This is a genomic window from Nesterenkonia sp. PF2B19, from assembly GCF_001758425.2.
Lineage (GTDB): Bacteria > Actinomycetota > Actinomycetes > Actinomycetales > Micrococcaceae > Nesterenkonia > Nesterenkonia aethiopica.
The window spans coordinates 1-56,854 of sequence record NZ_MDSS02000015.1; the positions used below are offsets into that span (position 1 = coordinate 1).

At 69.2% G+C, this 56,854-nt stretch carries 48 protein-coding genes, 1 tRNA gene and 5 pseudogenes (1 of these 54 cut by a window edge); 32 read left to right on the top strand and 22 right to left on the bottom strand.

All coding sequences use genetic code 11. The features are described from left to right. Nucleotides 1-70: 70 nt before the first annotated feature. The 11 genes and pseudogenes from BCY76_RS19050 to BCY76_RS06390 form a co-directional block, all read left to right on the top strand. Nucleotides 71-205: pseudogene (locus BCY76_RS19050) on the top strand (IS5-like element ISMex42 family transposase); the annotation flags it as partial. A 79-nt stretch (nt 206-284) separates the two neighbouring features. Then, nucleotides 285-1,298 carry an NAD-dependent epimerase/dehydratase family protein gene (locus BCY76_RS06345; protein ID WP_085437370.1) on the top strand — a complete coding sequence of 338 codons (1,014 nt, stop codon included), beginning with the start codon at nt 285-287 and terminating at the stop codon, nt 1,296-1,298. Nucleotides 1,299-1,437: 139 nt separating this feature from the next. After that, the gene (gene paaI / locus BCY76_RS06350) at nt 1,438-1,896 is read left to right on the top strand and encodes a hydroxyphenylacetyl-CoA thioesterase PaaI (RefSeq protein ID WP_139827654.1); all 459 of its coding nucleotides are present in this window, start codon (nt 1,438-1,440) and stop codon (nt 1,894-1,896) included. A 3-nt stretch (nt 1,897-1,899) separates the two neighbouring features. Beyond that, the gene (locus BCY76_RS06355; protein ID WP_085437372.1) at nt 1,900-3,246 is read left to right on the top strand and encodes an AMP-binding protein; all 1,347 of its coding nucleotides are present in this window, start codon (nt 1,900-1,902) and stop codon (nt 3,244-3,246) included. Between the two features lie 10 nt (nt 3,247-3,256). Further along, a complete protein-coding gene (locus BCY76_RS06360) occupies nt 3,257-3,874 on the top strand; it encodes a TetR/AcrR family transcriptional regulator (protein ID WP_070158952.1) in 618 nt (205 codons plus the stop codon). 331 nt (nt 3,875-4,205) lie between these two features. After that, complete coding sequence (gene paaA, locus BCY76_RS06365; protein ID WP_083277320.1) at nt 4,206-5,117, top strand: 1,2-phenylacetyl-CoA epoxidase subunit PaaA; 912 nt, start codon at nt 4,206-4,208, stop codon at nt 5,115-5,117. A 65-nt stretch (nt 5,118-5,182) separates the two neighbouring features. Then, entirely contained in the window at nt 5,183-5,488 is a 306-nt protein-coding gene (gene paaB, locus BCY76_RS06370) for a 1,2-phenylacetyl-CoA epoxidase subunit PaaB (protein ID WP_070158946.1), read from the top strand. Further along, a complete protein-coding gene (gene paaC, locus BCY76_RS06375; protein WP_070158945.1) occupies nt 5,485-6,312 on the top strand; it encodes a 1,2-phenylacetyl-CoA epoxidase subunit PaaC in 828 nt (275 codons plus the stop codon). The genes paaB and paaC overlap by 4 nt, the downstream gene beginning before the upstream one ends. Nucleotides 6,313-6,416: 104 nt before the next feature. Then, entirely contained in the window at nt 6,417-6,956 is a 540-nt protein-coding gene (paaD, locus tag BCY76_RS06380; protein WP_070158951.1) for a 1,2-phenylacetyl-CoA epoxidase subunit PaaD, read from the top strand. Then, nucleotides 6,956-8,113 (top strand): 1,2-phenylacetyl-CoA epoxidase subunit PaaE, encoded by a 1,158-nt coding sequence (gene paaE / locus BCY76_RS06385; protein ID WP_070158944.1) that lies wholly within the window; start codon nt 6,956-6,958, stop codon nt 8,111-8,113. Before paaD ends, paaE begins: the two co-directional genes overlap by 1 nt. 31 nt (nt 8,114-8,144) lie before the next feature. Beyond that, on the top strand, nt 8,145-8,915 hold the full coding sequence (locus BCY76_RS06390; protein WP_085437374.1) for an enoyl-CoA hydratase/isomerase family protein: 771 nt from the start codon (nt 8,145-8,147) through the stop codon (nt 8,913-8,915). Between the two features lie 33 nt (nt 8,916-8,948). On the opposite strand, the gene BCY76_RS06395 is transcribed toward BCY76_RS06390, so the two are convergent. After that, nucleotides 8,949-9,329 (bottom strand): winged helix-turn-helix transcriptional regulator, encoded by a 381-nt coding sequence (locus BCY76_RS06395; RefSeq protein ID WP_070158943.1) that lies wholly within the window; start codon nt 9,327-9,329, stop codon nt 8,949-8,951. A gap of 83 nt (nt 9,330-9,412) precedes the next feature. Here BCY76_RS06395 and BCY76_RS06400 point away from each other — a divergent pair, with 83 nt between their 5' ends. Continuing rightward, nucleotides 9,413-10,609, top strand: a complete 1,197-nt coding sequence (locus BCY76_RS06400) for an imine reductase family protein (protein WP_070158942.1) — start codon at nt 9,413-9,415, stop codon at nt 10,607-10,609. 16 nt (nt 10,610-10,625) lie between these two features. Here the strand turns inward: BCY76_RS06400 and BCY76_RS06405 are convergent, their stop codons facing one another. The 4 genes from BCY76_RS06405 to BCY76_RS06420 all read right to left on the bottom strand — a co-directional run bounded on the left by BCY76_RS06405 (nt 10,626) and on the right by BCY76_RS06420 (nt 15,423). After that, complete coding sequence (locus BCY76_RS06405) at nt 10,626-12,128, bottom strand: OmpA family protein (protein WP_085437376.1); 1,503 nt, start codon at nt 12,126-12,128, stop codon at nt 10,626-10,628. Then, the gene (locus BCY76_RS18025) at nt 12,013-12,474 is read right to left on the bottom strand and encodes a hypothetical protein (RefSeq protein ID WP_170922614.1); all 462 of its coding nucleotides are present in this window, start codon (nt 12,472-12,474) and stop codon (nt 12,013-12,015) included. Before BCY76_RS18025 ends, BCY76_RS06405 begins: the two co-directional genes overlap by 116 nt. 210 nt (nt 12,475-12,684) lie before the next feature. Beyond that, a complete protein-coding gene (gene paaZ / locus BCY76_RS06415) occupies nt 12,685-14,763 on the bottom strand; it encodes a phenylacetic acid degradation bifunctional protein PaaZ (RefSeq protein ID WP_085437379.1) in 2,079 nt (692 codons plus the stop codon). Between the two features lie 90 nt (nt 14,764-14,853). Beyond that, nucleotides 14,854-15,423 carry an AsnC family transcriptional regulator gene (locus BCY76_RS06420; protein WP_170922615.1) on the bottom strand — a complete coding sequence of 190 codons (570 nt, stop codon included), beginning with the start codon at nt 15,421-15,423 and terminating at the stop codon, nt 14,854-14,856. 199 nt (nt 15,424-15,622) lie between these two features. Here BCY76_RS06420 and pdhA point away from each other — a divergent pair, with 199 nt between their 5' ends. From pdhA to BCY76_RS20320, 4 genes and pseudogenes are all read left to right on the top strand, one after another. Then, nucleotides 15,623-16,948, top strand: a complete 1,326-nt coding sequence (gene pdhA, locus BCY76_RS06425; protein ID WP_083277319.1) for a pyruvate dehydrogenase (acetyl-transferring) E1 component subunit alpha — start codon at nt 15,623-15,625, stop codon at nt 16,946-16,948. Nucleotides 16,949-16,950: 2 nt separating this feature from the next. Then, on the top strand, nt 16,951-18,042 hold the full coding sequence (locus tag BCY76_RS06430; protein ID WP_070158939.1) for an alpha-ketoacid dehydrogenase subunit beta: 1,092 nt from the start codon (nt 16,951-16,953) through the stop codon (nt 18,040-18,042). 1 nt (nt 18,043) lies between these two features. Next, nucleotides 18,044-18,634 (top strand): annotated as a pseudogene (locus tag BCY76_RS20315) (biotin/lipoyl-containing protein); the annotation flags it as partial. A gap of 160 nt (nt 18,635-18,794) precedes the next feature. Next, nucleotides 18,795-19,547 carry a dihydrolipoamide acetyltransferase family protein gene (locus BCY76_RS20320; RefSeq protein ID WP_336581997.1) on the top strand — a complete coding sequence of 251 codons (753 nt, stop codon included), beginning with the start codon at nt 18,795-18,797 and terminating at the stop codon, nt 19,545-19,547. Between the two features lie 326 nt (nt 19,548-19,873). On the opposite strand, the gene BCY76_RS06440 is transcribed toward BCY76_RS20320, so the two are convergent. From BCY76_RS06440 to BCY76_RS06455, 4 genes are all read right to left on the bottom strand, one after another. Then, nucleotides 19,874-20,536: a Pr6Pr family membrane protein gene (locus tag BCY76_RS06440; protein WP_070158938.1), complete on the bottom strand. Its 663-nt coding sequence runs from the start codon at nt 20,534-20,536 to the stop codon at nt 19,874-19,876. Between the two features lie 168 nt (nt 20,537-20,704). After that, complete coding sequence (locus BCY76_RS06445; RefSeq protein ID WP_085437381.1) at nt 20,705-21,598, bottom strand: 3-hydroxyacyl-CoA dehydrogenase family protein; 894 nt, start codon at nt 21,596-21,598, stop codon at nt 20,705-20,707. Beyond that, nucleotides 21,595-22,449 (bottom strand): enoyl-CoA hydratase/isomerase family protein, encoded by an 855-nt coding sequence (locus BCY76_RS06450; RefSeq protein WP_070158949.1) that lies wholly within the window; start codon nt 22,447-22,449, stop codon nt 21,595-21,597. The genes BCY76_RS06445 and BCY76_RS06450 overlap by 4 nt, the downstream gene beginning before the upstream one ends. Nucleotides 22,450-22,451: 2 nt before the next feature. After that, nucleotides 22,452-23,654, bottom strand: coding sequence for a thiolase family protein (locus tag BCY76_RS06455; RefSeq protein ID WP_070158937.1), 1,203 nt, complete (start codon nt 23,652-23,654; stop codon nt 22,452-22,454). 319 nt (nt 23,655-23,973) lie between these two features. On the opposite strand from BCY76_RS06455, the gene BCY76_RS06460 reads away from it, so the two are divergent. Together BCY76_RS06460 and BCY76_RS06465 are read left to right on the top strand one after the other, a co-directional pair. Further along, entirely contained in the window at nt 23,974-25,290 is a 1,317-nt protein-coding gene (locus BCY76_RS06460; RefSeq protein ID WP_070158948.1) for a short-chain fatty acid transporter, read from the top strand. Between the two features lie 37 nt (nt 25,291-25,327). After that, entirely contained in the window at nt 25,328-26,254 is a 927-nt protein-coding gene (locus BCY76_RS06465; protein WP_139827657.1) for a transporter substrate-binding domain-containing protein, read from the top strand. A 69-nt stretch (nt 26,255-26,323) separates the two neighbouring features. Here the strand turns inward: BCY76_RS06465 and BCY76_RS06470 are convergent, their stop codons facing one another. From BCY76_RS06470 to BCY76_RS06500, 7 genes are all read right to left on the bottom strand, one after another. Beyond that, nucleotides 26,324-26,614 (bottom strand): hypothetical protein, encoded by a 291-nt coding sequence (locus BCY76_RS06470; protein WP_070158936.1) that lies wholly within the window; start codon nt 26,612-26,614, stop codon nt 26,324-26,326. 911 nt (nt 26,615-27,525) lie between these two features. After that, nucleotides 27,526-28,317: an ABC transporter ATP-binding protein gene (locus tag BCY76_RS06475; protein ID WP_070158935.1), complete on the bottom strand. Its 792-nt coding sequence runs from the start codon at nt 28,315-28,317 to the stop codon at nt 27,526-27,528. A gap of 66 nt (nt 28,318-28,383) precedes the next feature. Then, on the bottom strand, nt 28,384-29,262 hold the full coding sequence (locus BCY76_RS06480; RefSeq protein ID WP_085437383.1) for an ABC transporter permease: 879 nt from the start codon (nt 29,260-29,262) through the stop codon (nt 28,384-28,386). 154 nt (nt 29,263-29,416) lie between these two features. Next, nucleotides 29,417-30,490 carry an ABC transporter substrate-binding protein gene (locus BCY76_RS06485; RefSeq protein WP_070158934.1) on the bottom strand — a complete coding sequence of 358 codons (1,074 nt, stop codon included), beginning with the start codon at nt 30,488-30,490 and terminating at the stop codon, nt 29,417-29,419. 108 nt (nt 30,491-30,598) lie between these two features. After that, nucleotides 30,599-31,963, bottom strand: coding sequence for an MFS transporter (locus BCY76_RS06490; RefSeq protein WP_070158933.1), 1,365 nt, complete (start codon nt 31,961-31,963; stop codon nt 30,599-30,601). A gap of 204 nt (nt 31,964-32,167) precedes the next feature. Then, a complete protein-coding gene (locus tag BCY76_RS06495) occupies nt 32,168-33,601 on the bottom strand; it encodes an aldehyde dehydrogenase family protein (RefSeq protein ID WP_070158932.1) in 1,434 nt (477 codons plus the stop codon). 37 nt (nt 33,602-33,638) lie between these two features. Beyond that, nucleotides 33,639-34,142 carry a hypothetical protein gene (locus BCY76_RS06500; RefSeq protein WP_070158931.1) on the bottom strand — a complete coding sequence of 168 codons (504 nt, stop codon included), beginning with the start codon at nt 34,140-34,142 and terminating at the stop codon, nt 33,639-33,641. A 79-nt stretch (nt 34,143-34,221) separates the two neighbouring features. Between BCY76_RS06500 and BCY76_RS06505 the strand changes: the two genes are divergently transcribed. Then, the gene (locus tag BCY76_RS06505; protein WP_070158930.1) at nt 34,222-36,213 is read left to right on the top strand and encodes a primary-amine oxidase; all 1,992 of its coding nucleotides are present in this window, start codon (nt 34,222-34,224) and stop codon (nt 36,211-36,213) included. Here BCY76_RS06505 and BCY76_RS06510 read toward each other — a convergent pair. Together BCY76_RS06510 and BCY76_RS06515 are read right to left on the bottom strand one after the other, a co-directional pair. Further along, nucleotides 36,141-36,812 (bottom strand): TetR/AcrR family transcriptional regulator, encoded by a 672-nt coding sequence (locus BCY76_RS06510; RefSeq protein WP_070158929.1) that lies wholly within the window; start codon nt 36,810-36,812, stop codon nt 36,141-36,143. The two genes, BCY76_RS06505 and BCY76_RS06510, sit on opposite strands and share 73 nt — an antisense overlap. 88 nt (nt 36,813-36,900) lie before the next feature. Continuing rightward, a complete protein-coding gene (locus tag BCY76_RS06515; RefSeq protein ID WP_085437389.1) occupies nt 36,901-38,316 on the bottom strand; it encodes an FAD-binding oxidoreductase in 1,416 nt (471 codons plus the stop codon). Between the two features lie 214 nt (nt 38,317-38,530). Between BCY76_RS06515 and BCY76_RS06520 the strand changes: the two genes are divergently transcribed. After that, nucleotides 38,531-39,778 carry a helix-turn-helix transcriptional regulator gene (locus tag BCY76_RS06520; protein WP_070158927.1) on the top strand — a complete coding sequence of 416 codons (1,248 nt, stop codon included), beginning with the start codon at nt 38,531-38,533 and terminating at the stop codon, nt 39,776-39,778. Here the strand turns inward: BCY76_RS06520 and BCY76_RS06525 are convergent. Beyond that, entirely contained in the window at nt 39,702-40,688 is a 987-nt protein-coding gene (locus BCY76_RS06525; protein WP_070158926.1) for a helix-turn-helix domain-containing protein, read from the bottom strand. The genes BCY76_RS06520 and BCY76_RS06525 overlap by 77 nt on opposite strands. 259 nt (nt 40,689-40,947) lie before the next feature. Here BCY76_RS06525 and BCY76_RS06530 point away from each other — a divergent pair, with 259 nt between their 5' ends. From BCY76_RS06530 to BCY76_RS06565, 8 genes and pseudogenes are all read left to right on the top strand, one after another. Next, nucleotides 40,948-42,447, top strand: coding sequence for an APC family permease (locus BCY76_RS06530; RefSeq protein WP_085437391.1), 1,500 nt, complete (start codon nt 40,948-40,950; stop codon nt 42,445-42,447). Nucleotides 42,448-42,656: 209 nt separating this feature from the next. Continuing rightward, a pseudogene (locus tag BCY76_RS06535) lies at nt 42,657-44,131 on the top strand (fumarylacetoacetate hydrolase family protein). After that, on the top strand, nt 44,128-44,814 hold the full coding sequence (locus BCY76_RS06540) for a GntR family transcriptional regulator (RefSeq protein ID WP_070158925.1): 687 nt from the start codon (nt 44,128-44,130) through the stop codon (nt 44,812-44,814). Before BCY76_RS06535 ends, BCY76_RS06540 begins: the two are co-directional and overlap by 4 nt. Nucleotides 44,815-44,825: 11 nt before the next feature. Beyond that, nucleotides 44,826-46,367, top strand: a complete 1,542-nt coding sequence (hpaE, locus tag BCY76_RS06545) for a 5-carboxymethyl-2-hydroxymuconate semialdehyde dehydrogenase (protein ID WP_070158924.1) — start codon at nt 44,826-44,828, stop codon at nt 46,365-46,367. A gap of 51 nt (nt 46,368-46,418) precedes the next feature. Continuing rightward, entirely contained in the window at nt 46,419-47,528 is a 1,110-nt protein-coding gene (gene hpaD, locus BCY76_RS06550; protein ID WP_070158923.1) for a 3,4-dihydroxyphenylacetate 2,3-dioxygenase, read from the top strand. Nucleotides 47,529-47,539: 11 nt separating this feature from the next. Further along, nucleotides 47,540-48,340: a fumarylacetoacetate hydrolase family protein gene (locus BCY76_RS06555; protein WP_085437393.1), complete on the top strand. Its 801-nt coding sequence runs from the start codon at nt 47,540-47,542 to the stop codon at nt 48,338-48,340. After that, a pseudogene (locus tag BCY76_RS06560) lies at nt 48,325-49,115 on the top strand (HpcH/HpaI aldolase family protein). Before BCY76_RS06555 ends, BCY76_RS06560 begins: the two are co-directional and overlap by 16 nt. Nucleotides 49,116-49,117: 2 nt before the next feature. Next, nucleotides 49,118-51,014: pseudogene (locus tag BCY76_RS06565) on the top strand (FAD-binding monooxygenase). A gap of 100 nt (nt 51,015-51,114) precedes the next feature. On the opposite strand, the gene BCY76_RS06570 reads toward BCY76_RS06565, so the two are convergent. Further along, nucleotides 51,115-53,085, bottom strand: a complete 1,971-nt coding sequence (locus BCY76_RS06570; protein ID WP_085437395.1) for an FAD/NAD(P)-binding protein — start codon at nt 53,083-53,085, stop codon at nt 51,115-51,117. A gap of 166 nt (nt 53,086-53,251) precedes the next feature. On the opposite strand from BCY76_RS06570, the gene BCY76_RS06575 reads away from it, so the two are divergent. Further along, nucleotides 53,252-53,343, top strand: a tRNA-Ser gene (locus tag BCY76_RS06575). 254 nt (nt 53,344-53,597) lie between these two features. Here the strand turns inward: BCY76_RS06575 and BCY76_RS06580 are convergent. Continuing rightward, on the bottom strand, nt 53,598-53,924 hold the full coding sequence (locus tag BCY76_RS06580; RefSeq protein WP_139827659.1) for a hypothetical protein: 327 nt from the start codon (nt 53,922-53,924) through the stop codon (nt 53,598-53,600). 495 nt (nt 53,925-54,419) lie between these two features. Here BCY76_RS06580 and BCY76_RS06590 point away from each other — a divergent pair, with 495 nt between their 5' ends. Together BCY76_RS06590 and BCY76_RS06595 are read left to right on the top strand one after the other, a co-directional pair. Continuing rightward, a complete protein-coding gene (locus BCY76_RS06590) occupies nt 54,420-54,878 on the top strand; it encodes a 23S rRNA (pseudouridine(1915)-N(3))-methyltransferase RlmH (RefSeq protein WP_170922616.1) in 459 nt (152 codons plus the stop codon). Beyond that, a complete protein-coding gene (locus tag BCY76_RS06595; RefSeq protein ID WP_083277192.1) occupies nt 54,871-55,632 on the top strand; it encodes an NADPH-dependent F420 reductase in 762 nt (253 codons plus the stop codon). Before BCY76_RS06590 ends, BCY76_RS06595 begins: the two co-directional genes overlap by 8 nt. A 78-nt stretch (nt 55,633-55,710) precedes the next feature. Here the strand turns inward: BCY76_RS06595 and BCY76_RS06600 are convergent, their stop codons facing one another. Beyond that, nucleotides 55,711-56,124: a hypothetical protein gene (locus tag BCY76_RS06600; RefSeq protein WP_070158385.1), complete on the bottom strand. Its 414-nt coding sequence runs from the start codon at nt 56,122-56,124 to the stop codon at nt 55,711-55,713. Nucleotides 56,125-56,250: 126 nt separating this feature from the next. On the opposite strand from BCY76_RS06600, the gene BCY76_RS06605 reads away from it, so the two are divergent. Continuing rightward, on the top strand, nt 56,251-56,854 hold the 5' portion of the coding sequence (locus BCY76_RS06605) for a hypothetical protein (protein ID WP_070158386.1). 2 nt of this gene lie beyond the right edge of the window; only the first 604 of its 606 coding nucleotides appear in the window; it begins with the start codon at nt 56,251-56,253; its stop codon straddles the right edge of the window (only 1 of its three bases is visible, at nt 56,854).

Consider the following 56,854-nt stretch of genomic DNA (forward strand, 5'->3'; position numbering starts at 1 on the left):
CGATCAGGTCGCTCATCGTCGGCGCAGACCTGGGCGGCCGATCGACTTCGGCGATGAGCAGCAGGCCCGATACAAGGGTCGCAACGTCGTCGAACGATGCTTCAACCGGCTCAAGCAGTGGCGCGGGATCGCTGCACGAACGGATAAGACTGCCCGGAACTTCCACGCTGGGCTCTGCCTCGCAGCGACTCTGCAATGGGTTTAGCAACACGCCCTAGCCCTGAACAGCACTGGCCCTGAACTCCACTGGGCCTGAACAGCACGGGGCCGGTAGCCTGAAGTCCATGACCTCCCCCACGGCGAGCACCGGCCCCACCGCAGAGTCCTCCGAGGTCGGTCGGGTGGTGATCGTGGGCGCGGGCGACCTGGGCACCCGGATCGGACGACTGCTGCGGTCGGCAGGCCGCGGCGTCGCCGGCTGGAAGCGTGACCCCTCGACGCTGCCGGAGGGGTTCGGCCGCGTCCCGGCGGACCTCACCCGCGGCTCGGAGCTGCCCGAGCTGCCCGAGGACACCGCCGCCGTCGTGTTCTGTCCGACCGCTGGGGCGCGCTCCGCAGCGCGCTACCGAGCCGTGTACCGTGACGGCCTGCGCGCGCTGCTGGAGCGTGCCGATCGGCTGGGCGGCCGCTCCGGACGGCGGGTTCGGATGGTGCTGGTGTCCTCCACCGCGGTCCATGGCGGGGAGGAGGGCCTGATCGATGAGACCTCTCCCCTGCACCCGAACACTCCGACCGGCGAGGTGCTGGCCGAGACCGAGCAGCTGCTGCGCAGCGACGACTCGGTGGAGTCCGTGGTGCTGCGCCTGGCCGGGATCTACGGGCCCGGACGTCGACGGCTGCTCGACCAGGTGCTCGGCGGAGGGTTCGGCGCCGCCGCTGAGCTGACCGGTTCCGCCCAGGTCTCCACCGCCGGAAGCCTGGGCACGGACCCCTGGAAGATCTCCAACCGGATCCACGTGGACGACGCCGCCGCGTCGGCCGCCGCGATGGTCACCGCATCCGAGTGCCCCTCGGTGCTGCTGGGCGTGGACGAGCTGCCCGTGCCGGTGGGGATGGTGCACGACTGGCTGGCCGATGAGCTCGGCCTGCCGCGTCCGTGGCCGCACCTCATCCCGGAGGGCGTCGCACTGGACCAGGTGCTCCACACCGGGCGGGAGGACCCCCTGTGGAGCGCGACGCCGGCCCACGGCCGGGCCGTCGACGGCGCGGCGCTGCACCGCTTCCTGGGCGGGCTGAGGCACCCGGACTTCCGATCCGGCTATGCGCCGATGCTCGAGAAGCCCGCCGCGGACGACTGAGAGGGCCGGTCAGCCGACCTCTGCCGCCGCACGGGCCGCCGCACGGGCCGCCGCCCAGAGATGTGCTTGACATCACATGACGGCGATGCTTGAGTTGACTTACCGACCAATCGGTCTGGAAATAAGTCGAGGAGTGTCGATGACCGAGCCCACCCAGCTGGCCTACGAAGGCGTGATCATGCCCGACGGCGGACCCCGGCACAGGATGCTGGAGACGGACCGCTGCACCCGCTGGCTCGGCGCCGAGGTGCTCCAGGCCGACCCCGGGCACGCCCGCCTGCGCATGACGGTGCGCCGCGAGATGACCAACGGCTTCGACATCGTCCACGGGGGAATGATCTTCGCCCTGGCCGACACCTGCTTCGCCATGGCGTGCAACCACCCCGACGGCGACGACGCCACTGTGACCGTCGCCTCCGGGGCCGACATCAACTTCCTAAAGACCGCCTGGCTGGGTGATGAGCTCATCGCCGAGGCCGTGGAGGTCTCCCGCTCCGGACGCAGCGGAGTCTACGACGTCAGCGTCACCCGCGGGGACGAGACCATCGCCGTCTTCCGCGGCCGCTCCCGCACCGTCCCGTCCCCCGGAAAGAAGTGAGCCATGAACACCCTGGCCGACGAACCCACCCGTGACAGCGCACAGCCCCACGACCCCGCCCTGCCGGATCCTGAGGAGCTGGCCACCCGCGAGGAGATCGAGACGCTGCAGCTGACCCGACTGCAGCACACCGTCCGGCACGCCTACGACAACGTCCCCGCCTACCGCGCGCTCTACGACGCCCACGGCGTGGGACCCGATGACCTGCGCAGCCTGGAGGACCTGGCGAAGTTCCCCTTCACCGACAAGGAGTTCCTGCGGGCGGCCTACCCGTTCAAGGCCTTCGCCGTGCCCATGGAACAGGTCCGCCGGATCCACGCCTCCTCGGGCACCACCGGTCGCCCCACCGTGGTGGGCTACACGCAGGACGACATCGACGTCTGGGCGTCGCTGTTGGCCCGCTGTCTGCGATTCTCGGGCGTCCGGCCGGGCGACCTCGTCCACAACGCCTACGGCTACGGCCTGTTCACCGGTGGCCTGGGCGCCCATTACGGCATCGAGAGGCTCGGCGGCACCGTGATTCCGATGTCCGGCGGACAGTCCGAGAAGCAGGTGCAGCTGATCCAGGACTTCCGGCCCCGCGTCATCCTGTGCACGCCCACCTACCTGCTGGCCCTGGCCGACACGTTCCGGGAAGCCGGCATCGATCCGCGCTCCACCTCCCTGGAGATCGCGGTGCTCGGCGCCGAACCGTGGACCGAGCAGATGCGGCATGAGATCGAGGAGACCTTCGCGATCCGGGCCTGCGACATCTATGGCCTCTCCGAGATCATGGGCCCGGGCGTGGCCGGCGAGTCCTGGGAGCTGCAGGACGGCTCCACCATCTGGGAGGACCACTTCCGCCCCGAGATCATCGATCCGATCACCGAGGAGCCGCTGCCCACGGGGGAGGACGGCGAGCTGGTGTTCACCACGCTCACCAAGCAGGCGCTGCCGATCATCCGCTACCGCACCCATGACCTGACCCGGCTGATGCCGGGCACCGACCGGCCGGGGCATCGACGCATGGCCCGGATCACCGGTCGCAGCGATGACATGATCATCCTGCGCGGGGTGAACCTGTTCCCCTCCCAGATCGAAGAGATCGCCCTGGAGATCCAGGAGCTCTCCCCGCACTTCCAGCTGCGCCTGAGCCGCCCAGGAACCATGGACGAGATGACGGTCCACATCGAGCGCCGGCCGGAGTGCGACGGCGCGGCCGCCGAATCCGCCGGCGCGGAGCTCGCCCGCCGCATCAAAGTCCGCATCGGCACCAGCTGCCGGGTCTCGGTGGAGGAGCCGGGATCGCTGGCCCGCTCCTCCGGGAAGCTGCGGCGCATCTACGACGAGCGCCCGCGGCAGGCCGGATAGCCTGATGCCCATGACGACCACCCCCACCTCTTCCGGGACCTCGCGCCGCGGGCGGCCCGGCTATGACCGCGAGGCCCTGCTGACCGTCTGCGTGGAGGCCTTCAACCGCCACGGCTACGAGGCCACCTCCATGGGAGCGCTGTCCCGGGAGCTGGGCATCTCCAAGTCCGCGATCTACCACCACGTCTCCTCCAAGGAGGAGATCCTGGACATCGCGCTGAACCGGTCGCTGGCGGAGCTGGAGCGCGTGGTCAGCGAGGCCGAGGCGCTCGGCGCCCCGGCGGTGGACGAGCTGGAGACCATCATCCGGGAGTCGGTGAAGGTCCTGACCGCCTCCCTGCCGTACGTGACGCTGCTGCTGCGGCTGCGCGGCAACTCGGAGATGGAGGTCAAGGCCCTGCAGCGACGCCGGGAGATCACCCTGCGGATCGCAGAGCTGATCCGTCAGGCCCAGGCCGACGGCGACCTGCGTGACGACGTCGACGCCCGCACCGCCTCGCGCCTGGCCATGGGCATGGTCAACTCCCTGGTGGACTGGTACCGCCCGCAGGACGGGCAGCCCGACGACGCCCTGGCCGCGACGGTCACCCACCTGCTGCTGGACGGGCTGCGTTCCCCGCGGAGCTGACGCCGCCACCACATCCTTCTGCCGCCGATCGGGCGATGCGAGTGCCCACCGAAGGCTTCACGGCCGACGAGGCCCGTCGCATCGCCCGATCGGTGCGTTCCCGCACCTGTCCTGGACCAGATATCCCCAGGTCATCGTGTGTTGACCATCACACCTACCCTGCTATACTGAACGAACGGTCGGTAATTCAGGCGACGGAAACGAGGACCAGCATGTCGGCAGAGCACCCTTCCCAGGACCCCCACGCACCGCAGCTCCGCCTGGCGGACGACTCCGACGCGTCCGCGGCCGCGGACGCGCGCGGGCCGGTCAGGAGCGCTTCGAGGAGCTCATCGCCGCAGACTCCCGAGTGGAGCCGCGGGACTGGATGCCCGAGCCGTACCGCAAGACCCTGGTCCGCCAGGTCTCCCAGCACGCGCACTCGGAGATCATCGGGATGCAGCCGGAGGGCAACTGGATCTCCCGCGCCCCGAGCCTGAAGCGCAAGGCCATCCTCATGGCCAAGGTCCAGGACGAGGCCGGCCACGGACTCTACCTCTACTCCGCAGCCGAGACGCTGGGCACTCCGCGGGACGAGATGTTCGACCAGCTCTACACGGGCCGCGCGAAGTACTCCTCCATCTTCAACTACCCGGCCCGGACCTGGGCCGACGTCGGCGCCATCGGCTGGCTGGTCGACGGCGCGGCCATCACCAACCAGGTACCCCTGTGCCGCGCCTCCTACGGGCCCTACGGACGCGCGATGGTACGCGTCTGCAAGGAGGAGTCCTTCCACCAGCGGCAGGGCTGGGAGATCCTCTACACGCTCTCCCACGGCACCGAGGAACAGCATCAGATGGCCCAGGACGCCGTGGACCGCTTCTACGGACCTGCCCTCCAGATGTTCGGCCCGCCGGACAGCGACTCCCCCAACTCCGGACAGTCCATGGCGTGGAACATCAAGCGCTTCTCCAACGACGAGCTGCGCCAGCGCTTCGTGGACATGATCGTCCCCCAGGCCGAGGCCCTGGGGCTGACGCTGCCGGACCCCGACCTGCAGTGGAACGAGGAGCGCGGCCACTACGACTTCGGCGAGCTGGACTGGGACGAGTTCTTCTCCGTGCTCAAGGGCAACGGCCCGCTGAGCCGCCAGCGCCTGGAGCACTACCGCCGCGCCCGTGACGAGGGCGCGTGGGTGCGCGAGGCCGCCGCGGCCTACGCCGGCCGCCAGCACCAGGAACAGGCCGCCCTCGCCGGCGCCTGATCCGTCGGCTCGTCACATCCCATCACCCTTCGACTCCCGAGACACCCTCAGGAAAGGCGAGGCCCATGACCTCCATCGACCCCGCAGACTCCGGCTCGTGGCCCCTCTGGGAGGTGTTCATCCGCTCCTCCCGCGGACTCTCCCACGTCCACGCCGGCTCGCTGCACGCCCCGGACGCCACCATGGCGCTGCGCAACGCCCGGGACCTCTACACCCGGCGCAACGAGGGCACCTCGGTGTGGGTGGTGCCGGCCGAGGCGATCATGGCCTCCGACCCCGACTCCAAGGGCGGGTTCTTCGAGTCCCCGCAGGGCAAGAGCTACCGTCACGCCACCTACTACACGCAGTCAGAAGGGGTGAAGCACCTGTGAGCTTCGCATCCCACGACTCCGCCACGCGCCAGTCCCAGGGCGAGGCGATCACCCCGGAGGAGATCGCCTCCTCCGACGCCGTCGCCGACGAGGCCACCGCCCGCTACGCGATGATCCTCGGCGACGACGCCCTGATGCTCTCCCAGCGCCTCAGCTCCTGGATCTCCCGCGCCCCTGAGCTGGAGGAGGACGTCGCGCTGGCCAACATCGCCCTGGATCTGCTGGGACATGCCCGCTTCCTCCTCACCTATGCGGGCACCGCCTGGGGCAAGACCGAGGACGATCTGGCCTACTTCCGCGATGAGGAGGAGTTCCGCTCCTGCCGTCTCGTGGAGCAGGAGAACGGGGACTTCGGCCGCACGATCGCCCGCCAGCTGATCTTCAGCACCTATCAGCACCAGCTCTACAGCCGGCTGGTCCACTCCACCGACCCGACCCTGGCCGCCATCGCGGACAAGGCACTCAAGGAGGTCCAGTACCATCAGGACCATGCCGCCCAGTGGACCCTGAGGCTCGGACTGGGCACCGAGGAGTCCAGCCGCCGCATCCAGGACGGGCTGGACTCGCTGTGGTCCTACGTGGAGGAGCTGTTCCTCGACGTCGACCCGATCCCCGCACTGGGCGACGTCGCGGTCCTGCCCTCCAGCCTGCGCGAGGACACTCTGCACCGGCTCCGGGAGGCCATCGAGGCCGCCGGTCTCACCGTCCCGGAGATGTCCGGGGCCTACGGCTCGGACCGCACCGGACGGTTCTCCGAGCAGCGGGGCTACATCCTCGCCGAGATGCAGGTCCTCGCCCGGCAGCACCCCGGGGCGACCTGGTGAGCATCGCAGTCCGGACCCGTGCCGGCAGGACGGAGGACGACATGAGCACACGCTATAAGACATCTGACCCTCGCCAGGCCTCCCGCATCGTGGCCGAGACCATGATGGCCGGCCACCCGTCACTGGAGCCCACTGACCAGAGCACGAAGCCAGCCCTCGACGACGGCAGGGAACGCACCGTGTGGGAGGTCGCCGCCACGGTCAACGACCCGGAGATCCCTGTGCTCTCCATCGAGGACCTGGGCATCCTGCGCGAGGCCCGCCTCGACGAGGATGGGACCGCCGTCGTCGTGATCACTCCCACCTACTCCGGCTGCCCCGCCATGGACACCATCACCTCCGATGTCCGGGAAGCGCTGCGCACCGCCGGCCACGAGCGCGTCCGCGTGGACACGGTGCTGCAGCCGGCCTGGACCACCGATTGGATGACGGAGGCCGGGAAGGAGAAGCTGCGCGCCTACGGGATCGCTCCGCCCACGGGGCGGGCCGCCGTCGGCCCTGTGCGGGTCGGGCTGAGTGTGAAGTGCCCGCACTGCGACTCCCCGGACACACGCGAGATGGCCCGTTTCAGCTCCACCGCCTGCAAGGCCCTCTACCAGTGCCGGCAGTGCCTGGAACCCTTCGACCACTTCAAGGTGCACTGATGCAGATCAAGACCACCAAGCGCCGCCGCGCGAAGTTCTCCACCCTGACCGTCTCCGAGGTGCGGCGGCTCACCCCCGACTCGGTGGAGGTCACCTTCGCCGTGCCGGAGGAGCTCCAGGACGACTTCGACTACGCGCCCGGCCAGTACGTGGCGCTGCGCGCCGAGATCGAGGGCCAGCAGATCCGACGCTCCTACTCGCTGTGTCAGGAGCCCACGCGCGGCGAGATCCGGATCGCCATCAAGCGCGACCTCGGCGGATCCTTCTCCACCTGGGCTAACGAGCACCTCTCCCCCGGCGACACGCTGCAGGTGATGAACCCCTCCGGGACCTTCGTGTCCAAGACCGCCATCACCTCGATGAACCGTCCCGAGGAGCTCGCCGCCGAGGCCGTTGCCGGCCGCCCCGATGTGCACCTGGTGGCCTTCGCCGCCGGCTCCGGGATCACCCCGATCATGGCGATCGCCCGCTCTGTGCTGGCCGCCTCGGACAGCTCGACCTTCGACCTGGTCTACGCCAACCGTTCCGCCGGCGACGTCATGTTCGCCGAGGAGCTGGGCGATCTGAAGGACCGCCACCCCTCCCGGCTGGCGATCCACCATGTGCTCAGCCGCGAGCAGCGCATCAACCCGCTGCTGACCGGCCGGATCGACGTCGAGAAGCTCGGCGACCTGCTGGACAAGGTGCTCCGTGTGCCCGAGACCGACGAATGGTTCCTCTGCGGACCCTTCGAGCTGGTCCAGCTGGTCCGCGACCAGCTGGCCGCCCGCGGCGTGCCGGAGGAGAAGGTCCGCTTCGAGCTGTTCACCACCGGCCGCCCGGACCGCCCCGAGGGACATCAGGGCCGCCGGGTGGAGCAGGAGGCCGACGGCGAGACCGTGGAGATCGAGTTCACCCTCGACGGGCTGACCGGCCAGGTGACCTCCCCGAAGGGATCCGGGGAGACCGTGCTCAATGCGGCGCTGCGCTCCCGCTCGGACGTGCCCTTCGCCTGCGCAGGCGGCGTCTGCGGCACCTGCCGGGCCAAGGTGGTGCGCGGGGAGTTTGAGATGGAGGAGAACTACGCCCTGGAGACCGACGAGCTCGAGGCCGGCTATGTGCTCACCTGCCAGACCCGGCCCACTGCGGAGAAGCTCGTGGTGGACTACGACGCCTGACCCTGCCCGCGACGCCCTGAGGAGCAGCCCCGTGATCCGCACCCACCTCGACGACGGCCTGGCCGAGATCGTCCTGGACGCCCCCAAGAAGCTGAACTCCCTGGACGAGCAGGCGCTGGCCGACCTCGACGCCGCCTACCGGCAGGCCGAGGAGGCCGGCGTGCGCGCGGTGCTGCTGCGCGGCGAGGGCAAGGGATTCTGCGCCGGGCGGGACATCTCCGCCGTCGACCCAGCCACCGACGACGCCTTGGGCTATCTGCAGGAGAAGGTCACCCCGGTGCTGCGCCGGATGGCGGACTTCCCCGCCCCGACCTTCGCCGCGGTGCAGGGGCCCTGCCTGGGGGTCGGGCTGGGGCTGGCCATCGCCTCCGACGTCGTCTATGTGGCCGAGGGCGCGAAGATCGGCTCTCCCTTCGCGGCGCTGGGCGCCACCCTGGACTCCGGCGGGCATGCCCTGTTCACCGAGCGCCTGGGCGCACACCGCACCCTGGACCTGATCTACACCGGCGACCTCATGTCCGGCGCAGAGGCGGTGGCCTCAGGGCTGTTCTCCCGCGCGGTGGCCGACGACGAGCTGCTCCAGTTCACTCGCGAGAAGGCGCGGCGGGCGTCGTCGGGGGCCACCCTGGCCTTCCGCGAGTCCAAGGCCCTGGTGGCCCGGATCCGGGATGAGCGCATCGGGCTCTGGGAGTCCCTGGACGAGGAGAACCGCGCCCAGGGGCGGCTCTGCGACTCCGCCGACTACGCCGAGGGCTTCGCCGCCTTCCAGCAGAAGAGGAAGCCCACCTTCCGGGGCGAGTGACTGCGACGGGCGGCAGGGACCCCCGAGTCAGGATCAGCCGGACCTCTGCGACGTCGGCGCCGTCTCGCCTCCGACCCCGGCGGCACGGGCTCGGGCGATCTGGGCCTTGTTCTGCTCGCCCCACTCGCCGAGGGGACCCGCCGCCAGGATGAGCGTGCGGCCGATCGGCGTCAGCGAATACTCGACCCGCGGAGGAACTTCGCGATACACCTCGCGATGGACGACGCCGTCGCGTTCGAGTTCTCGGAGCTGACTCGTCAGCACCTTCTCGGAGATGCCCGGCAGACCACGCCGCACCTCAGCGAAACGCCGCGCCCCCTCCGAAAGCTCCCAGATGATGAAGAGCTTCCATTTGCCGCCCACCACCGCCACCGCAGCGTCCAGGCCGCAGCTGAACTCAGAATCCTCAGACATGATCGGCACACTATCAAAGAGGTAAGTACCCCACTTCAAAGTGGGTACTTGCCACAGTGGCGGTGCGGTCAGAGGATCGACGCATGATCACATCTCGCACCGCAATCCTGGGCTTGGGAGCCATGGGAACCGTCTTGGCCTCCGTCATGCTCCGCGCTGAACGTCCCGTCACCGTCTGGAACCGCACGCAGCACAGGGCCACTCCCCTGGTCGATCAGGGAGCAGACGCCGCAGACACTGCCGTCGCAGCGATCGGTACAGCCGACATGACCGTGGTGTGCGTCAGCGACAACTCCGTCGTCGAGGACCTTCTCACAGGGGCGGACCTCGCCGGCCGGACGATCGTGAACCTCACCAACGGCACGCCGTTCGAGTCGCGAGCGCTGGCAGACCTGGTCATGGGCCATGACGGGGTCTATGTGGACGGGGCGATCCTCGCCACACCCGAGCTCGTCGGTACTCCCAGTGCCCGCATTCTGCTGTGCGGGCTCGCGCCGCTCGACCACGAGGCCCGCGAGCGGCTGTCCCCTCTCGGCGAGATCCAGTGGGTCGGCAGCGACGCAGGATCTGCCTCGCTGCTCGACGCAGCCTTGCTGAGCAGCATGTACGGGATCTTCGCCGGCGGACTGCAGGCCTATGCGCTGGCCCGAACCCACATGCCGCCGAGGCAGTTCGCGCCGCTGCTCCACGGTTGGATGGCGGCGATGCTCCCCTACGTGCCGAGCTTCGGCGAGCGAGTGGAGGACGGTCAGTTCCAGGAGGACGTCACCTCCTCCCTCGGCATGCAGATTCCTGCCATTGACGCCATCCGCGCCACGGCTCGAGACGCCGGAGTGAGGGATCTGCTCGGACCCATGGGCGAGGTGATGCGCGGAGCGCAGGCGGCCGGTCACGGCACCCAGGACATCTCTGTCCTGGTCGAGCACCTCGCCACGGGCACCCAGGGCCCGGCCTCGTCCCCTGAGCAGCTCGGCCTCCTGCTGGTGGAGCGATACAACGCCCAGGACCTGGATGGTCTGGTGGACCTCTATGAGCCCGATGCCGTCCTGGAGCTGCCGGATGGGACACCGGCCGTCGGACACACCGCCATCCGGTCGACGTACCAGACCCTGATGGAGGCGTCCGTGACCTTCGAGGCTGACTTCACGGCCACCACGTATCACCACGGCGACGTGGCCCTGGTGAACACCAGAACCCGGGACAATGTGACGTCCGAACTGGCGAGAAGGCAGCCGACCGGCGGATGGCGCTGGGTGGTCGACCGGCCGCAGAGCTTCTGAGACGCCCCGCCGTCGCTCAGCCGTCCACCGGGACCTCCTCGAACCGCCACGGGTCATAGCCCTCCCGGCTGCCGTGTTCGGTCTCCACCGGGACGTCGATGGTGACCTCCTCGCTGGAGACCAGCGGCCACAGCACCGTCACCGTGCCGCGGACACCCTCCGCCGCCCCCTGGCCTCCCCCGAAGTACGCATCGGCCATCGGGGCGTACCAGGGCAGATCCTCCACGATGAACCCTCCGTCATCGTCCACACCCACGAGGAAACCCCGACCGCTCATCTCCAGGGGGAAGACGCGGCTGTCTCCGATCAGCAGGGTCAGCGCATCCGCCTGACCACCCTGGCCGAGCGCGTCCTGATCCTCACGGGCCTCGTCCGCGCCGAAGCTGAACGGCCAGGCCAGGACGCCGGAGCTGTCATGCCCTTGCGCGTTCTCCGTGATCTCCACGCTCAGCCGCCCCACCAGCAGGTTGCCCGCCTGGTAGACCTCCTCGACGGAGATCTCCGCCTCGCGGCCGTCCTCGGCACCGACCACGAGGACGTCATCGGCGCCGCCCACCGGACCCTCTGGATCGGGAATGCTGCCGATGCTCTCCAGATCGCTGAGGTCCTCCATCTCCGGGAGCTCGAACTTCAGCTCCACCCGGCGGTTCTGGGCTCTGCCCTCCTCGGTGCTGTTGTCCGCCACGGGCTCCTGGAAGTTCCGGCCCTCCACGGTGACGTCGAAGACGGAGAGGTCGGTGAGCTCATCCAGGCGGTCCTGCACCGACTCTGCCCGACGCTCGGAGAGCGCCTGGTTGTAGTCCTCGTCCAGGACGTCGTCGGTGTGCCCGATGATGAACAGCTCCCCACCCTCGAGCCGCTCCAGCTCCTCGGCGGCCGCCTGCAGCGCCGCATCGGCGTCGTCGTCGAGCTCATGCTCATCGATGTCGAACAGGACGTCCGAATCCATGGTCAGCGTGGCCTGGCCGTCGTCGTCCCGGATGGAGACCTCCCCGCCGTCACGCTCCCGGTAGACGTCCCCCGGGTAGGTGCGGGCCTCGAGCCGCTCCGGCGGGTGCTCCAGATCCTCCAGCATGTGATAGCCCTCACGCAGCTCATCCTCGAGATCCTCAGGGTCCACCACCTCGATGTCTTCGACCAGCCCGAAGTACGGCAGCAGCATGGCAGTCTCGTCGAAGCCCGTGTCGCCGAAGTAGGCGATCCAGCTGGCCCGCTGGCCGGGCAGGATGTATTCCTCGTCGAGCCCGTAGAAGTCCAGAGGCTGCTCACCGTCGGAGCTGACCGCCGTCATCTGGATCTCCAGAGTGACAGGGTCCACGATCCTCACCTCGGCGGGCTGCTCCGTATGGGACATCAGCACATGCGAGAGATCCAGGGCGCCTTCGTCACTCAGCAGTTCGAACTCAAGTCGCGCGGCCAGGTAGTCCTCCCCCTGGAACGGGGTGCGGACCAGCGGCAGCACGGTGACCTGGGCCTCGACCTCCATGCCATGATCGAAGTCCCACAGCTCGGTGGTCACGACCGTCCCGGCGTCCCCCCCCCCAGCCATCCGGCGCGTCAGGGTCGATCAGCACCTCCCCGTGCACGTCCTGATCGGGCTCGTCCGACTCCTCCGGTGCGTCCGGCTCCTCCGACTCCTCCGGCTCGTCGCCGTCGTCGTCCTCACCGGACTCGTCACCGGACTCGTCACCGGACTCGTCACCGGGCTCGTCGTCGTCGGCGGCCTCCTGCACGTCGGGGGTGCTCGCCGGCTCCGCGGGGCCCTCAGCCTCCCCCAGCGGGATGCAGCCGGAGGCGAGGAGCATCACCAACGCCGTCACCGCCGTCGGGGCGGACCAGGTCCGTGAACCGTCTGCCGCAGCCATGCCGTCCCCTTCCGCCCACGTTCGCCAGTGTGGCGTTCACTATTGCAAACAGCCGGTGGGGTGTCAAGGGGTGCAGGCTCCTCCGCGACGCCGACGAGGCGCCCCATGCCGCCCCGACCAGATGACGGGACCCCTCCCAGCTGGGAGGGGTCCCGTCATCAGAGTGAGGAGGATGGGCTCGACGGCTCAGCGGACCGTCGGCTCAGAGAGTCACGCCCACTCGGGCTTCTTCTCCTTCGCCACCCGGGTGAGGACGTCGTAGGTCGCGACGACCTCGTCGTGCTGGTTGTGCAGCACCGTGTCCCAGCGGACCTCGCCGTAGTCGTCGGTCTCGCGCGGGATGATCTGCTTGGCGGTCAGCGTCACGCGGATCGAGTCGTCGTAGGTGACCGGTGTCTGGAAGGAGAGGTTCTCCAGGCCGGTGTTGGCCAGCACCGGACCCGGGGCCGGCTCCACGAAGAGCCCGGCGGCCCAGGAGACCAGCAGGTACCCGTGAGCCACCCGCCGCGGGAAGAACGGGTTGGCCATGGCGGCCTCCTCGTCCGTGTGCGCGTAGAAGGTGTCCCCGGTGGACTCGGCGAAGGCGAGGATGTCCTCGAGGTCGACCGTCCGCAGGCCAGAGGCGAACTGGTCGCCGATGCGCAACTCGGCCAGTGACTTCCGGAACGGGTGGACGGCCTCGCCGCTGGCCACCGTGGCCGGGGTGGCGGTGTTGGCGCGGGCGCCCCGGTGCCACACTCCGGTGACGCCGGTGAGCAGGTCCGGGGAACCCTGGACGGCGGTGCGCTGCATGTAGTGCTTCACCGCTCGCAAGCCGCCGCCGAGCTCCTCGCCGCCGCCGGCGCGGCCGGGTCCGCCGTGGACCAGGTGCGGCAGGGGCGAGCCGTGGCCGGTGGAGGTCTTGGCGTCGTCGTGGTCCAGGAACAGCACGCGCCCGTGGTGGGAGCCGATGCCGCGAGCGAAGGCCGCTGCGGTCTCCGGGTCATGGGTGCAGACGGTGGCCACCAGGGAGCCGCCGCCCAGCGCCGCCAGTTCGACGGCGTCGTCGACGTCCGCATAGCCCAGCACGGAGGTGACCGGCCCGAAGGCTTCCACGGCGTGCACCTCGGGAGTGCGGGCGTCGTCGAAGGACAGCACGGTGGGTGGGAAGAACGCGCCGGCCTCGGCATCGGCGGTGCCGACGTCGCCCTCGGGTCCCCCCAGGCAGAGGGTGCCCCCGGCGCTCAGCAGGGTCTGCACGGCACGGCCCACTTCGGCCTGCTGGTCCTTCGAAGCCAGTGCCCCGACGGTGGTGGCCTCGTCGCGCGGGTCGCCGAGGACCACGCGAGACTCCAGCCGGCTCCGCAGCGCCTCGACCACGGCGTCCACATGCTCGCTGGGCACGATGGTCCGCCGCACGGCGGTGCACTTCTGCCCGGCCTTGGCGGTCATCTCCAGGGTCACCGACTTGATGAAGGCGTCGAACTCGGGGGTCCCCGGCCCGGCGTCAGGGCCCAGGATGGCCGCATTGAGCGAGTCGGTCTCGGCGGTGAAGCGGACGCCGCCCTCCTGGACGTTGCGGTGGGAGCGGAGCATCTGCGCCGTGGCCGCCGACCCGGTGAAGGCCACGTGGTCGCGATGGTCCAGGTGGTCGAGCAGATCCCGGGCGGAGCCGGAGATCAGCTGGATCGCGCCGTCGGGCACCAGCCCGGACTCCAGCATCAGCCGCACGCAGGCCTGCGTGACGTAGGCGGTCTGGCTGGCAGGCTTGACGATGGTCGGCACTCCGGCGATGAAGCTGGGCCCGAGTTTCTCGAGCATGCCCCACACCGGGAAGTTGAAGGCGTTGATCTGCACGGCGGCGCCGGTGAGCCGGGTGTAGATGTGCTCGCCGAGGAAGGAGCCGTCCCGGGAGAGCTGCTCGACGTCGCCGTCGATGATGACGTTGGTGTTCGGCAGCTCCTTGCGCCCCTTGGAGGAGAACACGCGCAGGGTGCCGATGCCGCCGTCGACGTCGATCAGATGATCACGGCGCGTGGCGCCGGTGCGGTCGGAGAGCGCGTAGAGCTCCTCCTTGTGCTCGTCCAGGTAGCCGGCGATGTGCTTCAGGCGCAGCGCGCGCTGGTGGATGGTCAGCTCGCCCAGCCCGGCCTGCCCGACGCTGCGGGCATGCTCGACGGCGGCACGGGTGTCGAGGCCGTCGGTGGAGATGCGGCACACCGGCTCTCCGGTGGAGGCGTCGTGGACCTCGGCGACCTTCTGCGGGTCCTCCGGCGTCCACCAGGAGTCCTGGATGTAGCTGGGCAGCAGGTCGACGACGGCGCCTCGGCGGTGGGGGCTGTGGCGGTCATGGCGTCCTCTCGACGGCGGCGTAACTGACCGAACGGTCGGTAATCATGATCATACTAACGTGATCGCGGCCACTTTTCGAGGGGCAGTCGATGCGGACCGAGACCCCATCCACCGAGACGGGGCCTCAGCCTCCGGCGCCACGGCATGCCGATGCTCGGCGTGATCGTCGAAGATCAAGGCGGTCTGCGTGGACTGCACACAGGACAGTGACTGGATCCGCTCGAAGATCACCCGGCGCAGCTCCTCCACCGTGCGCGTGCGGACCAGCAGCACGGCGTCGTACTGCCCGCCCACCAGGGCCAGGTGCCGCACCGCCGGCTCGTCGGCGAGCGCCGAGCGCAGCACCTCCCAGTCATCCTGCTTGAGCGTGAGGAACACATAGGCCGCCGTCGCGAGGCCTGCGGCGCGGGGATCGATGACTGCCGTATAGCCACGGAGCACTCCGGCCTCGCGAAGCCGCGCGATGCGCTCATAGGCGTTGGCCCGAGACAGGTGGAGCTCCTGGGCGATGCTGGTGACCGATTTCCGCGCATCCGCACTCAGCGCAGCCAGGATGCGATGGTCGACGGCATCCAGCGGCCGCATGCTCGACGAAGTGGTGTCCGGCAGACTGCTCATATCGCTGGACGATACCACCGTCAGAACCAGCCATCGAGGACAGATCGTCCAGCCGACAGCCCGCCGAGTGAGACGACGTCTTGGATGTCCGGCAGAGCTGGAGACCTCTCCATGAGCTGGGTCACACTCGAAGCATCACCCGTGATGCACCGATGCCGCGACCCCCGCGCCGGCGACACCTTCGAGGAGGCTGACAGCCATGACCCCCGGCACAGCACCAGCCGACGAGACCACCCCCACCGGGGAGGCCTCGTCGCACGCGCAGCAGCCCGACCAGGCCGCCGACGACGGACCGCGAGCCGGAGCCGGGTCCACGAGCACCGACGTGGACCCGCGCTTCGCCCCGGAGGTCCCGGGCCATGAGAAGGCCGAACAGGCCACCCATATCTGGGAGACGAGCCGCCGCTTCGGGATCACCCCGGAGCAGTACATGCTCCCGGCCGGCCAGCAGATCCGCATGCTGGCCCCCGACGGCACCCTGATCCCGGAGGACCAGCAGGGCACCAGCCCCGGCCACGAGTACCCCCTGCCGGAGGACGAGGCCCTGCTGGCAGCCTATGAGGCCCTGGTGGTCGGCCGCCGGATCAACGACCAGAACTACGCCCTGGTCCGGCAGGGCCGCCTGGCCGTCTACCCCTCCTCCCACGGGCAGGAGGCCTGCCAGGTGGGCGCCGCTCTCGCCCTGGGCGACGGCGACTGGATGTTCCCCACCTACCGGGACACGGTCGCGGTGATCACCCGCGGCGTCGACCCGCTGGAGGTCATGGTCTCCTTCCGCGGCGACTGGCACTGCGGATACGACCCGCACCAGTACCAGGTCTCCGCACTCTCCACCCCGCTGACCACCCAGCTGCTGCACGCGGTCGGCGTCGCCCACGCCGCGAAGCTGCGCGGCGAGGACACCGTGGTGCTGGCCATGTGCGGCGACGGCGCCACCAGTGAGGGCGACTTCCACGAAGCGCTGAACTTCGCCGCCGTCTTCGAGGTCCCGGTGGTGTTCTTCGTGCAGAACAACGGGTATGCGATCTCGGTGCCGCTGTCGCACCAGTCGGCCGCGCCCTCCCTCGCGCACAAGGCCATCGGCTACGGCATGGCGGGCGAACAGGTGGACGGCAACGACATGGTCGCCGTACTGGCGACCCTCCGCCGCGCCGTCGACCTGGCCCGGGAGCATTCCATGCCGCTGCTGCTGGAAGCCACCACCTACCGGATGCAGGCCCACACCAACGCCGACGACGACACCCGCTACCGGGACGCGGATGAGGTGGAGCTGTGGAAGGAGCGCGATCCGCTGCTGCGGATGAAGCGGTTCCTCTCCGGCAAGGGCGTGCTCGACGACGCCGTCGAGTCCCGCATCAGCGCCACGGCCGAGGAGGTGGCCGCCTCCCTGCGCCAGGCGATGACCACCGAGCCGGCCATGGACCCGCTGGAGATCTTCGATCACGTCTACTCCGCCCCCACCGCCCAGCTGCGCGAGCAGCGCGCCCAGCTGGCCGACGAGCTCGAGCGCAGCCAGGAGGACTGACCATGGCCACCACCACAGAGACCACCAGCACCCCCGAGACTTCCCCCGCCTCCGCCGCGGGCGACACCTCGCCCACCGGAGTGAAGGCCACCACCTTCGCCGCGGCGCTGAACACCGCGATGTCCGACGCCATGGAGCACGACGACGCCGTCTGCGTCTTCGGCGAGGACGTGGGCACCCTCGGCGGCGTCTTCCGCATCACCGACGGGCTGACCCAGCGCTTCGGCGAGAACCGCTGCTTCGACACCCCGCTGGCCGAGTCCGGGATCGCCGGCATGGCCACTGGCATGGCGATCAACGGCATGAAGCCGGTGATCGAGATGCAGTTCGACGCCTTCGCATACCCGGCGCTGGAGCAGATCTTCAGCCACATCGCCAAGCTGGCCAACCGTACTCGCGGCCACGTGCGCCTGCCGATGGTGATCCGGGTGCCCTACGGCGGCGGAGTCGGCGGCGTGGAGCACCACTGCGACTCCTCCGAGGCGTACTACGCCCACACCCCCGGCCTGAAGGTCTACACCCCGGCCACCGTGGCGGATGCCTACCTCATGCTGCGGGAGGCCATCGACTCCCCCGACCCCGTGGTCTTCTTCGAGCCGAAGAAGCTCTACTGGACCAAGGAGCAGGTCGACCTGGCCGCGCTGCGCCGCCGGTATGAGTCTGGCGCCGCGGACGCCGGGGTGGGCACCGAGGGCCGCGCCGTCGTCGTCCGCGAGGGCTCCGACGTCTCCCTGATCAGCTACGGGCCCTCCGTCTCCGTGGCGCTGAAGGCCGCACAGGCCGCCGCCGAGGAGGGCATCTCCGCCGAGGTCCTGGACCTGCGCAGCATCGTGCCCTTCGACGACGACGCGCTGACCGCCACCGTGGAGAAGACCGGCCGCGCCGTGGTGATCGCCGAGCCGCAGGGTTTCGTCTCGGTGGCCGGTGAGATCGTGGCCCGCATCCAGGAGCGCTGCTTCCACTCCCTCTCATCCCCGGTGCGGCGGGTCACCGGTTTCGACATCCCGTATCCGTCGCCGAAGCTCGAGGAGCACCACCTGCCCAGCGTGGACCGGATCCTGGACACCCTCGACGAGCTGCAGTGGGAGGACTGAGATGACCACCTTCGACCTGCCCGACCTGGGCGAAGGCCTGACCGAGGCCACCCTGCTGAGCTGGCTCGTGGACGAGGGCGACATGATCGAGGTCGACCAGCCGATCGCCGAAGTGGAGACTGCCAAGTCGTCCATCGAGGTCCCCTCCCCCTACGCCGGAATCGTGGTGCGCCTGCACGGCGCGGTCGGCGAGACGCTCATCGTGGACGAACCGCTGATCACCGTGGACACCGACGGCGGCGGCGGGTTCGACGACGCCGCCGGGCCGAGCGCGGCCGCAGGCTCCTCCGCGGGTGCGCTGAGCTACCGCGAGGAGGAGCGGGCCGGGACCGCGGTCCCCGCCGACGGCGGCGGGGAGGAGACCCTTCAGGACACGGGCGACGAAGGCTCTGGGAACGTGCTGATCGGCTACGGCACCTCCGCCTCAGCCGGCGCCCGCCGTCGTCGCCGTCGCGCCGGTGGCTCGAGCCAGTCGCCCGCCGGCCCTCGCGCGGGGAGTGCGCTCGCCGTGGCGAAGCGTCCCGCGCAGAAGGCACCGCGGGTCTCCTCTCCGCTGGTCCGCCGACTGGCGCGGGAGCATTCCGTTCCGCTGACCGGACTGACGGGCACGGGCCCGGACGGGCTGATCATCCGCGCGGAGCGTGCTGGCCGCCGTGGAGTCGCGCGGCGCGGCGCCCGCCCAGGACCAGCAGACTGCTCAGGCGCCGGCGTCGGCTGGCCCTGTGTCGACGGGCCCTGTGTCGACGGGCCCTGTGTCGGCCTCGCCGTCCCTGCCGGCTCCCGGCGGGCTCGAGATCCGCGAGCGGGTCGCTGTGACCGGCATCCGCAAGGCCGTGGCCACCACGCTCTCCCGCTCCCGCCGGGAGATCCCGGAGGCCACCGTGTGGCAGGACGTGGACGCCACCGAGCTGCTGGCGCTGCGGGCCCGCCTGAAGCGTCAGGCGGAGGCCGAAGGCTCCTCCGCGCCCTCACTGCTCGCACTCATCGGCCGGTTCGTGCTGGCCGGGCTGTCCCGCCACCCGGAGCTGGCCACCCGGGTGGACACCCGGGAGGACGGTGAGCAGGAGATCGTCCACTTCGACGGGGTGAACCTGGGCTTAGCCGCCCAGACCGACACCGGACTGGTGGTGCCGGTGGTCCGGCATGCCGAGCGACTCTCCGCCCGTGAGCTGCACGGCGAGATCGGCCGACTCGTGGGGGCCGCCCGCGACGGCTCCATCTCCGGCAAGGAGCTCACCGGCGGCACGTTCACGGTGAACAACTACGGGGTCTTCGGCTCCGACGGGGCCACTCCGATCATCAACCACCCGGAGGTCGCGATCCTGGGGATCGGACGCATCCTGGACCGCCCCTGGGCGGTGGACGGGGAGCTGACGGTGCGCAGCATCACCACGCTCACCCTGGCCTTCGACCACCGGGTCTGCGACGGCGGCACCGCCGGAGGGTTCCTCGACTTCGTGGCACGCTGCGTAGAGGACCCCACCACAGCCCTGGCAGATCTCTGAGCCGCTCCCCACCGCCCGGACCCCACAGAGCCGGTCCCACTGAGCCGGTCCCACTGAGCCGGTCCCTCGGACCGCCCGCAGGATCACTCGCACCCTGCACGACGGCCGGGACACGGCCCACCTCCGCGTGACTCCACGCAGCGGTGGCCGCGTCCCGGCCGTCTCGTCAGAATCCTTCACCTGGACGCTGTCTCCATCGAGGAGTCACTTTCCCTCACGCCACAGGCCGGTGCAACCACCGATAGACCCCGCCGCGCGTCAGCCCTCCCTGATGTGCGGGAGAATGACTCCTCGAGGCGAACCGCATCGAGCCGAGCCGCAGCACCTCACCCAGGCACGCGCGCGAGCAGGCGATCCACCGCCCACAGCAGGCACGCCAGCAGCAGATACCCGCCCAGGATGGCGCCGACGTACACCCCGACCCCGGCGTAGCCCATCCCGGGGACGTCGAGGATGTCATAGGGGTACCAGTCGATCAGCGGCCCTCGTCCGAGGGTGACGGCCAGCCAGCCCAACGGCACCAGCAGGGACAGCGCCACCACCTTGCCGGTGATGACTCCTCGCGGCCCGACCAGCAGCCAGACGGCCGGCACCAGGATCGGCACGATGACATGCAGCACCGTGTCATTGACCCACCGCACCCCGGTGAGCACGTCCGGGCCCCGCAGGAGCAGGTTGAACACCACTCCGGTGATGATCACGCTCACCACCGCGCAGAGCCGCAGGGCATGGAAGACCGTGGAGGTCCGAGGCACCCGAACCGCCAGCATCGCCGAGGTCAGGCAGGCCAGGAACCCGGAGAGCACTGTGAAGTAGGCGGGCTGGTTGAGGGTGTGCTCCCACCCGGCGGCGAATCCTCCGTGATAGCCGACCCCGACGGGCAGGCTGGTCTCCGTGGTCCACCCCAGGTGCACCGAGGTCACCAGGCCCACGGCACACAGGGCCGCGACGACGGCGTGCAGGCCCCGCGCCGTCGTCGACTCCTCCACCGGCCAGGGCCGAAGGGTCGCGGCTCCGCTGCGTCCTGGCGTGCGCTCAGGGCACCTCCTGTGTGCTCGTCGCCGGCCACCTCAGGGAGTCCGCTTCAGGACAGCCCGATCAGGACAGCCCGATCAGGATAGCCGGATAGGGACATCCGGATCAGGAGGGCCGGCGGGTCAGTCCTGAGGGTAGTCGTAGAAGCCCTTGCCGGTCTTCCTCCCGAGCTCTCCACGGGCCACCATGTCCCGCATCAGCTGCGGCGGGGCGAAGCGCTCCCCCAGCTGGGACTCGAGGTACTCGGCGATCCCGAGCCGTATGTCCAGGCCCACGATGTCGGTCAGCGCGAGGGGACCGATCGGGAACTTGTAGCCCAGCACCATGGCGTTGTCGATGTCCTGCGGGCTCGCCACGCCCTCCTCCACCATCCGGATGGCTTCGAGTCCGATCGCGACCCCCAGCCGGGAGGAGGCGAAGCCCGGAGCGTCGTTCACCACCACCGGCGTCTTGCCCAGCGCCTGTACCCACTGCGGGCTGCGGCGAGTCAGCTCCTCGCCGGTGGTCTCGGCGAGCACCACCTCCACGAGCTTGGAGGCCGGCACAGGGTTGAAGAAGTGCAGTCCGCAGAACCGCTCGGGGCGCTGCAGGTGCTCGGCCAGTCCGGTCACGGACAGCGAGCTGGTGTTGGTGGCCAGCCACGCCTCCGCGGAGAGCTGCTGCTCCGCCCGGCGCAGGGAGGAGGTCTTCAGCGCCATGTCCTCCGGCACAGCCTCGATGACCAGCCCGCAGCGGGCGAAGGCGGTCACGTCGTCGGTGGTGGTGAGCTTCGCCGTCCAGTCGGTCAGCTCGCCGCTGATCTTGCCGCGGTCCAGGGAGGCGGCGACGTCGGCCTCGATGCGCCCACGGGCGGCCTCCGCCGCCTCCGCAGAGACGTCGACGACGACGACCTCCTCGGCTCCGGAGATGAGGAACGCGTGGGCGATGCCTCCGCCCATGCGCCCTCCGCCCAGGACACCGACGACGTCGGGCAGGGTGGCGTCTCGGGCGGGCTCAACGGTCTGTGGGGTGCTCATGCGTCGTCTCCGGTGTTCTTCTCGGCGGCCTGGCGTCGCTTCCGATCCAGGAAGGCCTGCATGCGGTCGAACTTCGCCTCGGACTCGAAGAGGATCGCCTGGGCGAGGTTGTCGATCTGCGGGTGGGCCTCCCGCGGCATGTGGAAGACCTGCTTGGAGATCCGTACCGCCAGCGGGTCCTGCCTCGCGATCCGATCGGCGAGCGCATCGGCGGCCTCCAGCAGCTCCTCCGCCGGGTGCACGGCGTTGAGGAGCCCATGGGCCAGAGCCTCCTCGGCGTCGAGGATGCGCCCAGCCAGCAGGATCTCCTTGGCCATCGCTTCCCCGGCGAGCTCGCGCAGCCGCCACAGGGCCCCGGCGGCGGGGATGATGCCCAGTCCGGTCTCCGGCTGGCCGATCCTCAGCTCACGCGTGCCGAGTCGGAAGTCGGCGGCCCAGGCGAGCTCGGCCCCGCCGCCGAGGGCGTAGCCGTCCAGGGCGGCGATGACCGGCATGGGGAGTTTGGCGAGGCGGTCGAAGGCAGTGGAGTTGACCCCGCGCAGGGCGTCGTCGCGGCGGCGTGCACGCAGCTGGCCGATGTCGGCTCCGGAGGCGAAGACTCCCGGCCGGCCGGTCTGCGGGTCCGGGTCGGTGCCGGAGAGGATGAGGATCTTCGGGTGGTGCTCCAGGTGGGCGCAGAGCGCGTGGAGCTCGTCGACCATGGTCGCGTCGATGGCGTTGCGGACCTCGGGCCGGTCGAGTCGGGCGTGGAGGCGGTCCTCGGCCTCGGTGATGCGCAGGGTGGTGAAGTCGGCGGCGTCGAGCCGGGGTCCGTTCTGGTCGGAGGCGTGCGGCACACGGGTCTCGGTCATGGTCACACCGCCTCCAGCAGCATCGCCGACCCCTGGCCGACTCCCACGCACATGCTGGCCAGGCCGCGGCGGGCGCCTTCGTCCTCCATGCGGCGGGCCAGGGTGAGCACGATGCGCGCCCCGGAGGAGCCCAGCGGGTGGCCGAGGGCGATCGCGCCGCCGTCGGCGTTGACCAGTGCGGGGTCCAGGCCCAGGCGTCGGATGCAGGCCAGGGACTGGGTGGCGAAGGCCTCGTTGAGCTCCACGGCCTCCACCGTGCCGATGTCCCAGCCGGCACGCTTGAGGGCCTTGGTGCTGGCCGGCACGGGCCCCATGCCCATGATCTCGGGGGCCAGGCCGGCGTTGGCCCCGCCGGCGATCCGCGCCCGGGGGGTGAGCCCGTACTGTTCGACGGCGGCTTCGGAGGCGACGATGACGGCGGAGGCTCCGTCATTCAGGGACGAGGAGTTGCCGGCGGTGACCACGTCGCCGCCGCCCACCACCGGTCGCAGACCGGCCAGGTCCTCCATGCTGATGCCGGGCCGGGGCCCCTCGTCGGTGTCGACGACGGTCACCGCGCCTTTGCGCCCGGGGACCTCCACGGGTGTGATCTCGCGGGCCAGCCGGCCGGCGTCGACGGCGGCGGCCGCCCGACGCTGGGACTCCACCGCGAAGGCGTCGGCCTCCTCCCGGGTGACGCCTTCCACCCGGGCGACCTCCTCGGCGGTCTCCGGCATGGAGTAGGTCCGCTTGTCGATGGTGAGGAACGTCGGGTTCACGAAGCGCCAGCCGATGGAGGTGTCGACGATCTCCCCGGGCTTGCCGAAGCCGCGGGTGGGTTTGGCCATCACCCAGGGGGCCCGCGACATGGATTCCACTCCCCCGGCGACGACGAGGTCCGCGGCACCGGCGGCGATCATGTGGTGCGCCTGAGCGATGGCGCTCATCCCGGAGGCGCACAGCCGGTTGACGGTGATGCCCGGGACGGTCTCGGGGAACCCGGCCAGCAGCCAGGCCATGCGGGCCACATTGCGGTTCTCCTCGCCCGCGCCGTTGGCGTTGCCGAGGATGACCTCGTCCACGGCGGCAGGGTCGATGCCGGCGTCCTCGACGACGGTGCGCACCACCAGGGCGGCGAGGTCGTCGGGCCGGACGGAGGACAGCGCGCCGCCGTAGCGGCCGACGGGCGTGCGTGTCCCGGAGACGAGGAAGGCGGGGGTGGTCACGGGGTTCCTCCGACTGTCGGTGAGGGCTGCAGGGCGGCGGCAGGTCGCCGGACCGGAATTACTGACCGATCGTTCACCTGAACACTCTTCCACGCCCGGGCTGTGAGGTCAATCACCAGATGGTCGCCTGCACTGCACCCAGCGGGTCGCCCGGCCGTCAGGGCGGTCGACTGGCTAAGGTGAGGTGAGCCACGTCACTCAGGGATCACCCCTCCCCTGTCACTGACGCCTCAGTCTCACCATCAAGGAGGATGCCGTGAACGCTGCCCCCTCAGGCCAGAAGCCCAGCGCGGGAGGCGGAGCCCTGCTCGGCCCCGTCATGCGACCGCTGAACGCGTTGGTCGAGAAGCTGATCCCTTCTGCCCTGGTCTTCGCGATCGGGCTGACCATCATCGTCGCGGTGCTCGCCCTGCTGCTCACCGACGCCGGCCCGGTGCAGGTGGTCGAGGAATGGGGCCTCGGTCTGGCGGGTCTGCTGGAGTTCATGACGCAGATCGCGCTGATCCTGTTCCTGGGCTACATCCTGGCCAGCACCCGTCCGGTCCGCGCCCTGCTGCGCCGGCTGGCCCAGGTCCCGCGGACCCCCATGCAGGCCTACCTGTTCGTGTTCCTGATCGCCGCCCTGGCTTCGCTGATCACCTGGGGGCTGGGACTCGTGGTGGGCGGTCTGATGGCCCGGGAGGTCGCCGAACAGGCCCGCCGTCGGGAGATGCCGGTGCACTTCCCGATGCTGGTGGCCGCCGGATTCTCCGGCTTCGTGGTGTGGCACATGGGGTACTCGGCCTCCGGACCGCTGACCGCCGCCACGCCGGACTCCTTCGTGGCCGATGTCCTCGGCGAGCCGCTGTCCATCACGGAGACGGTGTTCTCCAGCTGGAACCTGATCGCCGCCGCGGTGACGATCCTCGTGGTCGCCGGCGCGCTCACGCTCATCGCGCCCCGCAATCCCCACGACGTCGTCCCGCTGGGTGTGGACGCGCGCCTGCAGGACACGGAGGTCGACGACGCCGTCGCCACTCCGGCCGACCGCGTGGACGCCAGCCGCCTCCCCACGCTGCTGGTGGGGCTCATGCTGGTCAGCTACCTGGCCATCCACTTCTCCGGCGGAGGCGGACTGACCCTGGACATCGTCAACTGGAGCTTCCTGACGCTGATCATGCTGCTGGTGCGCAGCCCCTTCGAGCTGCTGGCGCTGACCAAGGAGGCCGCCGCAAACGTGGGCGACATCCTGCTGCAGTTCCCGCTCTACGCCGGGATCCTGGGCATCATGGCCGGCACCGGGCTGATGCAGGTGTTCTCCGAGGCGTTCGTGGCGATCTCCACGGACCAGACCTTCGCGCTGTGGGCGTTCCTCTCGGCCGGGATCGTGAACTTCTTCGTCCCCTCCGGCGGCGGGCAGATCGCCGTGCAGGCGCCGATCCTGCTGGAGGCGGCCGAGTCCCTGGGCACCGATCCGGCAGTGGCGATCATGGCGGTGGCCTACGGCGACCAGTGGACGAACATGATCCAGCCGTTCTGGGCGCTGCCGCTGCTGGCCATCGCCGGGCTGAAGATGCGCGACATCCTCGGCTACACCACGATCGTGCTCATCGCCTCCGGCCTCGTCTTCGCCGCAACGCTCCTGATCGTGTCCTGAGCTCCCCCACCACCCTGAACTCGACTCGGAAGGTCCTATGACATCCCACCCCACCGCTCTGACACCCACCGCGGCGCTGCTGACGGCCGCCGGCGTCGCCGTCGCGCTGCTCGCCGCCTGCTCCCCGGCTTCTGAGGCCGACGTCGACGCTGGTGCCGACGCTTCTGCGGAGGACAGCACCGAGGGCAGCACCGAGGGCAGCACCGAGGGCAGCACTGAGCAGGCCGCCCCACCGGCCGTCGAGGACACCTCTCGGCTGGACGAGGTCCTCGACGCCGGCTCGCTGGCGGTGTGCACCACCGGCGACTACCCGCCCTTCACCGAACTCGACGAGGAGACCGGCGAGTACACCGGCATCGACGTCGACATGGCTCGGGACCTCGCCGAGCACCTCGCGGTGGAGATCGACTGGGTGCAGACCACCTGGGACGACCTCATGGACGACTATCTGGCCGAATGCGACATCGCCGTCGGCGGCATCTCGATCAACACGGCGCGGTCCGAGCAGGTGTTCTTCTCCGCACCGCTGATGGAGGACGGCAAGACCCCGATCACGCGCTGTGAGAACGTGGACGAGTACCGCACGATCGAGCAGATCAACGACCCTGACGTCACCTCGATCATGCCCAGCGGCGGGACCAACGAGATCTTCGCCCAGGAGCACTACCCCGACGGGGACCTGGTCACCCATGACAATCTGACGATCTTCGACCAGATCGTCGACGGCGAGGCCGACGTCATGACCACCGACCGCTCCGAGGTGCTGTGGATCGCCCACGAGTATGACGAGCTCTGCGCTGTGAATCCGGACGAGCCCTTCGACTACTTCGAGAAGGCCTATATGCTTCCGCGCGGCGACACCGTGATGAAGCACTATGTGGACCAGTGGCTGGTCATGGCCCTGAACGACGGCACCTACGATGAGATCACGGAACCCTGGTTCGGCGACGACGTCGACCTGTGAGAGCGGGCCGTGGGCCTGGCACACCGCCCCGAGCGGACGCTTGCCTGCTGGCCGTGGCAGAGCCTGCGCTCATCGGCCCCGCGGCGCCATCGCTGTGAGCGCGAGCTCCCCGGACTCCACCCGCCGACGGTGCGAACGTGCCATGACCACCGCGGTGAGGGGACCGAAGAACGGCAACGTGAACGCCAGCAGCCCCAGCACCAGCTTCCACCCGGGGGCCAGGCCGGGGCAGCGAAAGATCTCCACCAGCGCCCAGACGAGCAGGGCGAGCGTCAGAAGCCCTGCTCCGCTGGCGACGGCCTCAAACCCGGCCGGAACCAGCGGGTTGGCGGACAGGAGCATCAGCGCGTCAGCAGTCATGGCCCCCACGGCACCCCCTCAGAACGCACCAACTCAGGCGGAGCTGCTCAAGGAGCGCTCATCGACGAAACCGTGAATCAGGCGAAACAAATAGTCACTTAATCACATTAAGCAACAATCCAAATCATTCGGCAATGCAATTAGAAGCTTATGCGCTCCATCGTTGAGCTTCTATAAAATCCGCTCGACTTGCCAGACATGCAAGTAGCCCCGGAATAACTTCCCGAACCCGCCCACGGGCCATACACCCGATAGGTCTGACTACCATAAAGACTCCCGGTGCTGCATGTTAGGACAATTCTGTGCAAGCCATTCCCTCCCGAGCAATAGGATGCCCTACCGTGCTGCGGAGAAGTGGGATGAGAGACAATGGAGCATCCGATTGGTGCCGCGGAAGCAGCTTGGGGAACTGCCGTAATAAATATCCCTGCAAAAATTGCGCCAATAACAAATTTAGATAGAGACCTCATAGTGCATCAACCTCGACTCTCAAGTAAACGAAATTGCCCTATTCTAGGACACGAGGCAGACTACATCATGACATACATCACATCAAGGCATGTACTTGCGCTCACGGCGTGGATTCGTCAGGATCTAACTGTCAGAGACCGGGCAAGGTCGCAATATGATTCGTAGATGGCCCGCAGAATTCTACGCACGGTCGATGAGCGCCAATCCATTCGTTGTCAGGTCTCGTTTGACTCGGCTCGGTCGAGCAGCTCCACACACGAAACTTACACTGTCGGCTTCAATCTTCGTCCTGAAAGCCGACGCAAGCGCCAGTGCCCAGATTGCGACCAGCCGTCAGCACGACCCCGAAACGCGCTGAGCTGGTGCGTTCCCGCCCGAATGACGCTCGACAGCGCCTGATTCCGGTGGAAACGCACCAGCTCAACGGTGACGGAGTGCGTCTACTGCAGCATCGTCTTGTCGTCGACGACGGCGCCCTTGAGCTTGCCGAACTCGGCCAGCAGGTCCTCCGGGGTCATCTGAGACTTCCGCTCAGCATCGACGTCGAGGATGATCCGACCCTCGTGCATCATGATCAGCCGGTTGCCCACCTCCAAGGCTTGGACCATGTTGTGGGTGACCATCAGGGTGGTCAGCCCCTTCTCCTCCACCACGGAGCGGGTGAGCCGGGTGACCAGCTCCGCCCGCTGCGGGTCCAGGGCGGCGGTGTGCTCGTCCAGCAGCAGCACCCGGGGGTCGGAGTAGGTGGCCATGAGCAGGCTCAGCGCCTGCCGCTGCCCGCCGGAGAGCAGCCCGACCTTGGTCTTGAGACGCTTCTCCAGGCCCAGCTCCAGCTGGGTCAGCGCCTCGGCGAACCGCTCGCGCTTCGCCTTGGTCACACCCCGGGCCAGGCCGCGCATCTTGCCGCGACGGTCGGCCAGGGAGAGGTTCTCCTCGATGGTGAGGTTCGGGGCGGTGCCGGCCATGGGGTCCTGGAAGACCCGGCCCACCCGCGCCGCGCGCTGGTGCTCCTTGAGTCGACTGACGTCCTTGCCGTCGAGGGCGACGACGCCGTCGTCCTGGATGATCCGGCCCGCCACGGTGTTCAGCAGGGTGGACTTCCCGGCCCCGTTGGAGCCGATCACGGTGACGAAGTCGCCCTCGGCCATCTCGAGGTCCACGTCCACCAGGGCCCGACGCTCGTTGACCGTGCCGGGGAAGAACGTCTTGGACACGGAGGTGATGCTCAGCATGTCAGGCTCCCTTCTTGCCGGCGCCGGCAGCGGCGTCGGAGGTCAGCGTGGCCTCGGCGGCGGCGTTCAGCGCTGAGCGCCCCTTGCGACGGCGGGTGAGCTTGGCGAAGCCTTCCACTGCGGCAGCAGCAGGGCGGCCACCACCAGCACCGCGGACATCAGCTTCATGTCGTTCGGGTTCAGCCCCACGTTGAGGGCCAGCTGGATGGCCAGGCGGTAGATGACGGCCCCCAGGACGACCGCCAGGGTCGCCTGGAAGACGGTGCGGGTGCCGAAGATCGCCTGACCGACGATCACCGAGGCCAGGCCCACCAGGATCAGACCGATGCCCATGCCGATGTCGGCGAAGCCCTGATGCTGGGCCACCACGGCGCCGGAGATGCCGACCAGCCCGTTGGAGAGCATCAGTCCGGTGATCTTCTGCCGGTCGGTGGAGACCGCGAAGGAGCGGATCATCTGCTCGTTGTCGCCGGTGGCCTGCAGTGCCAGGCCGTTGTCCGTGTGGAGATACCAGTCCATGACGAGCTTGAAGATCACCGCCACCGCGGCGAGCACCAGCACGGAGGTCCAGCCGACCCCGGCCACGGAGCGCAGCGCGCTGATCATGGTGTCCTGCCCCAGCAGGGGCACATTGGCCCCGCCCATGATGCGCAGGTTGATCGAATAGAGCCCGATCATCGTCAGGATGCCGGCCAGCAGGCCGTTGATGTTGCCCTTGGTGTGCAGCAGCCCGGTGATCAGGCCGGCCAGGCAGCCGACGACGAACGCCGCCGCCGTCGCCAGGAAGGGGTTGACCCCGTTGGTGATCAGGATCGCCGCCGTCGCCGCGCCCGAGGTGAACGAACCGTCCACCGTCAGGTCGGGGAAGTTCAGGATCCTGAAGGTCAGGTAGACGCCCAGGGCCATGATCGCGTAGATCAGCCCGAGCTCAAGTGCTGTGATCATCTGTCCTCATCCGCCGTCGTCGGCCGGGTCCCGCCCGACGACGTCTCCACGTCCGCCCAGGGAACGGGCACCGGCTCGGCCTGGTGGGCCAGGCCGATGCCCGTCCTGGATTCTGTCTCTGGGTGATCCTACGCGTGCGTGATCGGCGTCAGGGTCACTCGTCGTCCTCGTCGACGTCGTCCTCAGAGTCCTCATCCGAGTCCTCGTCGCCGTCCTCGGGGTCCAGCTCCTCGAGATCCTCGCCGACCACGCCGTCGGCCCGGTCGAGCAGCTCGTCGTCGAGCTCGATGCCCATCTGCTCGGCGGCCTCCGGGTTGACGACCAGCTCGAGGACCTCACCGGTCTCCACGGGCATCTCGGCCGGGTCCTCGCCATCCTGGAGGATCCGCAGCGCCATCTCCCCGGCCTGGCGGCCCAGGTTCTCGTAGTTGATGCCGTAGGTGGCCAGCGCCCCGCGCTGCACCGAGTCGCCCTCGGCCGCGATGACGGGGATCTGGTTCTGGTGCGAGTACTGCAGCACCGACTCCAGAGCCGAGACGACGGCGTTGTCGGTGGGCACGTAGATCGCGTCCACACTCAGCGACTCCACGCCCTGCTGGACCTCTGCGGAGTTCGAGACGGTGGCCTCGTGGATCTCTAGGCCCAGCTCCTCGGCGGCCTCGTGCGCCAGTTCCACCTGGACGGCCGCGTTGACCTCGCCGGAGGAGTAGACGATGCCGACCGACTCGACGTCCGGGGCGATCTCCTGGAGCAGCTCCAGCTGGTCGGCCACCGGGTTCATGTCCGAGGCGCCGGTGACGTTGCCGCCCGGGGCGTCCCAGTCGTCCACCAGGCCGGCCTCCTGCGGCTCGGTCACCGAGGAGAAGACGATCGGGATGTCGGTGATGGACTGGGCGGCCGCCTGGGCGGTGGGGGTGGCGATCGCGTGGACCAGGTCATGGCCTGCGGTGGCGAAGGTGCCGGCGATGTTGGTGGCGGTGGCCTGATCGTTCTGGGCGTTCTGCTCGTCCCAGTCCACCTCGACGCCGGCGTCCTCGAAGGCCGCCTTGAAGCCTTCGCGGGCGGCGTCCAGCGAGGGGTGGGAGACGATCTGGGTGATGCCGATGGAGTAGCTGTCGCCGTCGTCGCCGCCGTCCTCTCCCTCGCCGCCGCCGTCGCAGGCGGTGAGCAGCAGAGCGGCGGCGGCCGTGGCGGCCGAGAGCCTCAGAATGGTGCTGTGGTGTCGCATGGGGGTTCTCCTCATCTGTGGTGCGGATCAGTCATCAGCGCTGGTGAGCGATCCATGACTGACATCATGCGCGACGTCGGCGCCGATTGTCTGCCCTCGGCGGGCGTGTCAGCGCGAAGACTTCAGGATGGTGAGCTCTTCGCGGTCGCTGTCGTCGGTCAGGTTGATGCCCTGCAGGCGCTTCGGAACCACCGAGACCGCCAGGAAGGACATCACGGCCAGGGCCGCGATGTAGACGCCGATCAGCCAGGACTTTCCGGTGGTGTCCAGGATGGTCTGGGCGATCGTGGCGGCGAAGGCCCCACCGATGATCGAGCCGAGCGCGTAGCCGATGGAGACCCCGGAGAAGCGGATGGCCACCGGGAACATCTCGGCGTAGAGCGCGGACTGCGGGCCGTAGGAGGGTCCGAGGCCCACGGTGAGCACGAAGATCGCCAGGGCGAACAGCGGCAGGGAGGCGGTGTCCAGGAGGAACCACATGGGCACCGCCCAGACGATGATGATGCCGTAGCCGATCTGGAAGGTGCGCACTCGGCCGATGCGGTCGGAGACCCAGCCGCCGAAGAGGGTGAAGCAGAACCAGCCCACGCCTCCGATGAGCGAGGCGATGAGCGTCTCGGTGCGCTCCATACCCAGGTGGCTGACGCCGTAGGCGGCGAAGAAGGCGATGACCAAGTAGCCGGCGGCGTTGTTGGCGGCGAAGATCAGCGCGGCCAGGAAGGTGTACTTCTTATGGGTGGTCACCAGCTCCTTCAGCGGGGCCGAAGACTCCTTCTTCCGCTCCTTCATCTCGGTGAACACCGGGGACTCGTCGACCTTCACCCGGATCAGGTAGCCGACGATGATCAGCACGAAGGAGAACAGGAACGGCACGCGCCAGCCCCATTCGAGGAACTGCTCCTCAGTGGTGACGGCGTTGAGGCCGAACATGAACCCGGTGGCCAGCAGCATCCCCAGCGGGACGCCGATCTGCGGATAGGCGCCGAAGAGGCCGCGCTTGTGGCGCGGGGCGTGCTCCACCGACAGCAGCGCGGCACCGCCCCACTCCCCGCCGGCGGAGAGTCCCTGCAGGATCCGCAGGAAGATCAGGATCATCGGCGCGGCGATGCCCAGGGTGGCGTAGGTGGGCAGCAGGCCGATGAGCACGGTCGCTCCGCCCATGCCCATCAGCGTGATGACCAGGACGATCTTGCGTCCGAACCTGTCCCCCAGCCAGCCGGCCAGGATGGCGCCGAGGGGTCGGAAGAGGAAGGAGATGCCGATGGAGGCCCAGGCGACGATCTGCGCCAACGCCTGGTTCTCCTGGCCGAGAGGCTCGAAGTACAGCACGGCGAGCACGAAGCCTGCCGCCTGCGCGTAGATGAAGAAGTCGTACCACTCGATGGTGGTGCCCACGAGCGTCCCGGCGAGGACCTTCTTCTCCTCGCGGGTCATCTCATGGCCTTCGGTGCTGAGATAGATCGTCTGGCTCATGTGCTCTCCGGGTGCGGTCGATGCGGACGGGCCGCCGGCAAAGGGGCCGGATCGTGTGATGCAGCTCACCTCTGCGACAGAATGTACCAGATTTATTGACCGAACGGTTGGTCAGTTCAAAAAGTCACCCAGACTCAGCACGTCGACTCCGCTGACGACGAGATGCAGACCGTGCTGGGCCGCTGAGGCAACATGACGGTGGGTCTACCAGGCGATGACGTGGGACTGAGAGACTTCACGCAGCCCGTGAGTGCCGAACTCAAGACCGAACCCGGATTCCTTGGCCCCACCGAAGGGGATCCGAGGATCGACCGCACCATGCTTGTTGATCCAGGTGGTACCGGCCTCCAACCGGGCCGCCACCGCCCGGGCCCGGTCCAGGTCCGAGGACCAGACCGAGGAGCCCAGCCCGACCTCCAGAGCATTGGCCGCGGTGATGGCCTGTTCCAGATCGGTGTAGCGGATGATCGGCAGCACCGGCCCGAACTGCTCCTCGACCACCAGAGGGTTGTCTTCCTCGATGTCGGCCACCAGGGTGGTCGGGTAGAAATGTCCACCGCGCCCCGCGATGACCTCGGGGTCTGGGTCTCCTCCGATGAGGATCCTGGCCCCGGAGTCCTGGGCCGCGGTGACCAGCCGGTCCACGATCTCCCACTGGGCACGGTTCTGCACCGGGCCCAGCACATTGGCCTCATCGAGCCCGACTCCCATGGGCATCTGCCCGGCGATCGCCACCAGAGCGTCACAGACCTGGTCATAGAGGGCATCGGGGACATAGAGGCGTTTCATGGCCGCGCAGGTCTGCCCGGTGTTGATGAATGCCCCCCAGAAGAGGTCTTCGGCGATCGCGGTCGGGTAAGCGTCGTCCAGGACGATGCCGGCGTCGTTGCCGCCCAGTTCCATGGTCAGCCGCTTCACGGTCTCGGAGGCTGCGGCGATGATCTTCTTGCCCGTGGGGGTGGAGCCGGTGAACATGATCTTGGCGATGTCAGGGTGCCGAGTGAGTCGGTCCCCGGTGTCTCCGCGCCCGGGCACGGCGATGAGCACATCAGGATCGAGCACCGTGTTGAGCACCTCGACCAGTCCCAGCACCGACAGCGGGGTGTATTCGGAGGGTTTGATCACCACGGTGTTGCCCATCCGCAGGGAAGGAGCGATCTGCCAGATGCTGATCATCATCGGCCAGTTCCACGGCCCGATCGCCCCGACCACGCCCAGGGGGCGGTGGTGCAGCTCCGCCCGGCCGGATTCGTCATCGACGATGACCTCCGGCTCCACCGGGAAGGACGCGGTGGCGCGCAGCCAGGCCACACAGGCCCCGACCTCGAACCGGGCATTGGGCCCATTGAGGGGTTTGCCCTGTTCCCGGGAGAGCAGCACCGCCAGTTCCTCGGCATGGGCCTCGATCGCTTCAGCAGCCGCGTTGAGCAGTTCTGCCCGGTCTGCATCCGAGCGGGCGGCCCATCCGGGCTGAGCCGCTCGGGCCCGGGCCACGGCGGCATCGAGGTCCTCCACGGTGGCCTCAGGGGCTCGACCCACCACCTCCCCGGTGGCCGGGTCCAAGATCTCCCGCCCCCCAACAGCCGGCTGGATCCGCTCCAGCAGGGACACCTTCTGGGGCACGTTCTGCGTCGTCATCGCTGTGATTCCTCCTCCATCGTCAGGAATGCTTCATTCACTTCACTGTGCGCGACGGCTGCCGGGAAGGTGTTGTCTTCCCCTGCAGCCTTCTATGACGGGAGCGCGCCGTCTCCCCGGCCCGAGTCTCTCGCCGCAAGCCCAGATGCCAGCACATGGCCGCCAGCACCAGCAGGAGTTCCGCCGTCGCGAACCCGAGGGCGAGATGCATGAGCGGCTCGTGCAGCTCGGCCGGCCCGACGCCGCCGCCGTGGTGGGACACGTCCGCCTCGAGTTCTCCGGGGCTCCCCGTCTCAGCGCCGTTCGACCTCATCAGACCGAGATGCAGGATCAGCATCCCGGCATTCATGACGGCGATCATCGTCCAGGCGCGCAGGGACTCGCCCCGCCAGAGGTGGCCCGCGCACGGCAGGCACACCACGGCCATGGCAGCCATGACGAGACCCATCAGCAGTCCTCCATGGCCCAGCAGGACCAGGTGCACCACGCCGGAGAGCGCCGCACAGGTCGCCGCGGCACGACGCAGGACGACGGGCGCCATGGGCGTCACCTCTTCCCTGAATGCTGTGAACTGTGCCATATTTATTTTGAGCGTGCGCTCAACTATAAGGAGGAGTTCGATGACTGACAAGACCTCGGGCGATGCCGCCGCCCACCCGCTGACCCCTCTCTCCGCCGAGGAGATCTCCCGGATCCGCGCCGTGTTGGAGCACCATGGCCTGCTGCCTGATTCCGCGCGGGTGAGCTACCTGATGCTGCGTGAGCCGGAGAAGCAGAAGGTCCTGGCCTGGACGCCGGACCAGCGGCTCCCCCGCCAGGCCTCGCTCGTCGTCACCGACCTGGCCACCAACGCGGTCCGTGACGTCATCGTCGACCTGGACGGCGACACCATCGTCTCCGACCAGCCGGTCGACGTCGCAGAGCAGGGCACCGGCCCGATCTTCATGGAGGAGCTCTTCGGGGTCGACGACGTCCTCAAATCCGACGCGCGCTACGTCGAGGCCTTGGAGCACCGTGGCGTGACCGACCTCGAGAAAGTGGTCGTCATCGGCCTCTCCGCCGGCGTCTTCGGCTACGAGGATGAGCGCGGCCACCGCATCCTGCGCGCGCTCTCCTTCCGGCAGGACTACCCGACCGACTCCATCTGGGCCCACCCGATCGGCGGCGTGGTCGCCCACATCGACATGACCGACCGGAAGGTCCTGCGCGTCGTGGAGACCGAGGTGACCCACGTGCCGGAAGAGTCCGGCGACTACCTGGACCCGGCCGTGCGCGGCGAGCTCCGCACCTCACTGAAGCCCATCTCCATCACCCAGCCCGAGGGAGTCAGCTTCACACTGGACGACGGCGTGCTGGAGTGGGAGAACTGGAGCGTCCGCTTGGGGTTCAACGGCCGGGAGGGCCTGACCCTGCATCAGCTCACCTTCTCCGACCAGGGCCGCCGACGCCCCATCATGTACCGCGGCTCCGTGGCGGAGATGGTGGTCAACTACGGGGACCCCTCCCCCACCAACGCCTGGCAGAACTACTACGACGTCGGCGAGTTCCAGTTCGGACGGCTCGCCAACGCTTTGGAGCTGGGCTGCGACTGCAAGGGGGAGATCACCTATGTGGACGCCGTCGTCGCCGATGACTTCGGGCGCCCGCAGACGTTGCCGAACGCCATCTGCCTCCACGAGGAGGACTACGGCATCCTGTGGAAGCACACCGACGACTTCTCCGGCAGCTCGGAGGTCCGCCGCCAGCGGCGCCTGGTCATCTCCTTCTTCGTCACCGTGGGCAACTACGACTACGGCTTCTACTGGCACCTGTACCTGGACGGGAAGATCGAGCTGGAGTCCAAAGCGACCGGCATCGTATTCACCAACGCCCACCCCGGCGGCGACTACCCGTACTCCACCGAGATCGCCCCGGGGCTCGGCGCCCCGATCCACCAGCACCTGTTCTGCGCGCGGATGGACATGATGGTCGACGGCACCGCGAACGCGGTGGACGAGATCGACGTCGTCCGCGAGCCCACCTCGCAGAGCAATCCGTGGGGCAACGCGTTCAACCGCACGATCACCCGACTCCCCTCCGAACAGCAGGCGATCCGCGATGCGGCCGGCTCCTCAGGTCGCCTCTGGCGCATCAGCAGCACCGAGGGCACCAACCGCCTGGGGCAGCCGACCGCCTACGTGCTCCACGCGGAAGATTCACCCACGCTGCTGGCGGCCGACGATTCCCCGATCCGGCGTCGCGCGGCCTTCGCCGCGCATCACCTGTGGGTGACCCGGTACGACGCCGAGGAGCTGTACCCCGCCGGCCGGCTCGTCAACCTCAACCCCGGCGACGACGGCCTCCCCCGGTATGCGGCGCAGGACCGAGCACTCGACGGGGAGGACGTGGTGCTCTGGCACACCTTCGGCCTCACCCATTTCCCCCGCACCGAGGACTGGCCGATCATGCCGGTGGACTACGCGGGATTCCGCATGACGCCGAACGGGTTCTTCGACCGCAACCCCACCCTGGACGTCCCGCCGGAGTCCGGTGGGCACTGTCAGGCCTCGGGCGCGCCGGAAGCCTCCCCCTCCGGCGCATCACCCCAGGACGACGGCGGCTGCCACTGCTGAGCCGCCTGCTCGGTCATCCAGGGGGCCAGGTGGTGGCGCACGATCTGCCAGAGCCTGGCCTCTTGGCCCAGGCGCGTGCCGAGCACTCGTTCGAACTGTGAGGCGGTGACCAGGTACAGCAGCGCATCGGCGATGTCCTCCACCGGCGCCTCCGGGTGCAGCTCCTCCGCATCGACCGCCTCCCTGAGGTATCCGGCCATCTGCCGGCGCCATTGGTGCTCGACCGCGACCTGCAGGCTGCCCACACTGGGGTTCGCCGCGACGCGCCCCCAGAAGCTGACCACCACATAGGCCTCATCGCGGGGGACGCCGCCGATCGGCAGGACCTCTTCGAGCATGGCGCGCAGCGCGTCCAGCCCGGCGGAGTCGTCCACCCGCCGGGCGATGCGTGCGTCGGTGCGCTGGAAGATCATCTCGAAGGCCTGGGAGAGCACCTCGTCGAAGCCGGAGAAGTAGTGCCACAGGGACCCGACGGCGACGCCGAGCTCGGCGGCCAGGGCCCGCGTGGTGGCGGCCTCCATGCCGTCCCGGGCGGCGATCTTCAGGTAGGTGCGGACGATCTCTTCTCGGCGTGCGCGGCGGTCGACCTTCTTCGGCATGGGGCTGATTCTGCCGCATCGGACCATCCGGGACGGGGACGACGCCCGGACCACCCGTCACGCGTCGACCCCACACCTCCTCCGGCCCTCAGGCGAGGGGCGGCCCGCCGAGCGGAATCCCCCGGCGGAACACGTCCTGCGGGTCGTACCGGTCTTTGACCGCGCGGAGCCGCTTCGCCGTGCCGGCGTCGAAGGCCTGCCGGGCGATCTGGATCTTCTCGTGTCCCTCGACGAAGTTCAGATAGCCCGGCAGCGCCGCAAGCCGGGAGTCCACCCGCCGCCAGGTCTCGGAGAAGCGCCGTGCGAGCTCGGTGTCAGACTCCGGGCTGGTGATCAGTCCGACGAGTTCGAGCATCCGACCACCCTCTCGTGCGGCGAAGCTGACCTCCGGTCGACGCCGGCTGATGGCACCTCCTGCGTGACGGGTCTCGGCGAACAGGACGGGGGACGCCGCGCCGCCCGCGACGACGGCGTCACGCATCGCCTCGAAGACCCCTCGGTCCAGTCGGTCGAGCCACCGGCCGCTGCTGGCCGCCGGCAGGGGATCCACCGGATCCATGGAGATCTCGGCCGCCCGGGAGAACGGGATGCTGGCCCACGTGTCCATCAGGGGTCTGCGCCAGGCGCGCCATCGGTCGACGAGCCGTCGTCCCTCGCTGGGCCCCGCTTCCTCCGTGCCGGCGAAGCAGCCGCGGACGAGCACGAAGGTCTTCCCTCGCAGGGGCTCCGGGACGATCTCCAGCGGCGGGAACGCCGTGATGTTGAACGCGCTGGTGAGCTCCTCCGGGCAGCCCTCGGACCAGTCCACATAGCGGTCGAAGACCTGCTCCGCGTCCTCCACGGGGTAGAACAGGTTCCCGGCGTAGACCATGTCGACCGGCACCAGGTCCACCGTCATCTCCACGACGACGCCGAGCCCGCTGCCTGCGGTACCGCACAGCGCCCAGAACAGGTCAGGCTCGGCAGAGGGCGAGGTCGTCACGAGCCGTCCCCCGGCGACCACGACGGTCAGGGAGCGGACGGCGTCGACGGCGAGCCCGTACTTCCGCGCGAGCCAGCCGAAGCCTCCCCCAAGACTGAATCCGACGGTGCCGACATGCGGAGCCGAGCCGAGCAGCGGCGCGAGGCCGTACCGCTGTGCGGCCTCCAGAACGGGCGTCCACGTCGTGCCTCCACCGAGTGTGGCCTGCTGGGACTCGACATCGATGGCCACGCCGTCCAGCCCGCGCGTCAGGATGAGCAGCGTCTCGTCATCGGCCGGGATCGTCACTCCGTGGCCGGTGTTCTGCACCGAGACGGCCAACCCGTGAGTCTCGGCGAAACGGACGGCGTGGACGACGTCGTCGACGGTGGAGGCCGCCACGGCGATCCCCGGACGCTGGGTCCACGCCAGGTTCCATCCGGCACAGGCGCCGGAGTACGGCGGGTCGTGAGGGAGGAGAACGGCCCCGGTGCATGCCGTGCGGAGGGCGTCGACGCCCGGGAGGGAGGTCTGGATGGACATGATCGTCTCCTTGAGGATCTCCGCCGAGGCCGTTCATCGGGCGCCTGGGTCCTTCGGCAGTCCTCCGCGGGTCTCCAGCGTCCTGCGCGGAGGCTCCGCTCACCATCCCCCGGCCGGGGCATCTTCCGGTCCGACTCCCCCTCACCTGGGGGATCTTGGACAGGGGGACCCGCAACCGTTGACTCTGTCCCCGGGTGGGACGAGCATCAGGGTCATGGTGCCTTCAGGCTCGCCTCCGGTGATCCGGCGCCGACGGAGCAGGAGCGGCGCCGCCGGACGCGTCGCCGAGGTCTGCACCGATGCCGGGAGCACTGCCGAGCTCGTGGAGGGGCTGCGCGAACCGCTCCACGACGCCCTGGGGATGTCCGGGATGGTGCTCAGCGCCACTGACCCTGACACGCTCCTGTTCTCCACTGCTGCCGTGATCGAGGACCTCCCGGAGGAGATGTGCGCACCGTGGATGCACAACGAGTTCCTCGAGCAGGACTTCAACAAGTTCGCCGATCTGCATCGCACCGGGGCAGCCGCCTCGACGTTGCACCGCGTCACCCAGGGCCATCCGCAGCTGAGCCCTCGGCACGAGCGCCTGTACCGGCCCTCGGGATTCGGCCCCGAACTGCGGACGACCTTCTCGATCAACGGGGCATGCTGGGGCATGGGCAGTTTCCTCCGAGAAGACCGTGAGGAGGATTTCGACGACGGAGCCCTGGCGTGGCTGGACCAGGTCCGTCCGCTGATCGCCGCCGGATTCCAGCGGTGCACGGTCTCGTCGGTGCGTGCCGAGGCCGAGGGCTGGGTCGCAGGCGTCGTCTCCCTCGATCCGCTCGGGCAGGTCGTGTCCATGACGGAGTCTGCCGTGCAGTGGCTCGGTGACCTGTGGGCTCATCCCATCCGTGCGGGTCAGCACACGGTGCTGCCGGGCGAGGCCTATATGGTCGCCACCCGGGCCCGGGCCCGGGCGGAGGACGCGGACGGCGGCCTGGCCCCGATGACGCGGCTGCATGGTCGGTCCGGACGCTGGCTGACGATCACGGGAGACTGCACGCTGGCCAGCGACGGGAGCCTCTCCGGAATCGTCCTGGTCATCGAGCCGTCTCGCCCCACGGATGTCATGCCGATGGTGGTCTCCGCCTATGGGCTCACGGCGCGGGAGCAGGAGGTGCTCGCCGAACTCTCCCAGGGGCGGCGCACCGCGGACATCGCGACCCGACTCTTCATCTCCGAGCACACGGTGCGCGACCACATCAAGTCGACCCTGGCCAAGACCTGCACCACCTCACGCGGCGAGCTGATGAGCATGCTGTTCCATCGGCACGCGCGCCCGATGACGCAGGTCACGCACTGCAGAGCGTGCACCGCGCCGGCCGCCGCGTCGGGCCGGGCGATCATCCCGCCAGAGACAGGGCGGGCGCCTGATGCCGCCGGCGGTAGGCGCTGGGCGACTCGCCGAACTCTGCCTTGAACACTCGGGAGAAGTGGGCAGCGTCATGGAGCCCCCATCGCCCGGCCACGGCTGAGATCGGGCGATCAGCCAGCAGCGGGTCGGCGAGATCCCGCCGGATGTGCTCCAGTCGCCGTGAGCGGATCCAGGCGGAGACGGTCTGACCCTCCGCGGAGAAGATGGTGTACAGGTGACGCACCGAGATGTAATGGGCTGCGGCGATCGAGGCCGGTGACAGGTCCTCGTCGCCCAGATGCCGCAGGATGTGCTCCCTGATCTCACGGCCCAGATGCCGGGACGAGGACGCCTCAGCGGCGTGACGCTCATCCAGCTCCTGGGAGAGCATGGTGACCATCAGGTCCAGCGCCAGATGCACCAGACGCGCCGAGTAGGTGCTGGAGAGCTGGTCGAGATCCCGCCCCAGCTCCATGAAGAACGGGTTGATCATGCGCCCGAACCCGCGATCCTGGGGAAAGCAGCTCGCCGTGACCTGGGCGACCTCCTCCGGCGCGAGGTCGACCATCTCCTGGGGGAAGATCATCACCATCGCCTGGCTCGGCTCCGCGAAATGCAGCCGGTAGGGCCTGTGCGTGTCATAGATGGCGAGGTCGCCCGGCCCGAGGCTCGCCCGACGCCCGTCCTGCTCCAGGATGCCGCGCCCGGCCAGCTGCAGGCTGATCTTGTAGAACCGGGCGTCGTCGGCGGAGATCAGCCCGGGGGTTCGGGTCACGCGGTGCGGCGTGGTGACCAGCTGGAAGAGCCCGACGTCGTCCACGGTGGAGCTGCGCAGGTGGCCACGGAAGGGAATGCCACCTTCGGCCTGGATGTCCAGGGGCACCACCGAGGATCCGATGGCGGCCCGCCAGGAGGGCAGATCGAGGCCGGACCGGGGCAGGTCCAGGACTGCTCCGTTGTCACACTGCTGATTCATGGCCCCTCCTGGGACATCTGCGGAACACCTCTGATTCTTGAGCGATTGCTCAATAACGATGGCAGAAGGTGCCCGCGTCCTGACGACGACGTCTCCAGAAGTGTGACACCGCTCATATCCGATGGCAAGGTTCAGCGCACCGCTCCCGGCACCGCCCACCGCACGGACCAGGACAACGTGTGTGCACGCTGACACAAGACGCGCCCCACCATGAGGCGGAGACTGAGGCCATCCACCCCAAGACCGCACGGAGCACATCATGAGCAGACACTCCCCCACCGCCCCGACGCCCACCCCCGACGACGTCCGCACCCCTGAGGAGACAGCCCTCGCCCGGCGGACGCTCGGCGTCCCAGCCCTGGTCTTCCTGATCATCGCCGCTTCCGCACCGCTGACCGTCCTGGCCGGGGGAGCCACCACCAGCTTCGCGGTCACCGGAGAGCTCGGCGTGCCGGTCGGCTATCTCCTGCTGGGCCTCGTCCTGATCTTCTTCGCCATCGGCTACGGCAGGATGAGCGCGCTGATCCAGAATGCGGGAGCCTTCTACGCCTATGTGGCCGCGGGGCTCGGCATCCGGGCGGGCATCGGCACCTCCTTCCTCGCACTGGTGACCTACAACGCCATGCAGATCGGCCTCTACGGGGTCTTCGGATTCACTGCATCCTCCGTCCTGGGAGAGCTCACCGGGCTCGAGGCCCCCTGGTGGCTGTGCGCCCTGGCGGGATGGCTGATCGTCGGCGCGCTGGGAGTCAACACGGTGGACCTCAACGCCAAGGTGCTCGCCGTGATCGTGGCGCTCGAATTCGTCATCGTCATCGCCGTCAGCGCACTCTCCTTCTCCGTGGCACCTGAAGGCATCAGCGCGGAGGCTTTCCTCCCGGAGCACTGGCTGACCGGGAGCTTCGGGGCGCTGTTGGCCTTCGGCATCGCCGCCTTCATGGGCTTCGAGTCTGGCGCCATCTACTCCGAGGAGGCCAAGGACCCTCGGCGCTCCGTCGCCACGGCGACCTACATCGCCGTCGGCATCATCGCGGCGTTCTACGCCTTCTCGGCCTGGGCGTTCTCACTGGGCGTCGGAACCTCGCAGATGGTGGAGCAGTCGCAGCGGTGGGGGCCGGACCTGATGTTCGTCTTCCTGGGCCAGCATGTGCCGGCGATGGCCTCGAACATGGCGGCCCTGCTCTTCCTGACCAGCATCCTGGCTGCCATGATCGCCTTCCACAACGCCGCGGCCCGATACTTCTTCTCCATGGGCCGAGCCCGAGTCCTCCCCCAGGCGCTGGGGAGGACCGGACCCCGCAACGGCGCTCCCGTGGCCGGGTCGCTGACACAGTCTTCGCTGGGCCTGCTCTTCATCCTCCTCTTCACCGTGGCCGGGGCCGGCTCGGACCTCGGAGCCCTGTATCCGGTACTGACGATGTTCCCCTGGCTGACCAACGCCGCAGGGTTCGGCATGGTGATCCTGCTGTGCGTGACCTCCGTGGCGATCATGCGTCGCCTCGGCGAGGACCCCGACCAGCACCCGTTCTTCGTGCGCAGGGTGGCGCCGCTGGTCGCCGCGATCGGTTTCGGCATCATCGCGCTGCTCATCATGGCCAACTTCGACACCATGATCGAGGCCGACGGCTTCTCCGCCCTGGTGATCGTCATCCCGGGCACCATCGTCGCCTCCGGGGCGATCGGCCTCGCCTGGGCCTCGTATCTGCAGCGACGCCGGCCGGAGATCTACGAGCATGCGCGGCAGGCGAACATCGGCTGACGCCTCCTCCCGCCCCGCCCTGACCGCCAGCACAGACCTCTTGTGTCGCAGGACACGGATAATATACGATCCTCGATATGATCTGATGTCGGCATTCAGTGCCCGGCGCAGACCCGACGACGCCGCCACGCACGGCCCATGTACGGAGCGAAGGAGCTTCTTTGGACACCTCCAGCGACCTGGACACCCCCAGCACCTCGCAGGACCTCATGAGGGTCCACGCGGGCAAGGTCATCGCCGTCCACATCAGCTACGCCTCTCGGGCCGAGCAGCGCGGACGCCGCCCCGCGGCCCCGTCCTACTTCTTCAAGCCGGCCAGCTCACTGGCGCCGACCGAGGCCGCCGTCGAGCGCCCGGCCGGTACGGAGCTGCTGGGCTTCGAGGGGGAGATCGCCCTGGTCATCGGGCGCCGCGCCCGCCGCCTCGCCCGGGATGAGGCGTGGGCGCATGTCGGTTGGATCACCGCCGCCGACGACCTCGGCCTGTATGACCTGCGCGGCAACGACAAAGGCTCCAACGTCCGCAACAAGGGGCGGGACGGCTACACCCCGCTCGCCCCGCAGCTGATCCCCGCCGCCGACGTCGACCCCTCCGCCCTGCGCATCCGCACCTGGAAGAACGGCCACCTCGTCCAAGAGGACACGTCGGCCGGCATGATCTTCCCCCTCCCCCAGCTCGTGGCGGACCTCTCCCAGCATCTGACCTTGGAGCCCGGAGACATCATCCTCACCGGCACCCCCGCCGGCGCCTCGGTGGCTCAGCCCGGCGACGTCGTCGAGGTGGAGGTCGACGTCGTGGGAGACCCCGAGCAGGCCCCGCGCTCCAGCGGCCGACTGCGCACCCCGATCGTCAAAGGGCCCGGAGACTTCGATCCCGACCTCGGGAGCCTGCCGCGCGTGGACGACCTCCAGCGCGAGGAGGCCTGGGGATCGCGCCAGGCTGCCGGGCTGCCGGAGCACACCACCGGGGTCGCTGAGGCCCTGCGGGAGAAGCTGGAGTCTGCTCCGGTGGCGGGCCTGACCCAGGAGATGCGCCGCCGCGGCTACAACACCGTCACCATCGACGGTCTGCGCCCCACCCGTGCGGGACGGAAGATGGTCGGCACTGCACGCACTCTGCGCTTCATCCCGGCACGCGAAGACCTGTTCCGCAGCCACGGCGGCGGCTACAACGCGCAGAAACGCGTCTTCGACGACGTCGGCGCCGGTGAGGTGATCGTCATCGAGGCCCGCGGGGAGACCGGCTCAGGCACCCTGGGCGACATCCTCGCTCTGCGCGCCCAGGCCCGCGGTGCCGCCGGTGTCGTCACCGACGGCGGGGTCCGGGACCACGCGACCGTCGCCGAGATCGACCTCCCCGTGTTCTGCCAGGGCCCCACCCCGCCGTGCTCGGGCGCCGACATGTCCCCTGGGACGTGGACGTCACCATCGCCTGCGGCGGGGCCGCCGTCCAGCCCGGTGATGTCATCGTCGGCGACGACGACGGCGTCGTCGTCCTGCCCCCGGAGATCGCCGAGGAGGTCGCCGACGCCGCCCTGGCCAAGGAGGCCGAAGACGCTTGGGTCGCCGAGCAGGTCACCTCCGGCCACCCGGTGGACGGCCTGTTCCCCATGAACGCGCAGTGGCGGGCCCGCTACGAGGCCGAGACGGCCGGCGGGGCGACCGTGACGCAGGACCAGGCATGAGCACCCTGCGCATCGACGAGCAGGCCTCCAAGTCGGAGAAGACCTACCGCTGGATCCGGGAGCGCATCATCGCCCGGGACTTCAACCCGGGCTACCGCCTGGTGCTGGGCACCATCGCCAAGGAGCTCGGCGTCAGCACGGTCCCGGTCCGGGAGGCTGTGCGGCGCCTGGAGGCCGAGGGACTCGTCGAGTTCGAACGCAACATCGGCGCCCGGGTGGCCATGGTGGACCAGAGCGAGTACATCGACACCATGCAGACCCTCGGCGTGCTCGAGGGCGCGGCCACCTCGCTGTCCCTCGGACGCCTGACCGAGGCTGACATCGCCCGGGCCGAGTCCATCAACGAGCAGATGCGCGCGCTGCTGGACCACTTCGAGCCCACCGTGTTCACCGCGCTGAACGAGAAGTTCCACCGCGCCCTGGTGCACCGCTGCCCGAACCCGCACATCGCCGATCTGGTGGACCGCGGCTGGAACCGACTCTCCGGGCTGCGCAGCTCCACCTTCAGCTTCGTGCCGGAACGGGCCCCGCTCTCCGTGGCCGAGCACGAGGAGATCCTGGCGCTGATCCGGGCCCAGGCAGACCCGGTGGAGATCGAGATGGCGGTCCGCCGCCACAAATGGCGCACCGTGGAGGCCTACCGCAGCCACGAGCAGAACCTGACCCCTGACACCCCGCAGTGAGAGGACGCCCGATGAACTCCCTCGAGACCCAGACCTCGACCCCCGGCACCGACGCCGACGCCCACCGCCTGCCGGAGGATCTGCCGCAGAGCATCCAGCACTACATCGACGGCCAGTTCGTGGACTCCGCCGACGGCGACACCTTCGACGTGCTCGACCCGGTCACCAACGAGACCTACATCCAGGCCGCCTCCGGCAAGGCCGCCGACGTCGACCATGCCGTGGCCGCCGCACGGCGCGCCTTCACCGAAGGGCCCTGGCCGCGCATGCTCCCCCGCGAGCGCTCCCGGGTGCTGCACCGCATCGCGGACCTGGTGGAGACCCGCGGAGATCGGCTCGCCGAGCTGGAGTCCTTCGACTCCGGCCTGCCGATCACCCAGGCTCTCGGTCAGGCCCGCCGGACCGCCGAGAACTTCCGGTTCTTCGCGGACCTGATCGTCGCGCAGGCCGACGACGTCTACAAGGTGCCCGGCCGGCAGGTGAACTATGTGAACCGCAAGCCCATCGGCGTCGCCGGTCTCATCACCCCCTGGAACACCCCGTTCATGCTGGAGAGCTGGAAGCTCGCCCCGGCCATCGCGGCCGGTAACACGGTGGTGCTCAAGCCGGCGGAGTTCACCCCGCTCTCCGCCGGCCTGTGGGCCGGCATCTTCGAGGAGGCCGGGCTGCCGCAGGGCGTGTTCAACCTGGTCAACGGCTTCGGTGAGCAGGCCGGCGACGCCCTCGTCAAGCACCCGGAGGTCCCGCTGATCTCCTTCACCGGCGAGTCCGCCACCGGTCAGCTGATCTTCGCCAACGCGGCCCCGTACCTGAAGGGCCTGTCCATGGAGCTGGGAGGGAAGTCCCCGGCGATCGTCTTCGCCGACGCCGACCTGGAGGCCGCTGTCAACGCCACCATCTTCGGGGTGTTCTCCCTCAACGGGGAGCGCTGCACCGCCGGTTCGCGGATCCTCGTCCAGCGGGAGGTCTACGACGAGTTCGTGGAGCGCTACGCCGCCCAGGCGAAGCGGGTGAAGGTCGGGCTGCCGCACCAGAAGACCACCGAGGTGGGCGCCCTGGTGCACCCGGAGCACTACGAGAAGGTCATGAGCTACGTGGAGCTGGGCAAGACCGAGGGACGCCTGGTGGCCGGCGGCGATCGCCCCGAGGGCTTCGAGACCGGGAACTTCGTCGCCCCCACCGTCTTCGCCGACGTGCCGCCCACCGCGCGGATCTTCCAGGAGGAGATCTTCGGTCCGGTCGTCGCCATCACCCCCTTCGACACGGAGGAGGAGGCGCTCGCTCTGGCCAATGACACCCGCTACGGGCTGGCCGCCTACATCTGGACCAACGACCTCAAGCGGTCCCACAACATCGCCCAGGCCGTGGAGGCCGGCATGGTGTGGCTGAACTCCAACAACGTCCGAGACCTGCGCACCCCCTTCGGCGGGGTCAAGGCCTCCGGGCTCGGCCACGAGGGCGGGTACCGCTCCCTGGACTTCTACACGGACCAGCAGGCGGTCCACATCAACCTCGGTGAGGTCCACAACCCGGTCTTCGGCAAGGCCGACTGACCCCACCCTGCCCATCCCCTCTCACCCTCATCAGCAGCAAGGACGCTCAGCATGACAGACACGAACCCGAACCCCCTCCCGACGCCCTCCACTCCGCCGCCGGACATCCTGCGGTGCGCCTCCATGGAGCTGGTGGTCACCGATCTGCAGCGCTCGCGTGACTTCTTCGTGGACGTGCTGGACCTGGTGGTCACCGAGGAGGACGAGGACGCCATCTACCTGCGCTCCATGGAGGAGTTCATCCACCACAACCTGATCCTCCGGAAGGGAGACGAGGCCGCCGTCGCCGCCTTCTCCTACCGGGTGCGCAGCCCGGAGGACCTGGACCGCGCCGAGGCCTTCTACCGGGAGCTGGGCTGCCCGGTGAAGAGGAACCCCGAGGGCTTCGTGAAGGGGCTGGGCGACTCGGTCAGGGTGCAGGACCCGCTGGGCTTCCCCTACGAGTTCTTCCATGAGGTGGAGCATGTGGAGCGGCTCGCCTGGCGCTACGACCTCTACTCCCCCGGAGCGCTGGTCCGCATCGACCATTTCAACCAGGTCACCCCGGATGTGCCGCGGGCCGTGGGCTACATGGAGACCCTGGGCTTCCGCGTCACCGAGGACATCCAGGACGACGCCGGCACCACCTACGCCGCCTGGATGCGCCGCAAGCCCACGGTGCACGACACCGCCATGACCGGCGGGGCGGGCCCGCGGATGCACCACGTCGCCTTCGCCACCCATGAGAAGCACAACATCCTGGCCATCTGCGACAAGCTGGGTGCGCTGCGGCTCTCCGACCACATCGAGCGCGGCCCCGGCCGGCACGGCGTCTCCAACGCGTTCTACCTGTACCTGCGCGACCCCGACGGGCACCGCATCGAGGTCTACACCCAGGACTACTACACCGGCGACCCGGACAACCCGCGTGTGACCTGGGACGTCCACGACAACCAGCGCCGCGACTGGTGGGGCAACCCGGTGGTCCCCTCCTGGTACACCGATGCCTCCACCGTCCTCGACCTCGAGGGCCGTCCGGTGCCCACCACCGAGCGCACCGACGACTCCGAGATGGAGGTCACCATCGGCGCCGATGGGTTCTCCTACACCCGCGCCGAAGAGGGCGAGGAGTCCATGCCCAGCTGGAAACAGGGCGAGTACAAGCTGGGCCACCAGCTCTGAGGGAGGAACCCATGCTCACCGAGACACAGATCGGCCAGATCGCCGACGAGCTCGCCGACGCCGAGCGGGACCGCACCATGGTGCCGCTGCTGACCGCCCGTCACCCGGAGATGACCGTGGAGGACTCCTACGCGGTCCAGAACGAGTGGCGGCGTCGCGGCATCGCCGCCGGGCGACGCCCCACAGGACGCAAGATCGGCCTGACCTCCAAGGTCATGCAGGCCGCCACCGGCATCACCGAACCCGACTACGGCACGATCTTCGCCGACATGGTCCATGAGACCGGTGCGGTGCTTCAGCACGGGGACTTCACCGGGGTCAGGGTGGAGGTGGAGCTCGCCTTCGTGCTCGGCCGCGACCTCGCCGGTGCAGGGCTGACCGGCCGTGAGACCACGATCTTCGACGTCCTGGACGCCACCGACTACGTGGTCCCCGCTGTCGAGATCCTCTCCAGCCGCATCGAGATGGAGGGGCGCACCATCGTGGACACCATCAGCGACAACGCCGCGATGGGTGCCATGGTCCACGGCGGTCGGCCCGTGCGGCCCCACGACGTCGACCTCCGCTGGGTCTCCGCGCTGCTGTACCGCAACGAGACCATCGAGGAGTCCGGGGTGGCCGCCGCCGTGCTGGGCCACCCCGCCCGCGGGGTCGCCTGGCTGGCCGACCGGCTCGCCGGACACGGGGACCGGCTCGAGGCCGGAGAGATCATCCTGGCCGGGTCCTTCACCCGGCCGATGTGGGTCCACCCCGGCGACACCGTCCACTGCGACTACGGAGACCTGGGAGCCGTGACATGCCGATTCATCTGACCCCCACGCTCCGCGAGCGCCTCGCCGCGGCCGACCGGCCCCTGATGGGCGGGTGGGTCTGCTCCGGATCCCCGATCATGGCCGAGGTCATGGCCGGCGGCGGGCTCGACGTGCTGCTGATCGACATGGAGCACGCCCCCAACGGGCTGGAGTCCGTGCTGGCCCAGCTGCATGCCGCCTCCGGCTATGAGGTCACCCCGATCGTCCGGGTGCCCTCCGCGGACCCGGTGATCATCAAGCAGGTGCTGGACCTGGGAGCGCAGAACATCCTGGTGCCGATGGTCTCCACCGCGCAGGAGGCCCGCGACGTGGCAGCGGCCGCGCAGTACCCGCCGGCGGGCGCCGCGGGATCGGCAGCGCCCTGGCCCGCTCCGGCCGATGGAGCCGGGTTCCCGGGTATCTGGCCCGCGGCGCCGAGCATGTCTCGGTGTTCGTCCAGATCGAGACCGTCGAGGGCGTGGAGAACGCCGAGACGATCGCCGGCGTGGACGGCATCGACGGCATCTTCCTGGGACCCTCCGATCTGTCCGCCTCCCTGGGGCTGCTCGGCCAGCAGACCCACCCGGACGTCGTCGCCGCCGTCGAGCGGTCCTTCGCCGCCGGACGCGCCGCCGGAGTGCCGGTCGGCGTCAACGCCTTCGACCCGGACGTCGCCAGGGGCTACGTGGCCGCGGGCGCCGACTGGATCCTGGTGGGCGCCGACGTCTCCCTGGCCGCCCGCGGCGTCGAACGTCTCGCCGCCGAGTTCATCCCGTCCTCACCCGCAGGAGCATGACGATGCAGTTTCACCACCATGGCTACGTGTCCACGGATCCGCGCGTCCTCCCCGCGGAGGGGATCGGCCTGGACCGTCCCGACGAGCTGCCTGACGAGATGGACGTGCTCATCGTGGGCACCGGACCGGCCGGCATGATCGCCGCCGCCCAGCTCTCGCGGTTCCCCGACGTCCACACCCGGATCATCGAACGCCGGCCGCAGCGGCTGGAGGTCGGCCAGGCCGACGGCATCCAGGCCCGCAGCGTGGAGACCTTCCAGGCCTTCGGCTTCGCCGAGGAGCTCTCCTGCGAGGCGTACCACATCACCGAGATGGCGTTCTGGAAGCCGGACACCGCGACCCCGGAGCACATCGTGCGCACCGCCCAGCCGGTGGACGACCCCCAGGACGTCAGCGAGTTCCCGCACCTGATCGTCAACCAGGCGCGCATCCTGGACCGCTTCGCCGAGTTCATGGAGCGCTCCCCCTCCCGGATGCGGCCCGACTACGGGATCGAGTTCCTGGACCTCACCGTGGAGGACTCCGGGACCCACCCGGTGGCGGTGCGGGTCCGGCACACGGCCGGCCCCGCGAGGGCGAGGAGCGGGTGGTGCGCGCCAAGTACGTGCTCGGCGCCGACGGCGCCCGCAGCCGCGTGCGCGCCTCCATCGGCCGCAGCCTCGACGGCGACCAGGCGAACCACGCCTGGGGTGTGATGGACGTGCTGGCCCGCACCGACTTCCCCGACATCCGCCTCAAATGCGCGATCCAGTCCCACTCCGGGGGCAGCATCCTGCTGATCCCTCGCGAGGGCGGGCATCTGTTCCGCATGTACGTGGACCTCGGAGAGGTCACCCCGGAGCGCAAGGCCCGCATCCGGGAGACCACCGTGGAGGAGATCGAGCAGAAGGCCAACGAGATCCTGCACCCCTACACGCTCGAGGTCCGGCATGTCGCCTGGCACAGCGTCTACGAGGTGGGCCACCGGCTCACGGAGAAGTTCGACGACGTCGACGACGCCTCCCGCAGCCCGCGGGTGTTCATCGCCGGCGACGCCTGCCACACGCATTCGGCGAAGGCAGGCCAGGGCATGAACGTCTCCATGCAGGACGGGTTCAACATCGGGTGGAAGCTGGGGCATGTGCTCACCGGGCGGAGCCCGGAGCAGCTGCTGAGCACCTACTCCGCGGAGCGTCAGGTCATCGCGCAGAACCTCATCGACTTCGACCGCGAGTGGTCCACGATGATGGCCAAGAAGCCGGAGGAGTTCGACGATCCCTCCGAGCTGGAGGACTTCTACGTCAAGACCGCCGAGTTCCCGGCCGGGTTCATGACGCAGTATGAGCCTCGATGATCGTGGGCACCGATGAGCACCAGCAGCTGGCCTCCGGCTTCCCGGTGGGCAAGCGGTTCAAGTCCGCCCGCGTGGTGCGGGTCTGCGACACCAACCCGCTGCACCTGGGCCACCAGGCCGAGGCGGACGGCCGGTGGCGGATCTACGCCTTCGCCGACCGCCCGGCCGCCGGACAGCCCTCCGCGCTGACCGACTGGGCCCGGTGGCTGGCCGAGTCGCCGGACTCCCCGGTGGTGCGCTGCACTCCTGAGGGGGCGGACCTGGATGCGCTGTTCGACGTGAAGGTCATCTACCAGCAGCGGCACACCGAGTTCGAGGTCACCGACGCCCCACGGATCTTCCTGCCGGAGGTCGGCCCGTACCAGCTGCCGCAGTACGAGAAGGTCTTCGCCGTGCTGGAGGGCGAGGACATCTTCGAAACCCGCGGCATCTCCCGAGACGGCGCCGTCGTCGTGGTCCGGCCCGACCAGTACGTGGCCCATGTGCTGCCGCTGACGGACACCGCGGGGCTGGCGGCGTTCTTCGCGCAGAACACCCTGGACGCGCGGACGCGGGTACGCGCCTGAGGGGCGCCTTTCCCAGTGGCTCTGCGGTTCGGGCCCTTATGAAGACGAACATCGCGTCATAAGGCCCGAACCGCAGAGCCAACTGCTGTGCCGGGGCCGTTCAGCGCCCCAGCACGGTCTGCAGGATACTGCCAGCTGCGGCGTCGGCGTCGGCCAGGGTACGCGCCCCTGAGCGCGGATCCCCACCGGATTCGGCGGCGATGGCGGTGCCCCATTGCACGGAGCTCAGCTGCAGCCCCAGCACGTAGACGCCGTCCAGCGGGTGTCCGGCGGCGTCGATGAGGCGGTGGGGCGTCTCGGTGACGTCGAAGCCCTTGCCGGCCCGAGCGGTCCCGGAGACGTCGACCAGCTCCTTGGCACGGGCAAGACCGTCCTTCAGCAGCCCGGCCACCAGGGGCGAGCGGGACAGCTGCACCCGGTTCGCCGGCATCATCGCCTCGATCAGCCAGCGGGCGCGGAACGGCTCGGCGGCGACCCAAGGGGACTCGGCCGTGAAGGTCCGGCTCTCACGGTCGACGTCGTAGACGGGGTCCGGACCCAGGAAGTCGATCACACCGGCGCGGGTCAGGGCGGCGAGCTCCTCGATGCGCTGCAGCGGCGGGCCACTGGCCAGGCCCTCCACCAGAGACTCGAACCAGCCCTCGATGTCACCGACCTGACTGGCCGTGGACACACGCCCGTCGCTGATCAGCGCCTTGAGCTCCATCCGGGCCGCGTGCAGCGCCCCGATCGCCATCTTCACCGGGCTCGCCGCGCCGGCGGCAGAGGACGCCGCGTCATCCTCCAGGTAGGCGAGCATGTGGTCTCGGTGATGGTCGGCGGAGTCGAAGACGACGTCGTCGAAAGGTCTGCCCAGCGATCTGATGTCGAACCACAGCACATCCGGAGCGTGCTCGTGCAGCAGGTGCTGCCCCTGCACCGCCAGCACCTGTTCGCCGACTCCGGGGTCTTCCAGCAGCCGGTCGAACTCGTCCAGGAACGCCTCCGGCCGCGCCGGGAACAGCTCCGGGGACACGGCGGCCAGCGTCCGATAGTAGGTCCGCAGCACGTCCCGGTGGATGAGCGGCCACAGGTGCGCGGCGAAGTCCAGCACATCGTGCCGCCGTTCCGCCTCCTCGACGGCCTGCTCCGTGAAGTGGACCAGCCGGATGCCTGCCGGGACGAACCCGGCGGCGGTGGTCTTCGCCCGGTAGGGTGCGCCCCGGCGGGACCCGGCTATCAGGTGGGGCTCCTCCCCGCTGGGGTGGTACTCCAGACGGCGCCCCGGCGGGTTGTCCGGCAGATGGCGGAACCGGCCGCCGCGCCCGGCGGTGGCCTGGATCATCAGGTCGAAGAAGTTCAGGCCCATCCCCCGGACCAGCACGGCCTCCCCGGCCGGGATCGCGTCGACGTCGACATCGGTGGGGATGGCCGGCGGCGAATAGTGCAGGCCCAGGTCTACGGCGACGTCGGCGAGGTGCTGGGCGGAATCGGAGAGTCTCGCCGGCACATGCCCGAGCGCCAGTACGACGGCGTCCGCCGTCAGCTCGGTGCCGTCGTCGCAGCTGAGGCAGTAGCGCTGGTCGACGGCGTCGTCGCCACCGTGCTGGCTCCCGCCCACCTGGCGCAGCCCTATGACCTGGGAGCGCCGGGACTCCACGGTGACGCCGTCGCGGGCAGACAGCAGTCCCATGGTCCGTTCATGGAGGTCGGCGAGGTACTGCCCGTAATCGGCGCGGGTGGGATAGTCGGCGTCACCGGTCTCCCCGGAGCGTTCCCGGCGCCATTGGGCGAAGCTCTGGGAGACCTCAGAGGGGGCGAGCCCCTGCTGGGTCTCCCCCGCCGGTGCCACGGTCGGGTAGCTGGCCGGGGTGTTCATCAGGTAGAGAGGCGACTGGTCCGGGTCCCAGACGCGACCCGGCCCGTGCGCAGCGGGGTCCAGGACCACGATGCGCAGTTCCGGTACGGGGTCGGGGATGTGGTCAAGGTGGGCCAGCAGGCGCTCCAGGAACGAGGTGCCGCGCGGGCCGGCCCCGACGACGGCGATGACGAGCTCCGTGGTGGCTGCCGCCTGTCCCTGGACCTCACTCATCGGCGGCCGCCTCCTGTCTGCTGATGCCCACTGCTGCTCTGACCAGGGTACTGCGCCGCCCAGCCAGGAGCGTCATGCCGCTTTTGTGCTCCGGCAAGGATTGCCGCTACCCTGGTACAGCGCCTGGACGAGGCATGGGCGATCCCCGTGGGGTCTCAGGCGCACAGGAGGCGTGCCGGAGCGGCCGAACGGACTTCACTGCTAATGAAGGGTCCGGTTAAACCCGGACCGGGGGTTCAAATCCCCCCGCCTCCGCCAGATGTGAGATGCCCCGCTCGGACTGATCCGAGCGGGGTATCGTCGTCTGCACCGCGCGCGTCGTCCGCCGCTGGACGTTCCGACGACCGCGTTCAGAGAATCTTCGGCTCAGCTCAGGCTCGCGCTCAAGAACGGGTCGTAGCGTAGGGAACGCCTCATGGAGGTGCGAGTGATTCGGACCCCCGGGCTGGCCTTCTGCAGCGTCCCCCCTCAGCGCTGGTCAGCCCGGGGGTCTTCTCTGCGCACGGCCGCCTTCAGTCGTCTCGCCGTGACAGCAGCTCACGGACGCGACCTGTCACGGTGATCGCATAGCCGAAGGCCTTGAGGCTGTCTGCCGTAACCGGCAGTCCGATGTCGCGGACGAACATCGCCAGCTCGTCCCAGTCGTGTTCCTCGTCGGACACCGTCCCGTCGGCTCGCACCTCGGGGCCCGTGGTGACGCGTACTTCGTCGATCACGTCCTCGAGGCTCAGCCCTGTCGCCGGGTCCTCCTCCGGCGCCCTTCCGTCGGTGTACCTGATGGACGAGAGCGTGAATCCGAGGTCCCGCAGCATCACGCGTCGCCCATCATCCACGTCCACGAACTCAGCGACGTAGAAGCGGATCGCAGGATCGCAGGATCTCCCACACGCGGCACCCGCTCCAGATCGCACACCGCCCCGAGGCCCACGACGACCTCATCGCCGGACAGGGCCGGCCGATCCATGAGAGGCCTCGTCGGGCGCCCGAGGCCGTCAGGCAGGGGTGCGAAGTGCATGCGGTGGGGACCTCTCCGTGGGTTGAGTCGACCAGTGTGAGCCAGTCTTCCAGAACCCTCGGTCCCGGGACGGCACATGCTCACCGCCGGGACGAGGTCCGACGTCCAGATGATCCCCAGCTCAGCTCAGGCTCGTACTCAAGAACGGGCCGTAGCGTAGGGATCACCTCATGGAGGTGCGAGTGATTCGGACCCCCGGGTTGGCCTTCTGCAGCGTCCCCCCTCAGCGCTGGTCAGCCCGGGGGTCCTCTCTGTGCGGGATCCCCTCATCCGTCGTCTTCTGGACGCCCCTCCAGCGCCCCGCATAGGCTCATGGCTCATGAGCATCAGCGTGGTCGCCATCGGCAAGAAGCATGAGAAGTGGGCTGTGGACGGCATCGAGCGGTACACCCAGCGCCTGCGCAAGCCCTATGACCTCAGCTGGAAGCTGCTTCCCCACTCCTCCCGCGACGGCGAGGCCGCCCGCGCCGAGGAGTCCGGGCGCATCCTGGGCACCATCAAGCCGCAGGACCACGTGGTGCTGCTGGACGAACGCGGCAAGAACATCGACTCGCCCGCCCTGGCGAAGCATCTGCAGAGCCAGTTCGACCTGGGTCACCCGGTGGTCCTGGTGATCGGTGGCGCCTACGGGGTCGACCATGAGCTGCATGCGCGCGCGGATTTCGTCTGGTCGCTCTCCAAGCTGGTCTTCCCACACCAGCTGGTTCGGATGGTCCTCGCCGAGCAGGTCTATCGGGCCCAGGAGATCTCCGGAGGAAGGCCGTACCACCATGTCTGAACCCACTCCGTCTGAACCCACCCCGCCTGAGCACAACCCAGAGCGGCCCTCCGATGCCAGCCCGGACTACGACGTCGCCCGCGGGCCCGACGGTGAGTCCCTGCTTCCCCCGGTGGTGGGGATCCTCGGCGCGGGCCGGGCGGGCACCGCCTTCGCCCGGGCGCTGCTCGCCGCAGGCTTCGGGGTGGACATCTGTTCCACGCGGCCGCCGAAGGCGCTGCGCCACCACCTGAAGATCTACGCACCCGGGGCCACCGCCGTCGATGCTGAGGAGGTGCCCGCGCGTACCCGGCAGCATCCGCGCGGCATCGTCATCCTCGCGGTGCCGCAGGAGGAGCTCGATGAGCTTGACCCCGCGCTGGTGGACGGCTGCGTGCTGATCGATGCGACCAACACGTGGCAGGACGAGCTGCTGCCGCCCTGGCTGCAGGCCGCCGTGGACGAGCAGCTGCCCACTTCTCTGGCCATCGCCGGACGTTTCTCCGGCGCGCGGGTGGTCAAGGCGCTCAACCACGTCGCCCACACCGAATTCGACGACGCCGCCGCTCGCGACATGCCCCTCGACCAGCGTCGCGCCCTGGGTGTGGCCGGAGACGACGACGCCGCCCGGGGCTTGGTCATGGCGCTCATCTCCGCCATGGGCTTCGACCCGGTGTCCCTCGGACCGCTGGCCGCCGGACGGGTGCTGGAGCCGGAGGGCCCGGTGTTCAACCGGCCCGTGCGCCGAGCGGACCTGCTGCCCTACGCCCGATGAGATGCTGCGGGGCGAGGGTGCGACCGCCGCTGGAGTCGCGCCCAGATCCCACGGAGGCCGGTGCGCCGGCGCCCGCCGTCACCTCGACACAGCCTCGATGCGGCCCAGGGCCTCCCGCAGCGCCTCTCTGGCACCGGGGGCGTCGAGGGCATGGCAGCTGACCTCGGTACGATCCTCCTGTCCCACCACCTGGACCACGATGGTTGAGGAACCAGCGACTCCCGCTGCGAGTACGGCGAGGAACAGCCGGTCTTCCATCGCCGTGGCGACTCCGGGCTGGTCTGATGGCAGGACATCGTCGACGAGCTCAGTCAGTGCCTCCTGACGCTGAACGCTCCACTGCACGGGGAACACCACGTTCAAACCCACCACAGGAGTCAGGCGTGAACGGAGGGCCGCAGCATTGCCCAGCAGGCTGTCGGCCAGCGCCTGGCGGAGGACATCAGTCGGCAAGGCAGGAGAGGGGGCGTCCTGGATCACGTCACCAGTCATGGATCGATCCTGCTCCAGGAATCTCCAGGCAGCAACCCCTGGGTGACGACGGCGGAGCGTCGCCGAACTCCCGACCGGCCTGCAGCTCTCCGCTCCGGCCGCTGCCCCGCAGTAGCATCGGCCTCCATGAGCACCATCTCCCATATCCTCATCGAAGCCGCCGACCCCGCGCCCTCAGAGCGCCTCTGGGAGGCCCTCGGCATCAGCGACCGAGTCCAGGTTCGGGCCTCTGAGGCGGAGCCCGACGGCTTCCGGGGATTCACCGTCTCCCTGGTGGTCCCCGGCCCTTCCGACGTCGACGCCCTGATGGACACCGCCCAGGCCGCCGGCGCCACGGTCACGGATCCGGCGTCGAGATCCCTGTGGGGGTATGGCGGTGCGGTCCGCAGCGCCGACGGCACCTCGGTCACATTCGCCTCCTCGTCCAAGAAGGACTCCGGCGCTGCCACCGGTGTGCTGGAGCGGCTGATCCTGCAGCTCGGCGTCGACGATGTGGCCGCTACCCGGACGTTCTACACCGCACAGGGGCTGAGCGTGGGGACCAGCTACGGCAAGCGGTACGTGGAGTTCGAGACCGGATCCGTGACCCTCACCGCGGTGAGGAGGAAGACGGTGGCCAAGGTGGCCGGCGTGGATCCGACCAGCTCGGGCGCCCACCGGATGGCGATCGTCGGCGGCATCGGCCCGCTCACGGACCCGGACGGCTTCGTCTGGGAATCGCTCGAGGCCT

Excerpts from the sequence above, each read along its gene's own strand:
- BCY76_RS06345 (WP_085437370.1), top strand. The coding sequence starts at position 285 with ATGACCTCCCCCACGGCGAGCACCGGCCCCACCGCAGAGTCCTCCGAG.
- paaI (WP_139827654.1), top strand. The coding sequence starts at position 1,438 with ATGACCGAGCCCACCCAGCTGGCCTACGAAGGCGTGATCATGCCCGAC.
- BCY76_RS06355 (WP_085437372.1), top strand. The coding sequence starts at position 1,900 with ATGAACACCCTGGCCGACGAACCCACCCGTGACAGCGCACAGCCCCAC.
- BCY76_RS06360 (WP_070158952.1), top strand. The coding sequence starts at position 3,257 with ATGACGACCACCCCCACCTCTTCCGGGACCTCGCGCCGCGGGCGGCCC.
- paaB (WP_070158946.1), top strand. The coding sequence starts at position 5,183 with ATGACCTCCATCGACCCCGCAGACTCCGGCTCGTGGCCCCTCTGGGAG.
- paaD (WP_070158951.1), top strand. The coding sequence starts at position 6,417 with ATGGCCGGCCACCCGTCACTGGAGCCCACTGACCAGAGCACGAAGCCA.
- paaE (WP_070158944.1), top strand. The coding sequence starts at position 6,956 with ATGCAGATCAAGACCACCAAGCGCCGCCGCGCGAAGTTCTCCACCCTG.
- BCY76_RS06395 (WP_070158943.1), bottom strand. The coding sequence starts at position 9,329 with ATGTCTGAGGATTCTGAGTTCAGCTGCGGCCTGGACGCTGCGGTGGCG.
- BCY76_RS06400 (WP_070158942.1), top strand. The coding sequence starts at position 9,413 with ATGATCACATCTCGCACCGCAATCCTGGGCTTGGGAGCCATGGGAACC.
- BCY76_RS18025 (WP_170922614.1), bottom strand. The coding sequence starts at position 12,474 with ATGGCTGCGGCAGACGGTTCACGGACCTGGTCCGCCCCGACGGCGGTG.
- BCY76_RS06420 (WP_170922615.1), bottom strand. The coding sequence starts at position 15,423 with ATGAGCAGTCTGCCGGACACCACTTCGTCGAGCATGCGGCCGCTGGAT.
- pdhA (WP_083277319.1), top strand. The coding sequence starts at position 15,623 with ATGACCCCCGGCACAGCACCAGCCGACGAGACCACCCCCACCGGGGAG.
- BCY76_RS06430 (WP_070158939.1), top strand. The coding sequence starts at position 16,951 with ATGGCCACCACCACAGAGACCACCAGCACCCCCGAGACTTCCCCCGCC.
- BCY76_RS06445 (WP_085437381.1), bottom strand. The coding sequence starts at position 21,598 with ATGAGCACCCCACAGACCGTTGAGCCCGCCCGAGACGCCACCCTGCCC.
- BCY76_RS06450 (WP_070158949.1), bottom strand. The coding sequence starts at position 22,449 with ATGACCGAGACCCGTGTGCCGCACGCCTCCGACCAGAACGGACCCCGG.
- BCY76_RS06460 (WP_070158948.1), top strand. The coding sequence starts at position 23,974 with ATGCGACCGCTGAACGCGTTGGTCGAGAAGCTGATCCCTTCTGCCCTG.
- BCY76_RS06465 (WP_139827657.1), top strand. The coding sequence starts at position 25,328 with ATGACATCCCACCCCACCGCTCTGACACCCACCGCGGCGCTGCTGACG.
- BCY76_RS06470 (WP_070158936.1), bottom strand. The coding sequence starts at position 26,614 with ATGACTGCTGACGCGCTGATGCTCCTGTCCGCCAACCCGCTGGTTCCG.
- BCY76_RS06475 (WP_070158935.1), bottom strand. The coding sequence starts at position 28,317 with ATGCTGAGCATCACCTCCGTGTCCAAGACGTTCTTCCCCGGCACGGTC.
- BCY76_RS06480 (WP_085437383.1), bottom strand. The coding sequence starts at position 29,262 with ATGATCACAGCACTTGAGCTCGGGCTGATCTACGCGATCATGGCCCTG.
- BCY76_RS06485 (WP_070158934.1), bottom strand. The coding sequence starts at position 30,490 with ATGCGACACCACAGCACCATTCTGAGGCTCTCGGCCGCCACGGCCGCC.
- BCY76_RS06490 (WP_070158933.1), bottom strand. The coding sequence starts at position 31,963 with ATGAGCCAGACGATCTATCTCAGCACCGAAGGCCATGAGATGACCCGC.
- BCY76_RS06495 (WP_070158932.1), bottom strand. The coding sequence starts at position 33,601 with ATGACGACGCAGAACGTGCCCCAGAAGGTGTCCCTGCTGGAGCGGATC.
- BCY76_RS06500 (WP_070158931.1), bottom strand. The coding sequence starts at position 34,142 with ATGGCGCCCGTCGTCCTGCGTCGTGCCGCGGCGACCTGTGCGGCGCTC.
- BCY76_RS06505 (WP_070158930.1), top strand. The coding sequence starts at position 34,222 with ATGACTGACAAGACCTCGGGCGATGCCGCCGCCCACCCGCTGACCCCT.
- BCY76_RS06510 (WP_070158929.1), bottom strand. The coding sequence starts at position 36,812 with ATGCCGAAGAAGGTCGACCGCCGCGCACGCCGAGAAGAGATCGTCCGC.
- BCY76_RS06515 (WP_085437389.1), bottom strand. The coding sequence starts at position 38,316 with ATGTCCATCCAGACCTCCCTCCCGGGCGTCGACGCCCTCCGCACGGCA.
- BCY76_RS06520 (WP_070158927.1), top strand. The coding sequence starts at position 38,531 with ATGGTGCCTTCAGGCTCGCCTCCGGTGATCCGGCGCCGACGGAGCAGG.
- BCY76_RS06525 (WP_070158926.1), bottom strand. The coding sequence starts at position 40,688 with ATGAATCAGCAGTGTGACAACGGAGCAGTCCTGGACCTGCCCCGGTCC.
- BCY76_RS06530 (WP_085437391.1), top strand. The coding sequence starts at position 40,948 with ATGAGCAGACACTCCCCCACCGCCCCGACGCCCACCCCCGACGACGTC.
- BCY76_RS06540 (WP_070158925.1), top strand. The coding sequence starts at position 44,128 with ATGAGCACCCTGCGCATCGACGAGCAGGCCTCCAAGTCGGAGAAGACC.
- hpaE (WP_070158924.1), top strand. The coding sequence starts at position 44,826 with ATGAACTCCCTCGAGACCCAGACCTCGACCCCCGGCACCGACGCCGAC.
- hpaD (WP_070158923.1), top strand. The coding sequence starts at position 46,419 with ATGACAGACACGAACCCGAACCCCCTCCCGACGCCCTCCACTCCGCCG.
- BCY76_RS06555 (WP_085437393.1), top strand. The coding sequence starts at position 47,540 with ATGCTCACCGAGACACAGATCGGCCAGATCGCCGACGAGCTCGCCGAC.
- BCY76_RS06570 (WP_085437395.1), bottom strand. The coding sequence starts at position 53,085 with ATGAGTGAGGTCCAGGGACAGGCGGCAGCCACCACGGAGCTCGTCATC.
- BCY76_RS06590 (WP_170922616.1), top strand. The coding sequence starts at position 54,420 with ATGAGCATCAGCGTGGTCGCCATCGGCAAGAAGCATGAGAAGTGGGCT.
- BCY76_RS06595 (WP_083277192.1), top strand. The coding sequence starts at position 54,871 with ATGTCTGAACCCACTCCGTCTGAACCCACCCCGCCTGAGCACAACCCA.
- BCY76_RS06600 (WP_070158385.1), bottom strand. The coding sequence starts at position 56,124 with ATGACTGGTGACGTGATCCAGGACGCCCCCTCTCCTGCCTTGCCGACT.